The 56,056-nt window shown below is 64.1% G+C and carries 54 protein-coding genes and 1 riboswitch (1 of these 55 cut by a window edge); of the genes, 30 read left to right on the top strand and 24 right to left on the bottom strand.

Going from position 1 to position 56,056, the window contains the following annotated elements:
- On the top strand, positions 1-672 hold the 3' portion of the coding sequence (locus CT676_RS22965; RefSeq protein WP_071912420.1) for a cyclic nucleotide-binding domain-containing protein. It extends 135 nt beyond the left edge of the window; only the last 672 of its 807 coding nucleotides appear in the window; its start codon lies beyond the left edge, outside the window; it ends in the stop codon at positions 670-672.
- 13 nt (positions 673-685) lie between these two features.
- Here CT676_RS22965 and CT676_RS22960 read toward each other — a convergent pair whose 3' ends face one another.
- Positions 686-1,327, bottom strand: coding sequence for a glutathione S-transferase (locus CT676_RS22960; RefSeq protein ID WP_135215428.1), 642 nt, complete (start codon positions 1,325-1,327; stop codon positions 686-688).
- A gap of 149 nt (positions 1,328-1,476) precedes the next feature.
- Positions 1,477-2,028: a cytochrome b gene (locus tag CT676_RS22955; RefSeq protein WP_135215427.1), complete on the bottom strand. Its 552-nt coding sequence runs from the start codon at positions 2,026-2,028 to the stop codon at positions 1,477-1,479.
- Between the two features lie 170 nt (positions 2,029-2,198).
- Between CT676_RS22955 and murI the strand changes: the two genes are divergently transcribed.
- From murI to CT676_RS22915, 8 genes are all read left to right on the top strand, one after another.
- Positions 2,199-2,996 (top strand): glutamate racemase, encoded by a 798-nt coding sequence (murI, locus tag CT676_RS22950; RefSeq protein WP_135215426.1) that lies wholly within the window; start codon positions 2,199-2,201, stop codon positions 2,994-2,996.
- Between the two features lie 61 nt (positions 2,997-3,057).
- Positions 3,058-3,831: an aldolase/citrate lyase family protein gene (locus CT676_RS22945; RefSeq protein WP_135215425.1), complete on the top strand. Its 774-nt coding sequence runs from the start codon at positions 3,058-3,060 to the stop codon at positions 3,829-3,831.
- Between the two features lie 69 nt (positions 3,832-3,900).
- Positions 3,901-4,284, top strand: coding sequence for a cupin domain-containing protein (locus CT676_RS22940; RefSeq protein ID WP_085404308.1), 384 nt, complete (start codon positions 3,901-3,903; stop codon positions 4,282-4,284).
- A gap of 106 nt (positions 4,285-4,390) precedes the next feature.
- The gene (locus CT676_RS22935; protein ID WP_135215424.1) at positions 4,391-5,158 is read left to right on the top strand and encodes an acyltransferase; all 768 of its coding nucleotides are present in this window, start codon (positions 4,391-4,393) and stop codon (positions 5,156-5,158) included.
- Positions 5,159-5,357: 199 nt separating this feature from the next.
- Positions 5,358-5,975 (top strand): 30S ribosomal protein S4, encoded by a 618-nt coding sequence (gene rpsD / locus CT676_RS22930; RefSeq protein WP_071912408.1) that lies wholly within the window; start codon positions 5,358-5,360, stop codon positions 5,973-5,975.
- Positions 5,976-6,084: 109 nt separating this feature from the next.
- Complete coding sequence (locus tag CT676_RS22925) at positions 6,085-6,312, top strand: hypothetical protein (protein ID WP_135215423.1); 228 nt, start codon at positions 6,085-6,087, stop codon at positions 6,310-6,312.
- 85 nt (positions 6,313-6,397) lie between these two features.
- Positions 6,398-6,592 (top strand): type II toxin-antitoxin system RelE/ParE family toxin, encoded by a 195-nt coding sequence (locus tag CT676_RS22920; protein ID WP_244623240.1) that lies wholly within the window; start codon positions 6,398-6,400, stop codon positions 6,590-6,592.
- Between the two features lie 37 nt (positions 6,593-6,629).
- Complete coding sequence (locus tag CT676_RS22915) at positions 6,630-7,697, top strand: threonine aldolase family protein (RefSeq protein WP_028158436.1); 1,068 nt, start codon at positions 6,630-6,632, stop codon at positions 7,695-7,697.
- 138 nt (positions 7,698-7,835) lie between these two features.
- Here CT676_RS22915 and CT676_RS22910 read toward each other — a convergent pair whose 3' ends face one another.
- The 4 genes from CT676_RS22910 to grxD are packed head-to-tail and all read right to left on the bottom strand — an operon-like array spanning position 7,836 to position 11,314.
- Complete coding sequence (locus CT676_RS22910; protein ID WP_167768118.1) at positions 7,836-9,098, bottom strand: serine hydrolase domain-containing protein; 1,263 nt, start codon at positions 9,096-9,098, stop codon at positions 7,836-7,838.
- 1 nt (position 9,099) lies between these two features.
- Complete coding sequence (locus CT676_RS22905) at positions 9,100-10,386, bottom strand: serine hydrolase domain-containing protein (RefSeq protein ID WP_167768117.1); 1,287 nt, start codon at positions 10,384-10,386, stop codon at positions 9,100-9,102.
- A 46-nt stretch (positions 10,387-10,432) separates the two neighbouring features.
- The gene (locus CT676_RS22900; RefSeq protein WP_135215420.1) at positions 10,433-10,984 is read right to left on the bottom strand and encodes an O-acetyl-ADP-ribose deacetylase; all 552 of its coding nucleotides are present in this window, start codon (positions 10,982-10,984) and stop codon (positions 10,433-10,435) included.
- A gap of 3 nt (positions 10,985-10,987) precedes the next feature.
- Positions 10,988-11,314 (bottom strand): Grx4 family monothiol glutaredoxin, encoded by a 327-nt coding sequence (gene grxD / locus CT676_RS22895; protein WP_085404302.1) that lies wholly within the window; start codon positions 11,312-11,314, stop codon positions 10,988-10,990.
- 239 nt (positions 11,315-11,553) lie between these two features.
- On the opposite strand from grxD, the gene egtB reads away from it, so the two are divergent.
- Entirely contained in the window at positions 11,554-12,852 is a 1,299-nt protein-coding gene (gene egtB, locus CT676_RS22890; protein WP_167768116.1) for an ergothioneine biosynthesis protein EgtB, read from the top strand.
- Positions 12,853-12,902: 50 nt separating this feature from the next.
- A complete protein-coding gene (egtD, locus tag CT676_RS22885; RefSeq protein ID WP_167768115.1) occupies positions 12,903-13,874 on the top strand; it encodes an L-histidine N(alpha)-methyltransferase in 972 nt (323 codons plus the stop codon).
- Between the two features lie 247 nt (positions 13,875-14,121).
- Here the strand turns inward: egtD and CT676_RS22880 are convergent, their stop codons facing one another.
- Both CT676_RS22880 and CT676_RS22875 read right to left on the bottom strand, forming a co-directional pair.
- Positions 14,122-15,315, bottom strand: coding sequence for a low temperature requirement protein A (locus CT676_RS22880; RefSeq protein ID WP_135215417.1), 1,194 nt, complete (start codon positions 15,313-15,315; stop codon positions 14,122-14,124).
- A gap of 26 nt (positions 15,316-15,341) precedes the next feature.
- Complete coding sequence (locus CT676_RS22875) at positions 15,342-15,578, bottom strand: BolA family transcriptional regulator (protein ID WP_028147489.1); 237 nt, start codon at positions 15,576-15,578, stop codon at positions 15,342-15,344.
- Between the two features lie 179 nt (positions 15,579-15,757).
- On the opposite strand from CT676_RS22875, the gene CT676_RS22870 reads away from it, so the two are divergent.
- Positions 15,758-16,117: a DUF427 domain-containing protein gene (locus tag CT676_RS22870; RefSeq protein WP_135215416.1), complete on the top strand. Its 360-nt coding sequence runs from the start codon at positions 15,758-15,760 to the stop codon at positions 16,115-16,117.
- 58 nt (positions 16,118-16,175) lie between these two features.
- Positions 16,176-17,279, top strand: a complete 1,104-nt coding sequence (locus CT676_RS22865; RefSeq protein WP_135215415.1) for an alpha/beta hydrolase — start codon at positions 16,176-16,178, stop codon at positions 17,277-17,279.
- A 33-nt stretch (positions 17,280-17,312) separates the two neighbouring features.
- Here CT676_RS22865 and CT676_RS22860 read toward each other — a convergent pair whose 3' ends face one another.
- The gene (locus tag CT676_RS22860) at positions 17,313-17,486 is read right to left on the bottom strand and encodes a DUF1328 domain-containing protein (protein ID WP_135215414.1); all 174 of its coding nucleotides are present in this window, start codon (positions 17,484-17,486) and stop codon (positions 17,313-17,315) included.
- A 183-nt stretch (positions 17,487-17,669) separates the two neighbouring features.
- Between CT676_RS22860 and CT676_RS22855 the strand changes: the two genes are divergently transcribed.
- Complete coding sequence (locus tag CT676_RS22855; protein ID WP_135215413.1) at positions 17,670-18,857, top strand: acyltransferase; 1,188 nt, start codon at positions 17,670-17,672, stop codon at positions 18,855-18,857.
- A 121-nt stretch (positions 18,858-18,978) separates the two neighbouring features.
- Here the strand turns inward: CT676_RS22855 and purL are convergent, their stop codons facing one another.
- The gene (gene purL / locus CT676_RS22850) at positions 18,979-21,189 is read right to left on the bottom strand and encodes a phosphoribosylformylglycinamidine synthase subunit PurL (protein WP_135215412.1); all 2,211 of its coding nucleotides are present in this window, start codon (positions 21,187-21,189) and stop codon (positions 18,979-18,981) included.
- Positions 21,190-21,374: 185 nt separating this feature from the next.
- Between purL and CT676_RS22845 the strand changes: the two genes are divergently transcribed.
- On the top strand, positions 21,375-21,854 hold the full coding sequence (locus CT676_RS22845) for a PaaI family thioesterase (RefSeq protein ID WP_167768114.1): 480 nt from the start codon (positions 21,375-21,377) through the stop codon (positions 21,852-21,854).
- 75 nt (positions 21,855-21,929) lie between these two features.
- Complete coding sequence (locus CT676_RS22840; protein WP_135215411.1) at positions 21,930-22,895, top strand: DMT family transporter; 966 nt, start codon at positions 21,930-21,932, stop codon at positions 22,893-22,895.
- A 56-nt stretch (positions 22,896-22,951) separates the two neighbouring features.
- Here the strand turns inward: CT676_RS22840 and CT676_RS22835 are convergent, their stop codons facing one another.
- From CT676_RS22835 to purQ, 3 genes are all read right to left on the bottom strand, one after another.
- Positions 22,952-23,689 carry a tetratricopeptide repeat protein gene (locus CT676_RS22835; RefSeq protein WP_063982362.1) on the bottom strand — a complete coding sequence of 246 codons (738 nt, stop codon included), beginning with the start codon at positions 23,687-23,689 and terminating at the stop codon, positions 22,952-22,954.
- A 212-nt stretch (positions 23,690-23,901) separates the two neighbouring features.
- Complete coding sequence (locus tag CT676_RS22830) at positions 23,902-24,888, bottom strand: tripartite tricarboxylate transporter substrate binding protein BugD (protein WP_167768113.1); 987 nt, start codon at positions 24,886-24,888, stop codon at positions 23,902-23,904.
- The gene (gene purQ, locus CT676_RS22825; protein WP_135215410.1) at positions 24,885-25,586 is read right to left on the bottom strand and encodes a phosphoribosylformylglycinamidine synthase subunit PurQ; all 702 of its coding nucleotides are present in this window, start codon (positions 25,584-25,586) and stop codon (positions 24,885-24,887) included. The genes CT676_RS22830 and purQ overlap by 4 nt, the downstream gene beginning before the upstream one ends.
- A 167-nt stretch (positions 25,587-25,753) precedes the next feature.
- Here purQ and CT676_RS22820 point away from each other — a divergent pair, with 167 nt between their 5' ends.
- Positions 25,754-26,770 carry a magnesium and cobalt transport protein CorA gene (locus tag CT676_RS22820; protein ID WP_071912382.1) on the top strand — a complete coding sequence of 339 codons (1,017 nt, stop codon included), beginning with the start codon at positions 25,754-25,756 and terminating at the stop codon, positions 26,768-26,770.
- A gap of 13 nt (positions 26,771-26,783) precedes the next feature.
- Here the strand turns inward: CT676_RS22820 and purS are convergent, their stop codons facing one another.
- Positions 26,784-27,023 (bottom strand): phosphoribosylformylglycinamidine synthase subunit PurS, encoded by a 240-nt coding sequence (gene purS / locus CT676_RS22815; RefSeq protein WP_014494125.1) that lies wholly within the window; start codon positions 27,021-27,023, stop codon positions 26,784-26,786.
- Between the two features lie 12 nt (positions 27,024-27,035).
- The gene (gene purC, locus CT676_RS22810; RefSeq protein ID WP_172782948.1) at positions 27,036-27,803 is read right to left on the bottom strand and encodes a phosphoribosylaminoimidazolesuccinocarboxamide synthase; all 768 of its coding nucleotides are present in this window, start codon (positions 27,801-27,803) and stop codon (positions 27,036-27,038) included.
- 320 nt (positions 27,804-28,123) lie between these two features.
- Between purC and CT676_RS22805 the strand changes: the two genes are divergently transcribed.
- The gene (locus CT676_RS22805; RefSeq protein WP_014494124.1) at positions 28,124-28,447 is read left to right on the top strand and encodes a DUF1476 domain-containing protein; all 324 of its coding nucleotides are present in this window, start codon (positions 28,124-28,126) and stop codon (positions 28,445-28,447) included.
- A gap of 66 nt (positions 28,448-28,513) precedes the next feature.
- On the opposite strand, the gene cynS is transcribed toward CT676_RS22805, so the two are convergent.
- The gene (cynS, locus tag CT676_RS22800) at positions 28,514-29,002 is read right to left on the bottom strand and encodes a cyanase (protein WP_014494123.1); all 489 of its coding nucleotides are present in this window, start codon (positions 29,000-29,002) and stop codon (positions 28,514-28,516) included.
- A gap of 89 nt (positions 29,003-29,091) precedes the next feature.
- Entirely contained in the window at positions 29,092-30,660 is a 1,569-nt protein-coding gene (locus CT676_RS22795; RefSeq protein WP_135215409.1) for an alpha/beta fold hydrolase, read from the bottom strand.
- A gap of 148 nt (positions 30,661-30,808) precedes the next feature.
- Here CT676_RS22795 and mddA point away from each other — a divergent pair, with 148 nt between their 5' ends.
- From mddA to CT676_RS22775, 4 genes are all read left to right on the top strand, one after another.
- A complete protein-coding gene (mddA, locus tag CT676_RS22790; RefSeq protein WP_135215408.1) occupies positions 30,809-31,558 on the top strand; it encodes a methanethiol S-methyltransferase in 750 nt (249 codons plus the stop codon).
- Positions 31,555-32,532 (top strand): NADPH:quinone oxidoreductase family protein, encoded by a 978-nt coding sequence (locus CT676_RS22785; protein WP_135215407.1) that lies wholly within the window; start codon positions 31,555-31,557, stop codon positions 32,530-32,532. Before mddA ends, CT676_RS22785 begins: the two co-directional genes overlap by 4 nt.
- Positions 32,533-32,565: 33 nt before the next feature.
- Complete coding sequence (locus tag CT676_RS22780) at positions 32,566-33,321, top strand: hypothetical protein (RefSeq protein ID WP_135215406.1); 756 nt, start codon at positions 32,566-32,568, stop codon at positions 33,319-33,321.
- A 363-nt stretch (positions 33,322-33,684) separates the two neighbouring features.
- Positions 33,685-34,893: a GGDEF domain-containing protein gene (locus CT676_RS22775; RefSeq protein ID WP_135215405.1), complete on the top strand. Its 1,209-nt coding sequence runs from the start codon at positions 33,685-33,687 to the stop codon at positions 34,891-34,893.
- 142 nt (positions 34,894-35,035) lie between these two features.
- On the opposite strand, the gene CT676_RS22770 is transcribed toward CT676_RS22775, so the two are convergent.
- Positions 35,036-36,337 (bottom strand): tetratricopeptide repeat protein, encoded by a 1,302-nt coding sequence (locus CT676_RS22770; RefSeq protein WP_244623239.1) that lies wholly within the window; start codon positions 36,335-36,337, stop codon positions 35,036-35,038.
- A 149-nt stretch (positions 36,338-36,486) separates the two neighbouring features.
- Positions 36,487-37,686: a TrmJ/YjtD family RNA methyltransferase gene (locus tag CT676_RS22765; RefSeq protein WP_135215403.1), complete on the bottom strand. Its 1,200-nt coding sequence runs from the start codon at positions 37,684-37,686 to the stop codon at positions 36,487-36,489.
- 347 nt (positions 37,687-38,033) lie between these two features.
- Here CT676_RS22765 and CT676_RS22760 point away from each other — a divergent pair, with 347 nt between their 5' ends.
- Positions 38,034-39,245 (top strand): NADP-dependent isocitrate dehydrogenase, encoded by a 1,212-nt coding sequence (locus CT676_RS22760; protein ID WP_071912356.1) that lies wholly within the window; start codon positions 38,034-38,036, stop codon positions 39,243-39,245.
- Positions 39,246-39,343: 98 nt separating this feature from the next.
- The gene (locus tag CT676_RS22755; RefSeq protein WP_135215402.1) at positions 39,344-39,847 is read left to right on the top strand and encodes a DUF3455 domain-containing protein; all 504 of its coding nucleotides are present in this window, start codon (positions 39,344-39,346) and stop codon (positions 39,845-39,847) included.
- A 4-nt stretch (positions 39,848-39,851) separates the two neighbouring features.
- Here CT676_RS22755 and CT676_RS22750 read toward each other — a convergent pair whose 3' ends face one another.
- Together CT676_RS22750 and alaS are read right to left on the bottom strand one after the other, a co-directional pair.
- Positions 39,852-41,078 (bottom strand): cyclic nucleotide-gated ion channel, encoded by a 1,227-nt coding sequence (locus CT676_RS22750; protein WP_135215401.1) that lies wholly within the window; start codon positions 41,076-41,078, stop codon positions 39,852-39,854.
- Positions 41,079-41,084: 6 nt separating this feature from the next.
- Positions 41,085-43,763, bottom strand: coding sequence for an alanine--tRNA ligase (gene alaS, locus CT676_RS22745; protein ID WP_085404372.1), 2,679 nt, complete (start codon positions 43,761-43,763; stop codon positions 41,085-41,087).
- Positions 43,764-43,996: 233 nt separating this feature from the next.
- Positions 43,997-44,085: riboswitch (glycine riboswitch) on the top strand.
- Positions 44,086-44,247: 162 nt separating this feature from the next.
- Between alaS and gcvT the strand changes: the two genes are divergently transcribed.
- The 3 genes from gcvT to gcvP all read left to right on the top strand — a co-directional run bounded on the left by gcvT (position 44,248) and on the right by gcvP (position 48,823).
- Entirely contained in the window at positions 44,248-45,396 is a 1,149-nt protein-coding gene (gene gcvT / locus CT676_RS22740; protein WP_085404281.1) for a glycine cleavage system aminomethyltransferase GcvT, read from the top strand.
- A gap of 10 nt (positions 45,397-45,406) precedes the next feature.
- Positions 45,407-45,775 carry a glycine cleavage system protein GcvH gene (gcvH, locus tag CT676_RS22735; protein ID WP_085404280.1) on the top strand — a complete coding sequence of 123 codons (369 nt, stop codon included), beginning with the start codon at positions 45,407-45,409 and terminating at the stop codon, positions 45,773-45,775.
- Between the two features lie 180 nt (positions 45,776-45,955).
- On the top strand, positions 45,956-48,823 hold the full coding sequence (gene gcvP, locus CT676_RS22730; RefSeq protein WP_167768121.1) for an aminomethyl-transferring glycine dehydrogenase: 2,868 nt from the start codon (positions 45,956-45,958) through the stop codon (positions 48,821-48,823).
- 257 nt (positions 48,824-49,080) lie between these two features.
- Here gcvP and CT676_RS22725 read toward each other — a convergent pair whose 3' ends face one another.
- The 3 genes from CT676_RS22725 to CT676_RS44165 all read right to left on the bottom strand — a co-directional run bounded on the left by CT676_RS22725 (position 49,081) and on the right by CT676_RS44165 (position 51,944).
- Entirely contained in the window at positions 49,081-49,956 is an 876-nt protein-coding gene (locus CT676_RS22725; protein ID WP_244623238.1) for a hypothetical protein, read from the bottom strand.
- 94 nt (positions 49,957-50,050) lie between these two features.
- Complete coding sequence (gene recA, locus CT676_RS22720; RefSeq protein WP_085404279.1) at positions 50,051-51,139, bottom strand: recombinase RecA; 1,089 nt, start codon at positions 51,137-51,139, stop codon at positions 50,051-50,053.
- A gap of 631 nt (positions 51,140-51,770) precedes the next feature.
- Positions 51,771-51,944: a hypothetical protein gene (locus CT676_RS44165; protein WP_166091088.1), complete on the bottom strand. Its 174-nt coding sequence runs from the start codon at positions 51,942-51,944 to the stop codon at positions 51,771-51,773.
- A gap of 292 nt (positions 51,945-52,236) precedes the next feature.
- Between CT676_RS44165 and CT676_RS22715 the strand changes: the two genes are divergently transcribed.
- The 3 genes from CT676_RS22715 to CT676_RS45315 all read left to right on the top strand — a co-directional run bounded on the left by CT676_RS22715 (position 52,237) and on the right by CT676_RS45315 (position 55,041).
- Positions 52,237-52,434, top strand: coding sequence for a hypothetical protein (locus CT676_RS22715; RefSeq protein WP_063982347.1), 198 nt, complete (start codon positions 52,237-52,239; stop codon positions 52,432-52,434).
- Positions 52,435-54,046: 1,612 nt separating this feature from the next.
- On the top strand, positions 54,047-54,289 hold the full coding sequence (locus CT676_RS22705; RefSeq protein WP_085404277.1) for a hypothetical protein: 243 nt from the start codon (positions 54,047-54,049) through the stop codon (positions 54,287-54,289).
- Positions 54,290-54,834: 545 nt separating this feature from the next.
- A complete protein-coding gene (locus CT676_RS45315) occupies positions 54,835-55,041 on the top strand; it encodes a hypothetical protein (RefSeq protein ID WP_071912342.1) in 207 nt (68 codons plus the stop codon).
- Positions 55,042-56,056 lie beyond the last annotated feature (1,015 nt).

Genomic DNA, 56,056 nt, shown 5'->3' with positions numbered 1-56,056 from the left:
AACCGGTTGCTGGAGATCTTTGTCCAAAACATTACGCTGGCCAATCTGTTCGCCGCGGTCGGCGCCGGCTTCTTCGTCGCCACCCTCCTGATGCGGACGATGGTGCCGCTGCGCGTCGCCAACATGGTCGGCTGTGCGTTCTTCGCCGTTTTCGGCGCGCTCTCGGCCAACGTCTCGACCTTCCTCCTCTATCTGTTGCTGCTTCCGATCAACGCCCTGCGCCTGCGGCAGATGCTCAAGCTGGTCAAGAAGGCGCGCCATGCGGCCGAAGGCGACATGTCGATCGAGTGGCTCAAGCCGTTCATGACTGAGCGCAGATATCGCAGTGGCGATACGCTCTTCAAACTGGGCGATCCCGCCAAGGAGATGCTCCTCACGGTCACCGGCAAGTTCCTGGTCAAGGAGATCAATGTCGAGATCGGGCCCGGAGCCCTCATGGGAGAGCTCGGCTTCCTCACGCCGGACAACCGGCGCACCGGAACGATCGAATGCGTCGAGGACGGACAGGTGCTGACGATCACCTATGACCGCCTGCTCGAGATCTATTTTCAGGACCCGCAGTTCGGCTATTACTTCCTGGTGCTGACCAGCCAGCGCCTGCTGCAAAACATCGACCGCTTGCAGAAGCAGCTGGCGAGCGAGCGGTCAACGACCACGAACCGGATCGCGTGAACGGCGCCGCGGCTCAGCTCAGTAGCAGCGCCATTCCCGGATCGCCCTTCTCCATCGCGCGCCGGTAGGCCGGGCGGGCACCGACGCGGCCGAGATATTTGATCACATTCGGGCAGCGCGACAGGTCATAGGGCTGGAAGTAGCGCATCGTGGTGAGCGAGAAGCCCATCATGATGTCGGCGGTGGTGAAGGTGTCGCCCGCCAGATATTCGGCGTCGCGAGCACGTGCATCGACCAGGTCGAAGGCGCGGTCGGTACGCCCTCTGCTCGCGGCCAGCATCGGATTGTCCTCGGCGAGCTTGAGCCGGTTCAGGATCATCAGCCGGCCCATGCCGGCCTGCAGCGTGCCGTTGGCGAAGTGAAACCAGTACAGGAACTGCGCGAAATCAGGATGATCAGGGCGGAGCGCAAGGCGCCCATCGCCGTATTTGGCCATGATGTAATCCACGATGGCGCCGGACTCGGCGAGCACGAGGTCGCCGTCGGTGATCACGGGCGCACTCCCGATCGGATGCAGCGCCTTGTAGTCGGGCGGCGCCAGCATGGTGACGGAATCGCGCGCGTAGCGCTTCAGTTCGTAGGGAATTCCCAGTTCTTCGCAGAGCCAGACGATGCGCTCGGATTGCGACTTGCCGAGATGATGGACGGTGAGCATGGCGTCTCCTGCGACCGTGAGTTGGACCTGCCGTGACGCCACATCTTAACCCGTCGTTGCGAGCGCAGCGAAGCAATCCAGACTGCCTCCGCGGAAAGACTCTGGATTGCTTCGCTGCGCTCGCAATGACGACGTGGAGGGACCGTCCCCTACCCGGCCTCGTCCGCCACCATCCGCGCCACGACGCGGTCGCGGCGGATGAAGTGGTGCCAGAGCGCAGCGACCACGTGAATCGCGATCAGCGCCAGCAGCACATAGGCAAAGAGGATGTGGCGGTCCTCATAGGCGCCCGCCGCCGCACGGTCGGGAGAGGTGAATTGCGGCACGTGAAACAGGCCGAAGAAATCGGAATAATCCGGCATACGCGCGCCGGAATGCGCCCAGCCCAGCATCGCGACCAGGATGACCACGAGATAGAGCGCGCCGTGGCTGACATGGGCCGCGATCTTCTGCCAGCGCGAGGTTTCAGGCGGCATCACGGGCGTCGGGTTGACGGCGCGCCAGACCAGGCGCAGCACGGTCAGCAGCAGGATCACATAGCCGATATCGGCGTGGATCGAGCGGTAAAAGAAGCGGTCCGGACGCGCCGGGATGTGGTTCATCCACCAGCCGAAGCCGATCATGGCGAGGATGGCCAGCGCCAAAATCCAGTGCAGCCACCGGGAAACGCTGCCCCAGCCGTTACTGGTATTTCTGATCATGTCGGCTCTCCGGAGTTTTGCGGATATGTCCCCGTCCGCAGCGCAGCTGCTGATAGCGGGAACTTGCGGCAACCGTGAAATTGAATCGTTCCAAATTGGTCCCAAGCGGGCCCCGCCGCAAAACCGCCCCAAAAACCGAATGGTAACCATGGTGCCCTTAAGGTAGCGACGTGACCTATTCCCCGACGATCCTGGTGTTCGATTCTGGCCTTGGCGGACTCACGGTGCTCCGCGAGGTCGTGGCCGCGCGCCCGGACGCGCATTACGTCTATGTCGCCGACGATGCCTTCTTCCCCTATGGCCACCACAGCGAGGACGAGATCATCGCCCGCGTCGTGCCGCTGATGGGCGAACTGATTGGCACGCACGATCCTGACCTCATCGTCATCGCCTGCAACACGGCGTCCACCCTGGTCCTATCTCACTTGCGCGCCGCTTATTCCCTGCCCTTCGTCGGCACCGTGCCGGCGATCAAGCCCGCCTGCGCGCAGTCGAAGACCCGCCGCGTCTCGGTGCTCGGCACCAAGGGCACGGTGAAGCGCGAATACACCAAGGCGCTGATCCGCGATTTCGCGCTGGGTTGCGAGGTGACATTGGTCGGCTCGCCCGAACTCGCCTCGCTGGCGGAAGCCGCGCTCAGCGGCCATCCGATCAACGACGGCGACATCCTCGCCGAACTCGCCCCCTGCTTCGTCGGTGATCCCGCGGACGTGACATCGCGCACCGACACCGTGGTGCTCGCCTGCACGCATTACCCGCTGCTGCTCGACCGGATGAAGACGCTCGCGCCCTGGCCGGTCGAATGGATCGACCCCGCGCCCGCCATCGCCCGCCGCGTCTCCGACCTGCTCGGCACGCAAATCGGCGGCATCGCGCAGTCCCGCGCCGAGATGATCTTCACCTCGAACCGCGTGCATGGGCTTTCGGCCACGCTGACGCCGTTCTTCGGCGGACGCGCACTGGCCTGACCTTGCGCCTCGACGGCGCGCTGCTAGGTTTCGCCGTCGCCATCTTCGCAGGTTCATCCCCATGCCGGTCCCCGCAACGCCGCTCAATCGCCTTCGCCAATTGTGGAGCGAGGGGCGCCCCGCCTTCGGCGCGATCGCGACGATCCCGAGCGTGCAGACCGTACAGATCATGGCGCGCTCGCTCGACTGGATCATCGTCGACCTCGAGCATGGCCCGATTGGCTTGACCGAAGCGCATGCGATGATCGCCGCCACGACAGGCACGCCATGCACGCCCCTGGTGCGGATCGCGGCGAACGAGCCGTGGCTTGCGAAAGCGCCGATGGACATCGGCGCCTTCGGCATCAATTTCCCGATGATCACCAATCGCGCCGAAGCCGAGAAGGCGGTGCGCAGCGTGCGCTATCCGCCGCGCGGCGATCGTCTCTGGGGTCCGTTCCACGCGCCGTTCCGCTGGGGCCAGTCGATGCCGGACTACATGGCCAGCGCCGACGACGAGATGATCTGCATGATCACCATCGAGCATGTCGAGGCCGTCAATCGCATCGATGAGATCATGGCGACGCCGGGCATCGACGTCGCGGTGATCGGCCCCGGCGATCTCGCGACGTCCATCAACAAGCGCGGGCAGATGGACGATCCGGAATTGCTGGAGCTGGTTGCCCGCGCCGAGGCCAGCATCCTCAAAAGCGGCGTGCCGATCGGCGGCGTCGCCCGCACCGCAGACCAGGCCAACGCCCTGGTCGACCGCGGTTATCGCGCAATCGCGCTGGGTTTCGACTGGTCGCTGTTCCAGCGCGGCATCATGGCGGCGTTCGAGGGAATCAAGCGCTGAACGAGCCGATCGCGGCCTTGCCGGGAACTGCGACGCTGCTAGGGTCGGCGGTTCCAGGGAGGAAGAACCATGCTCAAAAAGACTTTGCTCGCTCTCGCCTTCACCAGCCTCGCCGTTGCGGCCTTCGCCCAGCAGACCGGCATCAAGCGGACCCCGCTGCAGAAGGTCGAATTTCCCGACGGCTACAACACCGTCACCGCCATCGCAGAGGTCCCGGCCGGCGGCGCGGCCGGACGCCATACCCATCCTGGGGTCGAAACCGGCTACGTGCTCGAAGGCGAGCTGAATCTCCTCATCGACGGCCAGCCGGAGAAAACCCTCAAAGCCGGGGATTCCTACCAGATCCCGGCAGGCGTCGTGCACGACGCCAAGGCTCATGGCGACAAGGCCATGAAAGTACTCGGGGTTTACATCGTCGACAAGACCAAGCCGCTGGCCTCGCCGGCGCCCTGATGCGGCGAACCGACCGGCGCCAGGCGGGTTGGTTCGTGCTAGAGCACGCGGCGAGCGGGCCACCCGCTCGCTGCACATATTTTAGTCCGCAGGAACCGAAAGACCCATGCGCGGGACGTCCAAGACCATTTCGCTGCCGCGCCGCCTGATTTGCGACCTCATGCGGGCGTCGATGGACGTGCCATTCGTCTCGCCCTCCCGCCCCCTCAATATCCGCCCCCTGCTGGAGGCGCGTGCCGGAGCGATGGCGCCCTCCGGCTGGGCCGCAATGTTCGTCAAGGCCTTTGCCCTGGTCGCCAGGGACGAGCCGGTCCTGCGCACCGTCTACGCCAAATGGCCTTGGCCGATGCTCTACGAGCTGCCCAATAGCGTGGCGTCGGTGGCGATCGCCCGGGTCCAAGACGGCGAGGAATGCGTGATGCCGCAGCGAATCGCGGCTCCCGAAGCCATGGCGCTGGCCGCGGTGGACGCCGAAATCCGGCGTGCCAAGACGGCCCCGGTCGACGATATCCCGATGTTCCGCAAGATCATGCGGGCCACCCGCCTGCCGCTGCCGCTGCGGCGGCTGTGCTGGGCGGTCGGGCTGAATTTCGGCCGACAGCGCGGCAATTGGTTCGGCAGTTTTGCCGTGAGCTCAGTGGCCGCCTATGGCGGTGGCGAGCTCCATCCCATCACGCCGGGCCCGTTCATCGTCAGCTATGGGGTGGTCCAGGGCGACCAGACCATCCATGTCGTGATCCGCTGGGACCACCGGGTCACGGACGCCGCCCCCATAGCCCGGGTCCTGACCCGGCTGGAACAGGTCCTGAACACTGAAATCGCTGCCGAATTGCGCGCGGCCGGCCCCAAGCCGATCCGGGCGGTCCGGACATGATTTCGGGGCTATTCGCATTGACAGAACGGCCCAAACTCACCTAAAAGCCGCCTGCTCGCGGGCCGATTTCGGCCCGCGAAGCGTTTCGCGACCCGTGGTCCTCTCCCTTAAGCTTTGGGGATCGGACCTGTCAGTGCCGGGCCCAGCCCGTCACACAGGAGGGCGCGTTTCCTCAAACCATGTACCTGAAGAGGACGCGATGACTAAGCGCAGTGAGGCGAAGTACAAACTCGATCGCCGTATGGGCCAGAACATCTGGGGCCGCCCGAAGAGCCCCGTCAATCGCCGCGAGTACGGCCCCGGCCAGCACGGCCAGCGCCGCAAGGGCAAGCTCTCCGACTTCGGCGTGCAGCTGCGCGCTAAGCAGAAGCTGAAGGGCTATTACGCCAACATTTCCGAGCGTCAGTTCCACGGCATCTATGTCGAGGCGAGCCGCCTCAAGGGTGACACCGGCGAGAACCTGATCGGTCTCCTGGAGCGTCGTCTCGACGCGGTCGTATACCGCGCCAAGTTCGTCTCCACGATCTTCGCCGCGCGCCAGTTCATCAACCACGGCCACGTCAAGGTGAACGGCCGCAAGGTCAACATCTCGAGCTACCAGCTCAAGATCGGCGACGTGATCGAGGTCAAGGAAGCCTCCAAGCAGCTCGCCCACGTGCTCGAAGCCAGCCAGCTCCCCGAGCGCGACACCCCCGACTATCTCGAAGTCGACCACGGCAAGATGACCGCCAAGTATGTGCGCATCCCCGGCCTCTCCGACGTGCCGTTCCCGGTGCAGATGGAGCCGCATCTGGTCGTCGAATTCTATTCGCGCTGATAGTTCGGCAGAACGACATTCAAAGGCCCCGGTTCACCGGGGCCTTTTTGTTTGAGCCGGCGATTCCCACAGGCCATCTGTGCTATGATTGCACATCGCGGAGTTGAGCATGACTCGTCTTCTGGAAGAGGCCTTCAGCAAAGTTTCCGGGCTGCCCGATTCAGAGCAGGACGAACTGGCGCGGACCCTGCTTGAGCTTGCCGGGGTCGATCAGCCACCAATCGAGCTGACGGCGGCGGAAGAGGCAGATCTCGCCGAGGCCGAAGCCGAAATCGCCCGCGGCGAGCTGGCCAGCGCCGACGAAGTCCGCGCGATGTGGGCTAAGCACGGGCTGTAAAGGTCCGCTATACGAAGCGGGCGCTCGCCCAAATCGACCAAATTCTGACCTACATCAGGCGCACTCGCCCCAAGGCGCGGGCCACGTGCGCGGCCGCATTGTCGCTCTCATAGCATTGCTAGAGACCTACCCCCACGCAGGGCGAACGACTACGCGTGCATACGTCCGTCGCTTGCCGGTCAACCCTTATCCCTATCTGATCGATTATCGTGTGACCGAGACAGAAATCGTTATTATGCGGTTTCGTCACGCCGCCCGGCGTCCACCCAGAGCTCGCTGACCGCGAGCGAGTGCCATTCCCCTCAGGGAGCAAGTTGATGCTCTATACCCCTCCCCCGATCGATCCCAAGGCGCCGCCGGTGCGCATCAATCTGCTCTCGGACACGCAGACCAAGCCGACGGCTGCGATGCGCGAGGCGATGGCGCGGGCGGAGGTCGGCGACGAGCAGGTCGGCGACGATCCGACCGTGAACGCACTGTGCGAGCGCGTCGCCGCGCTACTCGGCAAGGAAGCCGCGGTCTACATGCCCTCAGGCACGATGTGCAACGTCACCGCGACGCTGGTGCATTGCCGTCCCGGCGACGAGATCCTCGCCCACGAGAGCGCCCATATCATCGCCCGCGAAGGCGGCGCGCATGCCGCGATCGGCGGCTTCCAGGTCACCCAGCTCAAGGGACCCGACGGCCAGTTCACGCCGGAGACCTTTCGCAAGGCACTGCATCCGCGGACGCGCTACCAGCCGCCGCAGACCGTCGTCAGCGTCGAGCAGACCGCCAATATCGGCGGCGGCACGATCTGGAAGAAGGCAGCGCTCGACGAGATCGTCGCGATCGCCAAGCAGCACGGCCTCGTCACCCACATGGACGGTGCGCGCCTGCTCAACGCCACCGTCGCAAGCGGCATCTCCCCGCGCGACATGACGGCGGGGTGGGATTCGGCCTGGATCGATTTCTCCAAGGGCCTGGGCGCGCCGATCGGCGGCGTGCTCGCGGGCACCCGCGCCTTCATCGACGCAGTCTGGCAGTGGAAGCAGCGCCTCGGCGGTTCGATGCGGCAGGCCGGTGTCTGTGCCGCCGCCTGCATCTACGCGCTCGACCATCACGTCGATCGCCTTGCCGACGACCACGCCAATGCGCGCGCGCTCGCCCGCGGGCTATCGCAGATCGCGGGCGTCGAGGTGCAGGAGCCCGAGACCAATCTCGTGTTCTTCAAGCCCGACGGCGCCGGAATTGCCGGCGACAAGATGGTCGCCGCACTGCGCCAGCGCGGCGTGACGCTCGCGATGATGGACGGCCGTATCCGCGCCTGCACCCATCTCGACGTCAATGCGGCCCAGGTCGAGGAAACGATCGGATACGTGCGCGAGATCGTGCGCGGGGCGTAAGTCCGTAGCCCGGATGGAGCGCAGCGAAATCCGGGGTCTTCGCCTCGCGGAAAGATTTTCCCGGATTGCGCGGAGCCTGTCATCGGGCGGCGCTTCGCGCCGACCCGTTGGCTCCATCCGGGCTACGAAGGCGGCTAGCTACCGCCCCATCGCCTGATAGATCAGCGTCTTCAGCGCCAGCTGAATCCGGCCACGCTGCGACGGGGTCTGCACCATGAAGATCCCGAACAGATCGTCTTCGGGATCGATGAAGAAGAAGGTGCCGCCGACGCCGTCCCAGCGATATTCGCCAAGCGGCCACGATGTCCCTGATGGCACCGAGGTGCGCACCGCGAAACCGAGGCCGAAGCCGGAGCTTCCGCCCGGATAGTAATTCTGATCGCGCGCGATCTTCGTCGCGGGGCCGATATGATCCGACGCCATCAGCGCGATGGTCTCGGGCTTGAGATAGCGCCGACCTTCATAGCTGCCGCCGTTGAGCAGCATCTGCGAGAAGCGCGCGTAGTCACCGACCGTACCGACAAGGCCGCCGCCGCCCGACTCCCACCTCAGCGGTTTCCGGGGATCGCGGACCTGCGTCATCGGACTGATCGCGCGATCCTGCGGCATCGGCTCGGCGATGCGCGGCCACTTGGCAGGATCGGCGACATAGTATGCGGTGTCCGTCATTCCGAGCGGATCGAGCAGCCGCTCCTTCTCGAACGCGAACAGCGATTTCCCCGATATGACCTCGACGATGCGGCCGAGCACGTCCGTGGAGTGGCCATAGTCCCAGTTCGTGCCGGGCTGTTCGGCGAGCGGAAGCGTGGTGATCTTCGCGACGAGTTCGGCGTTGGTCAAAGCCTTGTTGTCGAAGAGACCGGCGTCGGCATAGAGCTTGTTCACCAAGCCCCCGCCATAATAGCCGTAGGGCAGCCCGGCAGTGTGGCGCATCAAATCCTTGATCGTCACGGGGCGACTGAGCGGCTCCAGCGCCAGCGCAGCCTTGCCGTCCTCGGCCTTCGTCTCGACACCGACCTTCATCGCGCCAAAGGCCGGAATGTACTTTGCGACGGGATCATCGAGCGAGAGCTTGCCCTGCTCGACCAGCATCATCGCCATGACTGTCGTGACCGGCTTCGACATCGAATAGAGCCGGAAGATCGTGTCCGCGCTCATCGAGATCTCGGTCGCGACATCGCGGACGCCGAAATTCTCGTAATAGACCGGCTTGCCGTGCTGCTGGAGCAGCAGGATCGCGCCCGGAAAGGTGCCGGCTGCGACCTCGCTCCTGATGTAGTCGGAAACCTTTGCCAGACCTTCTGGCGAGAAACTGTGGGCGCGCCCCTCGGAGCCCGCCTGCGCACCACCTGCACCGAACAAAAGAACGAGCGCCGCGATCAGCGCGCGGCGCCCGAACATGTCACTTCTCCATTGCTTCATAAACCAACTGCTTCAATGTCCGCTGCACGCGCTGGCGCTCGGTCGGGGTCTGCTCCAGCAGCACGAAGAACATGTCCTGCTTGGGGTCGATGACGAAATAGCAACCGGAGGCGCCGTCCCACTTCAATTCCCCGAGATCGCCGGGCGGCGGCGGCTTGGCGTTGCCGGGATCGGTGCGGACCGCAAGGCCGAGGCCGAAGCCGAACCCGTCGCCGGGGAAATAGAAATAGTCGCGACTGACCCCCGAGGTCGGGCCGACCTGGTCGGTCACCATCAGCTTGAACGTCTCGGGCTTGAGGATGGTCTTGCCGTCGAGGCTGCCGCCATTGAGCAGCATCTGCGCAAAGCGCTCATAGTCCGCCATGGTCGTAACCATGCCGCCGCTGGCGAATTGAATCTTTTTGACAACCGTCGGATCATTGATCCGGCCGACACGAAAATCGGCGTCATTCGGCACCGGCTGCGCCAGAAGCTTCTGCTTCTCGGGCGCGGTGACGAAGAAGCCGGTGTCGACCATGCCGAGCGGATCGAGCAGCTTCTCCCGCTCGATCTCGAGCAGCGGCTTGCCGGTTGCGACCTCCATGACTCGCGCCAGAATGTCGGTGGAATGGCCGTATTGCCACAGCGCGCCCGGCTGGTTGTGCAACGGCAGTTTTGCGATGCGCTCGGCGAACTCGGCGAGATCGAAATCGCCGTCATAGATCTTGGCGTCGCGATAGGCCTTGCGGACCAGGCTGTCGCCGTAGAAGCCATAGGTGACGCCAGACGTGTGCGTCATCAGATCCTTCACCGTCATCGGCCGGCTCAGCGGCGCGAGTTCGAGCGACTTGGTGCCGTCGTCGGCCTTCTTCTCGACGCCGACCTTCACATTGGCGAAGGACGGAATGTATTTCGAGACGGGATCGTCGAGCTTGATCTTGCCGTCCTCGATCAACTGCACCGCAACGACGGAGGTGATCGCCTTGCTCATCGAGAACAGGCGGAAGATGGTCTGGTCCGTGATCGGCGCCTTGCTCACCACGTCCTGCACGCCGAAGGCTTCGCGGAAGACCGGCTTGCCGTGCTGCTTGATCAGCACTGTCGCGCCGGCGATCTTGCCGGTCGCGACCTCGTTGTTGAAGAACTCGCTGACCTTGGCGAGCTTGTCCTGATTGAAATGCGCGCCGGCCGGAATCTCGTAGGTGCCTTCGGCGCGCGCGAGCGACATCGCACCCAGCGACACCAGTGCGCCGCAAATCAACGCACGCAGTCCGAAATGTGAATTCATATCCCCTCCCCGGAAGGTGGCCGAGCGGAGTGTACTGACCACGTCATCAGGCACAAGGGCTGCTGTACCGCGCCAGAACGTCCGTGTGGAGCGCGGCGCTTGTCTCCGAGAAACAACAGAATATGACGTGGGTGACCAGCGGCGTAGCCGGCAGGGCTTCAATGGTCGTGTGGACCGCAATCTTCGCGGCCTGGTCGGCCGGAAAGCGATATACCCCGGTCGAGATCGCGGAGAAGGCTAGAGAGTTCAGTCTATTGGCCTGGGAGAGCTCAAGCGCACGGCGATAACAGGAACGCAGCGAATCCGCCTCGCCGCGGCTGCCGCCCTGCCAGACGGGGCCGACTGCGTGGATCACATGTCCCGCGGGCAGACGGTAGCCCTTCGTGATCTTGGCATCGCCGGTCGGACATCCCCCGAGCGTCCGGCACTCGGCCAGAAGCTCGGGACCGGCAGCGTCGTGGATTGCGCCATCAACGCCGCCTCCGCCAAGGAGAGACGAACTTGCGGCGTTGACGATGGCGTCAACGCCGAGTGTCGTGATGTCAGCGACGATAACCTCAAGCTCGGCGCCGCCGATGCGGCGCGTCAGCTGGGTCACGTGTCAGGCCGCGACGGCGACGCCCTTCTCGGAGAGCAGCTGCTGCAGTTCGCCGGCCTGGAACATCTCGCGGACGATGTCGCATCCGCCGACGAACTCGCCCTTCACATAGAGCTGCGGAATGGTCGGCCAGTTCGAGTAGTCCTTGATGCCGTTGCGCAGTTCGGCGGATTCGAGGACGTTGAGGCCCTTATAGCCAACGCCGATATGGTCGAGGATCTGGACGACCTGGCCGGAGAAACCGCACTGCGGAAACTGCGGCGTTCCCTTCATGAACAGAACCACGTCGTTCGACTTGACTTCGTTGGCGATGAATTCCGCGATGCTCATATCCGTGTCCTTCTGGGGCGGAGCCCTCAACAATCACTCCGGGCCGGCTCAGCCGATTTAACCCGATACCTGCCTATATATGTAGCCCAAACCGTTGTGCATCCAAAGTAAAATGGCGGCGAACAGCCCCTTGGGGCCGGTCCAGGCCACGCCGGCCCCATTACATGATGCCACGAATATCATCGCCGGGGAGGACTTTCATACCGTAACGGAGCCCCTATCTAGGACGAACCCAGGTTTTGGAACCGGGCAACGCCAACAACGTTCTCTTGTCCTGTCTGGAGAAAAACGTGACGAAATCAGCCTCCGCTACGGCCACCCCGCCGCTTTCGTCACCGTCGGCCGACCCGCGCGGCCTCGCCCAGGGGCTGGAAGAGGCATTTCTCGCCGTCCGCAACGAGACCGAGCGCCGGGCCGAGCCGCTGTCGCCCGAAGACCAGCAGATTCAATCCATGCCGGATGCGAGCCCCACGAAATGGCATCGGGCCCATACCACCTGGTTCTGGGAGCAATTCCTGCTCGGCGAGCACGCCCCTAGCTACCGGCCCTTCCACCCTGATTTCGCTTTCCTGTTCAATTCCTATTACGTCAGCGCCGGCCCGCGTCATTCCCGCAATCACCGCGGCGACATCACCCGCCCCAGCGCCGATCAGGTCGGCGCTTATCGAACATATGTCGATGCGGCTGTCGTCAAATTCTTCCGCGAGGTCGGCCCGGACAAGCTTCGCGAGATCGCGCCGCTCGTCGAGGTCGGGCTCAATCACGAGCAGCAGCATCAGGAATTGATGTTCACCGACATCCTGCATGCCTTCGCGCAGAACCCGATCCCGCCGGCCTATGATCCGGACTGGCGCTTCCCGGCTTCGACACGCGCGGGGGAGGATTGGCTGACGCTGAACGAAGGTATCCACACCGTCGGTCATGTCGACGACAGTTTTCATTTCGACAATGAGAAGCCGGCGCATCGCGCCCTCGTCGGTCCAGTCAGGGTCGCACGCAACCTCGTCACCAACGCCGAGTGGCTCGCCTTCATGCGCGACGGCGGCTACCGGACCGCAACGCTGTGGCTGATGGACGGCTTTGCCACCGTCAACAACGAAGGCTGGGACGCCCCCGGCCATTGGCGCGAGATCGACGGCCAGTGGCACATGATGACGCTCGCCGGCCTCAAGCCGGTCGATCCGGACGCGCCGGTCTGCCACGTCAGCTATTACGAGGCCGATGCGTTTGCGCGCTGGGCCGGAAAGCATCTGCCGACCGAGATGGAATGGGAGGTTGCTGCGCGTGCCGGCCAGCTCAACGACGCCTTCGGCATTGTCTGGCAGTGGACGCGGTCTTCATATTCGCCCTACCCCGGCTACCGCGCCATCGAAGGCGCGCTCGGGGAGTACAACGGCAAGTTCATGATCAACCAACTGGTGCTGCGCGGCTCCTCGCTTGCAACTCCCGAGGGCCACAGCCGTATTACCTATCGCAATTTCTTCTATCCGCACCATCGCTGGCAGTTCACCGGACTGCGGCTCGCCGATTACGTCTAGTTTTCATCCGACGATAAATGCGCGCCGGACAGCGCGTTCAGGAGAGTATCATGAATGTGCACGCCAGCGCTTTGGCCGAAGCCCATCTCCCCGACGAGCAGACCACCGCCTTCGCCCGCGAGGCCATCGAGGACCTCTCGCAGCAGCCGAAAAAGCTGTCGCCGAAATATTTCTACGACGCGACCGGCTCGGAGCTGTTCGAGGCAATCACGCGCCTGCCGGAATATTACCCGACGCGCACCGAGCTTGCGATCCTGAAGGAGCGCGGCAGCGAGATCGCGAAGATCATTCCGCAGCATGCGGCGCTGGTCGAGTTCGGCGCCGGAGCAACCACAAAAGTCCGCCTGCTGCTCGATCACTGCAAGTTCGCGGCCTATGTACCCGTCGACATCTCCGGCGACTTCCTGAAGGCGCAGGCCAACGGCCTGAAGCGAGACTTCCCGACGCTCGGCATCTATCCGGTGGCGGCCGACTTCACCACGCCGTTCGAGTTGCCCAAGGCCGTCGCATCGATGCCCAAGGTCGGCTTCTTCCCCGGCTCGACCATCGGAAATTTCGAGCCGCATGAGGCGCAGGCCTTCCTGAAGAGCGCCCGCAAGATCCTGGGCAAGGGCGCGCAGATGATCATCGGCGCCGACCTCGAGAAGGAAGAGCGCGTCCTCCACGACGCCTACAACGATGCCGCCGGCGTCACCGCCCGCTTCAACCTCAATGTGCTCGTGCGCATCAACCGCGAGCTCGGCGGCAATTTCGACCTGTCCGCCTTCACCCATCGCGCGATCTACAACCGCGAGCGGCACCGGATCGAGATGCATCTGATCAGCAAGAAGAGCCAGACCGTGCGCCTGCTCGGCACCAGCTTCTCGTTCCGCCCCGGCGAGAGCATCCACACCGAGAACAGCTACAAATACAGCCTCGAGCGTTTTGCTGCGCTGGCGCTGGGCGCGGGCTGGCAGGTGCGCGAAAGCTGGACGGACGCGGCGAAGATGTTTTCCGTGCACGCGCTGGAGGCGGCGGAGTAAACGCGCTCCGGCGCTTCCCGCTCGACTGGCCGTCCGGAGAGCTATGTATTTCAGAGCGTTTTCCCGCGGCACATCCTTCGAGACGCCCGCCTTCGGCGGGCTCCTCAGGATGAGGACGGAGCACGCGGCAGCAGTTTCAGCGGGCGCCTATGCCGATTAGCCTCATCCTGAGGAGACCGCGCAGCGGTCGTCTCGAAGGACGAGGCGTACGCTCAAACAACTCTACGAGGACATGTGCGGCCGGAGCTCAATGCGCCTCTGCCTCCTCCGGCTTCGACCCCAGCGACACCGACTCCCATACCGCGACCACGATCATGATCACGGTCGACGCGACCGACAGCCAGAGCGGCGAGAGATCGGCGGCGAACCACCACAGCACCAGTAGCAGGATGATGCCGATGCCGTGGGAGAGCTGGAGGAAGCCGCGGATCGCGTGCTTGAACAGGATGGTGCCGACCAGGAACACCAGGGGACCACCGACCGTGCTCACGATGGTCCTGATATCGGAATGGCCGGTCGGATGCTTCAACACCAGTTCGTCCGACACCGCGGTCAGGATGATGCCGGCGATGATCGGCATGTGCAGATAGGTATAGGCCATCCGTGCCAGCCGGCCGGATTCGGTGGATTTCGAGAGCCGCTCGGAGCCGGCCTCCGCGCCCTTGTGGAAATAGACCCACCACATCGCGATGGCCCCGGCCAGGGCCGAGACGAAGGCCAAAATATTATCCGCGGTCCAGTCCAGTTCGGCAAAGGCGGCGCCGTTGACGACGACGGCTTCTCCGAGTGCGATGATGATGAAGCCGGCGCAGCGCTCGGCCATGTGCCCGCCTTCGACGGCCCAGGCTTCGACCGACGAGAAGCCGAGCTTCGGGACCCAGAAGCGCACCGCCGGCGAGACGTATTCGATCGCGAGCGCCGCGATCCAGAACCACAGCCGCGCCTCGTCATGGGCGAGACCGCCGAGGATCCAGAAGATCGCGGAGCCAGAGAGCCAGACCAGAATGCGGATCGCGTTGTGCCGGACGGCCGTTCGATGGCGCGGGGTCGCGAACAGCCAGAAGGCGGTGCGTCCGACCTGCATGGTCGCGTAGGCGATCGCGAACCACAGGCCCCGCCCCTCGAAGGCGGTCGGGATCGTCGTCGACAGCACGAGGCCGCCCAGCATCATCAGGAAGATCAGGATGCGGACCGGGGTCAGCTCGGGATTGAGCCAGTTGGTGACCCAGGCGGTGTAGACCCACACCCACCACACCGCGAGGAACAGCACCGTGACGTGGACCGCGCCGAGCGGGGTGAAATGGTGCAGCAGCGTGTGCGAGACCTGCGTGACGGCGAAGACGAAGACGAGGTCAAAGAACAGCTCGGCATTGGTGACGCGGCTGTGCTGGTTCGGAGCGATGACGCGAAACATCGCGCCGCGAGGATTGTCCGCAGCCATCGTCATCCCCCCGTCACGCGATCAGATCAGGCCCCGGGTACCCCGGTTTGCAGCGCCAGAGCGTGCAGCACGCCGCCCATCTGGCCTTGCAGGGACTGATAGACGATCTGGTGCTGCTGGACGCGGGACTTGCCGCGGAAGGATTCCGAGATCACGGTCGCGGCATAGTGGTCGCCATCGCCGGCGAGGTCACGGATCGTCACCTCGGCATCGGGGATCGCTGCCTTGATCATCGCCTCGATATCGTGGGCGTCCATGGGCATTCGGGTCTTGCTCCTGTCTCGGCTTCGAATCGCTTGCCGGGGTCCCCGGACCGGCAGGGCCAAACTTAGCGTGAACGGCCTTCTACGTCACGCATTCCGGCACTATATCCCTGATCCCATCCGGATAAAGGCACGACAAAGTGCCGCGCGCGCAAGATTGATCGAAAAGGCGTGAAATCATGAAGCTTCCAGGGCCCGACCACCCCATCACCATTACCCAGAATCCCCGACGCGTCCGCGTCACGGCCGGCGACATCGTGATCGCCGAGACCAGCAAGGCGCTGATGTTGAAAGAGGCGAAATATCCGGCGGTGCAATATGTGCCGCGGGAGGACGCCAACATGGCGGTGCTGGAGCGCACCGACCGCGTCACCCATTGCCCCTACAAAGGGGACGCGAGCTATTACAGCGTCAAGGCCGACGGCAAGACGCTCGACAACGCGATCTGGACCTACGAGACGCCCTTCCCCGCGATGACGGAGATTTCCGGCCATCTCGCCTTCTATCCGGACAAGGTGAAGATCGAGGAAGTGGGGTAGGCTCATCGCGCCGGAGGCGATCGCAGGTCGCTTCCTCTCAGTCGACACAAGGCTCAGGATGCCGCGCAAAGCCGCAAGACTGATTGGGCTCTCGTTGCTGGGCGTGGCCGGTATCCTCATCGTGGTGGCCGCCGCCGGACTGGGTTTTCGCGCCTATCGCCAGCATCTTGCTGCCGAAACCCTCGCGATCCGCTCACCAAAGGGCGTGCAGGAGGGAGGGTACGTCGACATCGGCGGAATCAAGCAATGGATTCAAATCCGCGGCGAGGATCGGGATAACCCGGTCCTCCTGTTCGTCCACGGCGGGCCCGGAGGCTCCAGCTGGCCAATGTCGTCGGGTTGGCGCCCCTGGGAAAAGCACTTCACCATCGTGCAATGGGACCAGCGCGGCACCGGCCGCACGTATGGCGCCGCCGGAGACACGCTGGCGCCAACCATGACACTGGAGCGCATGACGCAGGATGGCGTCGAGCTGGCCGAGCATCTGCGCACGCATCTGCACAAGGACAGGATCGTCCTGGTCGGGCATTCGTGGGGCTCGTTCCTGGGAATTCACATGGTGAAGCAACGCCCGGATCTGTTCTCGGCCTATGTCGGCACGGGCCAGGTGGTTGGCAGGACGACCTTCGAGAAGGCATTCGAGCTCACGATCGCGCGCCTGCAACGGCTTGCGGCATCCGCCAACAATCCCGAAGCCCTGGCGGAATTGGCGCCGATCGCTTCACAGCCGGCCCTCACCCCGGAAAATCGCCTGATTGCGGACAAATGGAGCAACGCGCTGGGTCTGCCGCCCGCCGGTGGCTTCCAGTTCGCCGGCCCCATCCCGCCGCTCTTCATGCCGGATGTCTCGCTGCTCGACTTGTACAACTGGCGCAAGGGCGTCGCCTTCTCGGCCAAATATCTGACCGGACGGAACGGGCCGATGTTTCAGAGCGACATGGCCTCGATGGGATTCAGATCTTCGATCCCCATGTTCTTCATCGAGGGCGACGCGGACGGCGTGACGCCGGGCGGACCGGCCGAGCAATATTTCAAGGAGATCACGGCCCCGCATAAGGAATTTGTGTGGGTTCGCGGCGGCGATCATTTCATTCCGTTCGATCGTCCTGATGAGTTCCTGGCCGAGCTGATGGCCCGCGTCATGCCATTCGCAGGCAATTGAGGGCCGGCCCCCGCGATTCGACCGTCAGCCCGGCTATGCCCTGAAGATCGTGAGCCCCAGTACCAGCAGCACCAGGAAGATCACGACGAATATATAGAACAGGAAGCGGGCGACATCGGCCGAGGCGGCCGAGAGGCCGGTGAAGCCGAGCACGCCGGCCACGATCGAGATCAAGAGAAAGATCAGCGCCCATTTCAGGATCGTCATAACCAACTCCGACTAAAATGCCGCATGTTTTGCGGCCCTCAACCTATTCGCGAACGCTAACTTCGCTGCGCGGAACTGGTTCCTGAGGGCACTCCGCGGGCAAGGCGCGGCACAAACTGCGCTTGCTGAATCCGGTTCCCGGCGGCACAGTCCGGCCAGGGCTGGAGCGCAATCGGGGCGACCATGATGACGATGTCACATTCCGCGACGATCGGCGCGGAGGCGCACGCCGCGCCGAAAGCCAAGACGCGCAATCTGTCGCTCGATCGGACCCGCACCTTTCTCACGCTGGTGGTGCTGCTGCACCACGCGGTCATTCCCTACACCTATTTCGGTCACACCGACCCGGCGTCCTGGATCGGCTTCGACGTCGTCGTGCTCTGCACCGACAGCTTCTTCATGGCGATGTTCTTCTTCCTGTCGGGACTGTTCACGTGGTCCGGCATCGCGCGCAAGGCACCACAGGTTTTCCTGCGCGACCGCCTGTTGCGGCTCGGGCTGCCGTTCGTGATCGCGGCCTTCACGGTCATCCCGCTCGCCTATTACGCGATCGCGCTGCGGCACGATCCCGAGCTGACCTTCGCTTCGTTCTGGTGGAAGACGATCACCGTCGGGCCGTGGCCGAGCGGGCCGATCTGGTTCGTGTGGGTGCTGCTGGCGTTCGACCTGACTGCGAGCCTGCTCTACCGGGTCTCAACCCACCTGGTCGATCCGGTCAACCGCGTTTCGGTGCGCGGATTTGAGCAGCCGGCCGTGTTCTGGCTGCTGCTCGCCGTCGTCACTGCCGTCGTCTACGTGCCCGCGCTGGTCCATTTCGGGGCCAACAAATGGTTCGAGTTCGGACCGTTTTCGGTGCAGGCGAGCCGCGTCCTGCTCTACTTCGCCTATTTCTTCATTGGCGTCAGCGTCGGTGCCGCCAACTTCGATCGCGGTATCCTCAGCGCCGAGGGCCAGTTGCCGAAGAACCGATGGATGTGGGTGATCGCCACGCTGGTCCCCTACTGCCTGATGTGGTGCATGATCTACATCAAGCGCGCAATCCTCGGGAATCCCAACGTGCTGCCGGACTGGTATCAGGCGATCTACGGGACGTTCGTCGTGCTGTTCTCGGCCGCGATCCTGCTCGCGATCCTCGCCTTCTTCCTGCACCAGAAGTCGCCGGGGCCGAACCTGCTCGACCGCATGCAGGCGGACGCCTACGGCATGTTCCTGGTGCACTACCCGATCGCGCTGTGGATCCAGTATGTGCTGTTCGACTATTCGTGGCCTGCGATCTTCAAGGCCGCGATCGGCTTCGTGCTCACGGTGTTGCTGAGCTGGGGACTGACGGCAATGTTGCGGAAGATTCCGGGCGCGTCGCACGTTTTGTGAGGCCGAGGTCTCTCCATCCGCCATTGCGAGCGTAGCGAAGCAATCCAGAGTCTCTCCGCGGAGACGATCTGGATTGCTTCGTCGCTTTGCTCCTCGCAATGACGGAGTGTGTGGCGGCGCCTTACGCCGCCTTCCCGCTCATATATTCCGGCAGCCAGCGCTCGAACGATTTCCGCAGGCTATCGATCGTGACCGGCGCCTCGCCCGCGATCGCGATTGCATCGCCGCCGGTGGTGCCGATGCGCACGCAGGGCACCTCGCAGCCGCGCATCTTGGCCAGCACGCGGCCGGCTTCCGCTTCCGGCACGGTGACGAGATAGCGCGCCTGGTCCTCGCCGAACCAATAGGCCTGCGAGACGAGCGACGTCGGCGCCGCCAGCAATTTTGCGCCGATGCCGCTGGCCATTGCCATCTCGGCGAGCGCGATCAGCAGGCCACCGTCGGAGAGATCGTGCACCGCGGTCGCAGTGCCCGCATGGATCATGCCGCGCACGCAGTCGCCGTTGCGCTTCTCGGCCGCGAGGTCGACCGGCGGCGGCGCGCCCTCCTCGCGACCGCAGATGTCGCGCAGGTAGACCGACTGGCCGAGCCAGCCGTGGGTCTCGCCGACCAGGAGGATCGCCTCGCCCTCGGCCTTGAAGGCCAGCGAAGCGGACTTGGTGAAATCGTCGAGCAGACCGACACCGCCGATCGAGGGTGTCGGCAGGATCGCGCGGCCGTTGGTCTCGTTGTAGAGCGAGACGTTGCCGGACACGACCGGGAAGTCGAGCGTGCGGCAGGCCTCCGAGATGCCCTTCAGGCAGCCGACAAACTGGCCCATGATCTCGGGCCGTTCAGGATTGCCGAAATTGAGATTGTCGGTGATCGCGAGCGGCTTGCCGCCGACCGCGGTGATGTTGCGCCAGGCTTCCGCCACCGCCTGCTTGCCGCCCTCGAACGGGTCAGCTTCGCAATAGCGCGGCGTGACGTCGACGGTCAGCGCCAGACCCTTCGGCCCGTCCTGCACGCGCACCACGGCGGCATCGCCGCCGGGACGCTGCAAGGTGTTGCCGAGGATGACGTGGTCGTATTGCTCCCAGACCCAGCGCTTGCTGCACATGTCGGGCGTGCCGATCAGCTTCTCCAGCGCGGCACCGACGCCCATCGGCGCCGGCACCTCGCGCGCGTGCACCACAGGCAGCGCGGCGGAGGGAACGTGCGGACGGTCGTAGAGCGGCGCCTCGTCACCGAGCTCCTTGATCGGCAGGTCGGCCATGACGTCGCCGCCATGCTTGACGACGAAACGCTTGCTCGGGGTGGTGTAGCCGACGACGGCGAAGTCGAGACCCCACTTCTTGAAGATGGCCTCGGCTTCCTTCTCCTTCTCGGGCTTGAGCACCATGAGCATGCGCTCCTGGCTCTCCGAGAGCATCATCTCGTAGGCGCTCATGCCGGTCTCGCGGGTCGGCACCGCGTCGAGATCGAGGTCGACGCCGAGGTCGCCCTTGGCGCCCATCTCGACCGCCGAGCAGGTCAGGCCGGCCGCGCCCATGTCCTGGATCGCGATGACGCAGCCCTTCTCCATGATCTCGAGGCAGGCCTCGAGCAGCAGTTTTTCGGCGAAGGGATCGCCGACCTGCACGGTGGGGCGCTTCTCCTCGGACTTGTCGTCGAACTCGGCCGAGGCCATCGAGGCGCCGTGGATGCCATCGCGCCCCGTCTTGGAGCCCAGATAGACGATCGGCATGTTCACGCCGGAAGCGGCCGCATAGAAAATCTTGTCGGCGTCGGCGAGGCCCACGGCCATCGCGTTGACGAGGATGTTGCCGTCATAGCGGGTGTGGAAGCGCACCTGGCCGCCCACCGTCGGCACGCCGAAGGAATTGCCATAGCCGCCGACGCCGGCGACGACGCCGGAGACGAGATGCCGTGTCCTGGCATGCTCGGGCGCGCCGAAGCTCAGCGCATTGAGGCAGGCGATAGGACGCGCGCCCATGGTGAAGACGTCGCGCAGAATGCCGCCGACGCCGGTGGTCGCGCCCTGATAGGGCTCGATGTAGCTCGGGTGGTTGTGGCTCTCCATCTTGAAGACCACGGCCTGGCCGTCGCCGATGTCGATCACGCCGGCATTCTCGCCGGGGCCCTGGATCACCCAGGGCGCCTTGGTCGGCAGGCCGCGCAGATGGATGCGCGAGGATTTGTACGAGCAGTGCTCGTTCCACATCGCCGAGAAGATGCCGAGCTCGGTGAAGGTCGGCTCCCGCCCGATCAGCTTCAGGATGCGCTCGTACTCGTCGGGCTTGAGCCCGTGGGCGGCAACCAGTTCGGGGGTGATCTTGGGTTCGTTCTTCATGGATTCGGGGCTTTCGGCGGCGTTTTGCCGTTCTTAGGAAGATCGGGGGCCTACGAAAAGCCCTTTATGGCCCATTTTCCCGCTGTCCCACGTTTTGCGGGCAGGCGGTCGGCGGGAACGGGAATTGCAAGGCGCTGACGGATCGGATTTAAGGACTAAAGACCCGTAATTGAAGGCCCATTTCCTTGCACGAATTGACCAAAGTCCCCTCCACCCGCCGCCCGGACCTGCACGTCGCCACCGATGGCGAGTTCACGGGCTGGCGGACCTGGATTCGCGACAGTTTTGAGAGCCATATCGGCCCGTTCTGGCACAAGATCGAGGACGACGGCAGCGTCCGCTCGGCCTTCCGGGTCGAGAAAAAGCACCTCAACGGCTCCGGAAACGTCCATGGCGGCTGCTTCATGGCCTTCGCCGACTATTGCCTGTTCGCGATCGCCACCCACGAGCTGGATGGCCCGGCCGTGACGACGAATTTCGCCTGTGATTTCCTCGACGCGGCCCGCGAGGGCGAGCTGGTCGAATGCGTCGGCGAAGTGTCCCGCGCCGGCGGCTCGCTGATCTTCCTGCGGGGCAAGCTGACCTCGGCCGGGCGGCCGCTGTTTACCTTCTCCGGCACGATCAAGCGGGTGAAGCGGAAGCCTGCACTCCAGGCAAACGCATAGCTCGACGCCTTCCCTTTTCGCGCCCCCTCGCCCAGACTTGCGACAAGCGCGTTGGCGCGGGGGAGCAGGAACAAGGTGCCGAAGAGCACATCGTCGGGCCGCACGGCGGCCGCCGCATCATCGTCGCCATCCATCATCGCCGTCGGCGCCCGTAACTGGCGCGACTATGCGCTGCTGTTCGCGCTCGCCTGCTGCTGGAGCTCGACCTATCCGCTGGCGAAGCTCGCGCTTCCCACGATCCCGCCCATCACCTTCATCTCGGCGCGCTCGTTGATCGCGTTCGCCTTCCTGTTCGCGATCCTGTGGATGCGCGGCGTCAAGCTGCCGACCGACGTGAAGGCCTGGAAGCTGTTTGCGACACAGCAACTGATCAACTCGACCTTTCCGTTCCTGATCATCACCTGGTCGCAGCAATATGTCCCGGCGTCGAACACGGTGGTGCTGGCCTCGACGACGCCGATCTTCGCCTTCCTGATCACGTCGCCGATCACGCGGCACGAGCCGGCCACGCTGCTGAAGCTCGCGGGCGCAATTCTCGGCCTCGCCGGCACGATCGCCATCGTCGGGCTGGACGCGCTACGCGGCTTCGGCAGCGAGATCGTGGCGGAGATCGCGATCCTGCTCGCCACCATCTCCTTTGCCTGCGCGACGATCTTTGGCCTGCGGCTCTCCGAATACGACCCGATGGTGGTGGCGACTGGCTCGCTGCTGTTCGGCGGCCTCGTGCTGCTGCCGCCCGCGCTGATCATCGACCAGCCCTGGACGCTGCATCCGACGCCGACGGCGATCGTGGCCACCATCGTCATGGGCATCGTCTCCAGCGCGCTGGGATTGATGCTGTTCTACGTCTGCCTCGGCCGGCTCGGCACGCTGACCACGAACGCGCAAGGCTATCTGCGCATTCCGATCGGCGTCGGATTGTCCGTGCTGCTGCTCGGCGAGAGCGTGCCGTCGAACCTCGCGCTGGGACTGCTGCTGGTCATGGCCGGCGTCGCCGCGATGACGGTGCCGGCGGAACGGCTGAAGCTGCGCAAGGCATGATCCGGAAAAGTGCGCAGCAGTTTTCCGATAAGATCATGCTCAAACAATAAGACCGCTTAGGTCGAAATCTGCTTCTCGGCGATCGAGAGCCAATCGGCCTGGGCGTCGCGCAGATATTTGGGCGCGCGCCGCATCTGGATCAGGAGCTCGTTGAAGACCACGCGCGCCTCGGCGCTGCGGCCGACCATCTGGAGCAGCATGCCGTAGCGCACTCGTGCCTCGGCGCCGGGGAAATACCCGGCGACGGCGTGATATTCCTCCAGCGCCTCGTCGAGCCGCCCCACCTCGGCGAGCGCGCGGGCGTAGAGCAGATGCGCATCGGCGGAATCGAAGTCCGGCCATTGCTTCTGAAGATCGTCCAGCGTCGCCAGCGCATCGGCCGGACGCTTGGCGGAAAACTCGGCCTGCGCCTTGCCGAAGGCATAAGCGGGGTCGTGGCCCATCGGCAGGCTCAGGATGTGACCGTAATGCTGCTCGGCCTCGCTGAAGCGGCCGACCTTCGCGCATTCCTCGGCCAGCGCCGCACGGTTGGCGATGGTGTCGGTGGCCGCCAGCCGGTCGCACAGCTCGCGATAACGCTTCTCCGGATCGAGCCGATTGGCAACGCGCTGACGCGCCTGTCGCGCACCGGGGCTGGAAAACCATTCAGGGACGAGTTCGACCGCGATGTAGGCGAGCGCGCCGATCAGCGGCACCATCAGGATGATGAAGGCCCAGGGCTGCAACCGCCCGGTTCGCGACGCGTGATAAATCAGTGTGATATCGAGCAGCAGAACGACCAAAGCGACGGGCATGTGACATCCGGGAGCACAACGACAGCGCACGCTTCCTGATATCGCAACTCGCGCGGCGAAACAACTTTGAGTTGCTTTCACCCGCGCGGAAATCAGCGACCCCGGACACGCGCGCCTTGATGGCGACGAGGAGTCAGTCGTCTCAAACGCGATTGAGGTTCATGAGACAGCAAGCCCAAAACCGCTATGACTTGCTATGATTTGGGCGGCTGCTACTTGGCGTCGTCCGCCAGCATCTTCCGGTACTTCTCGACGTCGCGCGTCACGAGCTTCTGGAGCACCTCGGGCGTATGCTCGTCGGGATCGGGCGCAACGGTCGACAAATCCGCAAAACGCTTCTTCACCGCGTCGGTTTCCACCGCGGTGCGCGCGGCTGCATTCAGCTTGGCGATGACGGCCTGCGGCGTGCCCTTGGGTGCGAACAGGCCATTCCAGCCCTGCGCCTCGAAGTCCGGCAGGCCTGCCTCGGCAGACGTCGGCAGATCGGGCAGCGTGGCCAGCCGCACGGTCGAGCCGACCACGAGCCCCCGCACCAGCTTCTCGTTGATCGACTGCGAGACGGAGGCTGCGGCGTCGCAGACGCCGTCGATCTGGCTGCCGACCGCGTCGGTGAGCGCAGGCGCCGCGCCGCGATAGCCGACCAGCGTCGCATCAATGCCGGCGGCCGTCACGAAGCTCTTGCAAATGAGGTAATTCGACGAGCCGACACCGGCGTGGCCGAGATTGATCTTGCCGGGGTTCGCCTTGGCGTAGGCGACGAACTCTTTCAGGTCCTTCGCCGGGAAATCCTTGCGCAGCGCGATGATGCCGAACGTCTTCGCGACCATGGCGATCGGCACGAAGGATTCAGGTGTGAACGGCAGTTTTGGATAGATCGTGTAGGTTGCGGCGTTGGTGCCGGCATTGCCGATCGCGATGGTGTAGCCGTCAGGCTCGGCGCGGGAGGCGCGCGCCAGCGCGGTCGAGCCGCCGGCGCCGGCGACGTTCTCGATCACGATGGTCTGGCCGAGCGCGATGCCCATCTGCTCGGCGACCGTGCGCGCGATCACGTCCGACGTGCCGCCGGCCGCGAACGGCACGATCATCGTGAGCGGGCGCTTGGGGAAATCCTGCGCGAAGGCTGCGGTCGCGAGCGAAAATGTCGCGAGCGACAGCGCCGCGATCGCGGCGAGAGCCCGCTTCCCCACGAACGAGATCACGCGGCCTTTTCCAGATGGGCAGTGAGGCCGGCGAACAGGCCGCGGCCATCGGTGCAGCCCATGATGTCTTCGACGTGGTTCTCCGGGTGCGGCATCATGCCGAGCACGTTGCCCCTGTCGTTGACGATTCCGGCGATGGATTGCGCCGCGCCGTTAATGTTATGGGCCTCGTCAACCACGCCGTCGGCCGAGCAGTAGCGATAGAGCACCCGCCCCTCGCCTTCGAGCCGCTTGATGGTCTCTTCATCCGCCTCGTAATTGCCCTCGCCATGGGCGACCGGCACGCGGATCACCTGGCCCGCATTATAGCCGCGGGTGAACGGCGTGTCGGAGCGCTCGACGCGCAGATGCACGTCGTGACAGATGAATTTCAGCCGTGCGTTGCGCATCAGGACGCCGGGCAGCAGGCCGGACTCGCAGAGGATCTGAAAACCATTGCAGACGCCGAGCACGAGACCGCCCTTGGCCGCATAGTCGCGCACCGCGTCCATCACCGGCGACCGCGCCGCGATCGCGCCGCAGCGCAGATAGTCGCCGTAGGAGAAGCCGCCGGGCACCACGACGAGGTCGGTGCCCGCGGGCAGCGACGTCTCGGCGTGCCAGACCATCGCGGGCTCGCTGCCGGAGATCAGCCTCAAGGCGCGCGCCATGTCGCGCTCGCGGTTGATTCCGGGAAAGACGAGGATGGCGGCTTTCATGGTTCGGGTTCCGACGGTGATGGGAATCGGGCTGGCCAAAGGGCCAATTCGTCAGGAGACATAGCCATTTGACGGGGATTTTACCAGTGCTAGCCTTGCCGGGCGGCCTTGTACACAGGCCATAGCCACGGCAATTTTGCCTGACGATTTTGCCCGGGATTGAAGCCATGAACGTCCCGTCGCTGCCCGCCTCCCTCTCCGAACCGGTGTCCACTCAGGGCGTCATCGCTGCCGGCGCCTATGTCGACGGCCGGCGTGTCGCCAATATCGCCATCAGCGAGGCTTCGAGCTGGCGGGCCAAGCCCGGCCACGTGGTGTGGATCGGGCTGCACGAGCCTGACATGGCGCTGCTCGGCGCCGTGCAGAAGCAGTTCGACCTGCACGACCTTGCCATCGAGGACGCCAACAACGCCCATCAACGGCCGAAGATCGAGCAATATGGCGAGGCCCTGTTCATCGTGGCGCGGACGGCGCAATTGTTCGAGGGCCGGATCGCCTTCGGCGAGACGCACATATTCGTCGGCGAAGGCTATCTGGTCTCGGTGCGCCACGGCGCCTCGACATCCTACACGCCGGTGCGCGAACGCTGCGAAAGCTGCCCACGGGCGCTGGCGCGCGGCGAGGACTACATCCTCTACGCCATCCTCGATTTCATCGTCGACAACTACTCGCCCGTGCTGGAGAGCATCCACGAGGAGGTCGAGGGCATCGAGGACGACGTGCTCTCCAAGCCGATCAGCAAGGCACAGATCGAGCGGCTCTACATGCTGCGCCGCGACCTGTTGCGGCTCAGGACCGCGATCGGCCCGCTGGTGGAAGTCTGCCGTCGCCTCGAGCATGACGAGCTTGCGATGGTGCGTGCGACGATGCAGCCGCTGTTCCGCGACGTCACCGACCACGTCAGGAACATCCAGGAGCGCATCGATTCCATGCGCGAGGTGCTGGCCTTCGCCTTCGAGGCGAGCCTGCTGGTCGGACAGGCGCAGGAGACCGCGGTCTCCAAGAAGCTCGCCTCGTGGCTGGCGATCCTCGCCGTGCCCACCGCAGTCGCAGGCATCTACGGGATGAACTTCAAGTACATCCCCGAGCTGCAATGGGAGTACAGCTATTTCGTCGTCATGGGGATGATGGCGCTCGCCTGCCTCGCATTGTATTGGCGCTTCCACCGCGTCGGATGGCTGTGAAGCGCCGCGCGGGTTAGACGATCTCGACGCGATAGTTCTCGATCACGGTGTTCGCCAAGAGCTTGTCGGCGGCCTCCTTCAGCGCCGCTTCGGCCTTGGCCTTGTCGGCGCCGGCAAGCTCGATGTCGAACACCTTGCCCTGGCGGACGCTGGCGACGCCGTCGACGCCGAGCGACTTCAGCGCGCCTTCGATGGCCTTGCCCTGCGGATCGAGGATGCCCGTCTTCAGGGTAACGGTAACACGTGCCTTCACGTCAAATCCCTCTTAGCTCTTCACCAGCACCGGGCCAGTGCCCTGCGGACGCTCATTCTCCATGAGGATGCCGAGGCGTTTTGCGACTTCGGTGTAGGCCTCGAGCAGGCCGCCGAGGTCCCTGCGGAAACGGTCCTTGTCGAGCTTCTCGTTCGACTTGATGTCCCACAGACGGCAGCTATCCGGCGAGATCTCGTCGGCGACGATGATCCGCATCATCTCGTTCTCGAACAGCCGGCCGCACTCCATCTTGAAGTCGACGAGGCGGATGCCGATGCCGAGGAAGAGGCCGGTGAGGAAGTCGTTGACACGGATGGCGAGCGCCATGATGTCGTCGATCTCCTGCGGGGTGGCCCAGCCGAACGCGGTGATGTGCTCTTCCGACACCATGGGGTCGTTGAGCTGGTCGTTCTTGTAGTAGAATTCGATGATCGACCGGGGCAGCTGCGTGCCCTCCTCGATGCCGAGGCGCTGCGACAGCGAGCCGGCGGCAACGTTCCGCACCACCACTTCCAGCGGCACGATCTCGACCTCGCGAATCAACTGCTCGCGCATGTTGAGGCGGCGGATGAAATGGGTCGGCACCCCGATGTCGTTGAGGTGCTGAAACAGGTACTCCGAGATCCGGTTGTTGAGGACACCCTTGCCCTCGATCACCTGATGCTTTTTCGCATTGAACGCGGTGGCGTCATCCTTGAAGTGCTGGATCAGGGTACCGGGCTCCGGGCCTTCGTAAAGAACCTTTGCCTTGCCTTCATAAATACGACGCCGACGGCTCATGGGGATGTACCGTGTTTTGTTGAAATCCATGTATTTGGTGTGCTCCGGTTACCAGGTTACGACCCACAGCGGAGCTGCCGTGAACGGCTGGGAACCCGTCTATAACCCCTTGGAAACAGAACGGGAACCAAGCCTTCAGGCAACCTATCCGATTGGCTGTCCCAGCACAATCGATCCGGCCGCCCGGCATCAACTTATACCGTCTTGCCTGCGGCTTAACGGCTCGTTGTTTTGCCGATTCGTGCCCCCTATCTAGGCATGCGCCGGGGCCGTCGCAACGACGGCCGCCGGATCCAGTCAGCAGGGAATTGGAAAAAGGCATGAGCAGTTTGGACAAGCGCGAGGAAGGCTTCGAGAAGAAGTTCGCCCTCGACGAGGAGCAGAAATTCAAGGCGGAAGCCCGCCGCAACCGGCTGCTCGGCCTTTGGGCCGCCGAGAAGCTCGGCATCACCGGCGAGGCCGCCACCGCCTACGCAAAGGAAGTGGTCGCGGCCGATTTCGAGGAGGCCGGCGATGCCGACGTCCTGCGCAAGGTCATGGCCGATTTCGCCGCCAAGAACGTCGCCATCACCGAACAGGCGATTCGCGCCAAGATGAGCGAATTGATCGCCGTGGCCGCGGCCGAGGTGAAGGCGGGCAAATAGGCGAATAGGGAGCGGCGAGTAGCGAATGAACCCCATTCGCTACTCGCGATTCGCCATTCGCGTGCCTCACCCCTCCTTGAAGCCGTATTCCGGCACATTGCCGCTGGCGCCGTAGTATTTGTACGGCAGAAACTTGCCGCTCATGGTGATCTTGACGCGGTCGCCCTTCGGGTTGGCAACGCGCTCCATTGCCATGTCGAAGTCGATCGCCGACATGATGCCGTCGCCGAACTCCTCCTCGATCAGCGCCTTCCACGCCGGACCGTTGACCATCACCATCTCGTAGAAGCGATAGATCAGCGGATCGGTCGGCGGCATCGGCGTGCCAGTGCCGCGCATCGGCACCTCGTTGAGCATCGCGGTCTCGGCCTTCGACAGGCCGAACAGCTCGCCGGCATTGGCGGCCTGCGGTTTCGTCAGCTTCATCTGGCCGAGAATCGCACCGACGATCAGCACCTCGGAATAGCCGCCGACCTTGTCGCAGATGTGTTTCCAGCTCCAGCCGTTCTCGCGCTTGATGTCGAGCAGCTTTTCGGTGAGGTCTTCGCGTTTCATGTCGGGGTCTCCCTTCGCCAGGCATCGTGTCACGTCGTTTGTGCCGCTTTGGGAGGCACGAAACGTGCCAATAAATGAGGCTTGAGGCGTCACCGCCTCGGCCTCCCCTCACGCGGTAAAGCCTCCGTGAACCGCTTGATCGCCTCGAGCACCGGCTGCTGATCGCCGGCAAAGAACCAATGATCATTGCCGTCGAGCTCGACGAATTCTGCACCGGTGATCCGGCTCGCGATGTCGCGCCCGGCCGCGATCCGCACGGCCTTGTCGTCCCGACGATGCAGCACCAGCGTCGGCACCGCAATCCGCGCCAGAAGGTGTCGCACATCGGCGTCGCGAAAGGCCTCGAGCACGGCAGAGATTCCGCCGGGACTGGACGCCGCGCGCAACAGCCCCGCCCACCAGGCGCGCGCCTGCGGATCATTGGCCAGGCTCGGCGCGAAGGCTTCGATCCCGACCGGGCCGCCCCATTGCGCAATCAGGTGCTTGCTCCAGGCATCATACTGGCTGGCGCGCAGCGCGTGCGGATAGTCCTCCGACCAGCAGCCCTTGGCCAGCGCGCCGAACAGAATGAGCCCGGCCACACGGCGGGATTCCTCGACCGCAAATTTGATGCAGGCCGGCCCGCATTCGGATGCGCCAAACAGCACGACGCGGCGCGAGTCCGCCGCCCGCAGCACCGTGCCGATATCTTCCGCGGTGACGTCGATGCCGGGGGCCGATCCCACCCGGTCGGACAGCCCGATGCCGCGGCGATCGAAAACGATCAGCCGCCCAAACCTCATCAGTGATGCCAGAAACGTCCGGCTCGCGGGATGCTCCCAGGCGCGCTCCACATGCGACACGAAGCCGGGCATGACCAGGATATCGAGCGGACCGCTTCCGTAGGTCTGATAGGCCAGATGCACGCCGGCGCCCTTCACATAGCGTGTCGCTGGAAGAGCATCGCGCAGCGGCGCGGCCGCGCGGCTCATGAGCGCTTCAGTCTCGGCTTCCGGCGCGACGCCAAGCTCGTCGCGCAGCCGCTGCGCCAGTGCAGCGTGACGCCGTTCCGCCGCGCTTCGGTCTCCCGCGAGCAGCAGGCTGCGGATCAGATGCCGGCCATACACCTCGCTGAGCGGATCGAGCTCGACCAGACGGCCCGCATGCACTGTCGCGGCGAGATGATCGCCCGCGGCATTCCTGTCCTGCACCAGACGCTCGAGCGCCTGCACGAGCCGCCCACGCAGCGCCTCGCGGCGAAAGAACGCCCAATCGTCGAACTCAGGACAGTCGTCCGGAGAAAAGCCCGCCAGGAAGTCGCCGCGATAAATCCGGCAGGCCTTTTCAAAGTCGCCGCGATCGCAGGCGCGCTCGAACTGATGCGAGTCGATCTTCAGCTCGACCTCCGGAGACCAACGCAAGCTGGTGCGGTCGGTCTCGAAAACCGCCTGGCCGAGCGTGAGCTCGACGCGGTGAAGCAGACGCCGCAATCGCGCGAGGCCGGTCTCGCGGGAAGTCTCCGGCCATAGCAGCGTGGCAATGACGTCGCGCGCGACGGGGCCTTTGGCTTCCGCGAGATAGACCAGCAGCGCAAGCCCCTTGCGCAAGGCCAGCTTGATCGGGCGGCCGTCGGCATAGACCTCGGGGAACCCGAACGTGACAAGCGAAAAGGCCGTCATGGAGATCCTCCCTCCCCGGCCGGCGCCCCCGGGGGACGCGCAGGGGACGGTCCAGCGATAGCAGTCAGGCCAGATCGAGCCCGCTCGCCAGCGAGCGGTTCAGGCTCCTGAATGCGGCACCGCTGTATCAGGCACAATAGGAAAAACCATGTTCGCGCGCCTCGCAATCCTGCTCTACGCCATCGTGAGCTACGCCGTCTTCACGGCTTCATTCCTCTACGCGCTCGGTTTCGTCGGCAATTATGTCGTGCCCAAGTCAATCGACACGTCGATCGACGTCGGCGCGCCTGCGAATTTGGGTGAGGCCATCGTCGTCAATCTGCTGCTGATGAGCCTGTTTGCCATCCAGCACAGCGTCATGGCACGCCCGGCCTTCAAACGCTGGTCGGCCAAATTTCTTCCAGTGGCCTGCCAGCGCAGCACCTATGTGCTGCTCTCCAGCCTGATCCTCCTGCTGCTGTTCTGGCAGTGGCGTCCGATCCCGGCGCCGATCTGGCAGGCCAGCGGCATTACGGCGTGGCTCCTGACCGGCGTACATTGGCTCGGCTGGCTGATCGCGTTCGCCTCGACCTACATGATCGATCATTTCGATCTGTTCGGCCTGCGCCAGGCTCTCGTCGCGTTGCGCGGAGCCGAGATATCAGGTCAATCCTTCCGGACGCCGCTGCTCTACAAGATCGTGCGGCACCCGCTCATGCTGGGCTTTCTGCTCGCGTTCTGGGCGACGCCCGAGATGACCGCCGGCCATCTGCTGTTCGCGATCGCGAACACGGCCTACATCCTGGTCGCCCTGCAGTTCGAGGAGCGGGACCTGATCGCCGAGTTCGGCGCGACCTATCAGGACTATCGCCGGCGCGTTCCGATGCTGTTGCCGCGCATTTTCGGAGCGCCCCGATGAAAGCGATTCTGTGCAATTCGTTCACGGGCCCTGCGGATCTGCGCCTCGGTGAGATCGATGCGCCGCGGCCTGCCGGCGACGAGATCCTCATCGACGTCCATGCGGCGTCCGTGAGCTTCATGGACCAGTTGCTGGTCTCGGGCCTCTACCAGATGCGGCCGGCGACACCCTTCGTGCCCGGCACTGAAGCGTCCGGCGTCGTCGTCGCGGTCGGCGACAAGGTCACGACATTCGCCCCCGGCGATCGTGTGGCGTGCAGTGCCTGGACCGGCGGCTACGCCGAACGGATGATTGCGAAGGAATCGAAGAGCGTGCGGCTGCCGGATGGCGTCGCGTTCGAAGCCGGGGCGACGGTGCTGCACAATTACGGCACGGCCTATTATGCGCTGGTCGAGCGGGCACGGGCGCAACGCGGGGAAACGCTGTTCGTCACCGGCGCAGCCGGCGGGGTTGGCCTTGCCGCCGTCGACCTCGGGCGTCATCTCGGCCTGCGCGTCATCGCCGGTGTCGGCTCCGACGACAAGGCCGACCTGGTGCGCGGTTACGGCGCCAGCGAGGTCATCAACTATCGCAGCGAGGACCTGCGCAGCCGGATCAAGTCGATCACATCGGGAGACGGCATCGATATCGGCTTCGACAATGTCGGCGGCGCGATTTTCGAGCAGATGGCCCGATCGATGAAGTGGGGCGGACGGCTGATGCCGATCGGCTTCACCAGCGGCGAGATTCCACAGATCCCGATGAACCTGCCTCTCCTGAAAAACTACGCCATCATCGGCGTCTTCCTCGGCGCCTGGGCGGAGAAATTCTCCGCGGAGGCCGCGCGCATGAATGACACGCTGATGCAATTGCTGGCCGACGGAAAGATCCGCCCGCACATCGACCGCGTCCTCCCTTTGGAGGAGGCCGGCGACGCCATGCGCGCCGTCGCCAATCGCACGGTTCAGGGACGAATTGTCCTCAAGATCAGGTAGACTGCGCCCGACGAGGAAGAGAGGACAGAACCGATGACCGAGATCATCATCGACAAGCGCTTTTGCGGTCCTCCGAACTCCGGGAACGGCGGCTATGTCTGCGGCCGGCTGGCCCGCCACATTCCCGGCGGCGCCGAGGTGACGCTGCGCGCCCCGCCTCCCCTGGACAAGCCGCTCGATGCCGTCGCTACGGACGACAGCACATGGGAGCTTCGCGATGGCGCCACGGTCGTCGCGACCGGGCGCGCGGCCAGCGTCGAGCTTGCGCGCGTGGAGACAGCCAGTTTTGAGGAAGCCTGCGCCGCAGAATTGCTGACGCCTGTGAAACCGCACGAGCATCCGCTGCCGACATGCTTCGTCTGCGGACCTGCACGGGCGAAAGGGGATGGTCTGCGCATTTTTGCCGGGCCGCTCGGGCGTCATTCGCGAAACGCCGTCCTCGCAGCGAGCTGGACACCGGATCCGAATTTGGTCGCCGAGGATGGCTTGGTCGCCCCCGAATTTCTCTGGTCAGCGCTCGATTGCCCCACCGGCTATGCCTGCAACTACAATCAGGAGACCGATGGCTTCGACCAGGCCCCGCTCCTGCTGGGACGAATGTCGGCCCGGATCGAATCTCGCCCGCGTCCCGGCGAACGCTGCATCATCACCGCCTGGCCCACCGGCCGCGACGGCCGCAAGCGCATCGCCGAGGCTGCCGCGCACGATGAAGCCGGGAGGTTGCTGGCGGTGGCAAGGGCGACGTGGATTGCGGTCGACCGCAACGTGCAGCTCGGGCGTACTTCGTAGGGTGGATTAGCGGAGCACCACTTTGATGTCCGTACAAACTCGATCTCGTAGGGTGGGCAAAGGCGCGCAGCGCCGTGCCCACCACTTCTGTCTCAGCTCCGTTGAGCGACATGGTGGGCATGCTTCCGCCTGCGCTCTTCGAGCTACGGCGGATAAGTCGCTTTGCCCTACCTACCTCTAATCACGCAACACATCCGTCGCCGCACCTTCGGCCTGCACCAATCCGCATTCTCCTGCACGCCCGCGGCCGCGCTTGCGACGGTTTACCTTGCGTCAAGCACGCCCGGCAATCGATGGCTGTCTTAAAAGGCTTGTTAGGAGCGGTCATCGTTGTTGGCGCCCGGAATACGGGGACGCTCTGCAATGCAACCGGACGAGGGACTCTACAGTGCGCCACGCTGGCGCCTGACACGCTGGCTCGCCGAGCCGGGGCTAGGTGTTCCCGACGACATCCGCGCCGCGCTCATTGTCCAGCTCTATGGATCGCTGCCGGTTTTTGCTGCCGGCGCCGTCAACACCATTGCCGTCGCCGCCGTGATCGCTGGCCGCAAGCAGACTGCACCATTCATTGTCTGGCTGGTCATGGAGATCGCGATCTGCCTGGCCCGCCTCGCCGTGCTCGTCAGCGCGCATCGCAGGGCGCGTGCCCACCGCCCGACGCCAACCGACCTTCATCTCCTGCTCGCGGTCGCCTGGAGCGCCAGCGTTGGATTTGGCGTCGTTGCCAGCCTGGCCAGCGGGGACTGGGTCGTCGCCATGCTGGCCTCGCTCTCGGCGGCGGCGATGGTTGGCGGCATCTGCTTCCGCAATTTCGGCGCGCCGCGGCTGGCCGGGACCATGATCCTGCTGAGCCTCGGTCCCATCATCCCCGGCGCTGCGTTCGCCGGCGAGCCGCTGCTCTACATCGTCTACCTCCAGGTGCCGATGTATCTGGCCGCGATGACGGCCGCCGCCTTCCGCCTCAATCGGATGCTGATCACCACCATGCGCGCCGAGCGCGAGAACAGCCATCGCGCCCATCACGACGCGCTCACGGGACTGCTCAATCGCGCGGGCTTCGTCGAGGCGCTCAGCGCCAGACTTGGCGCCCACGCCGAACGACGGTTCGCTGTGATGTTCTTCGATCTCGACGACTTCAAACCGGTCAACGACACGTTCGGACATGCGGCGGGCGACGAGGTGCTGAAAGCGGTGGCCGGGCGCGTGCGCCGGGCGCTGCCGGACGGCGCGGTGGTCGCCCGGATGGGCGGCGACGAGTTCGTCGTGCTCGTCGACGGCGTCACGGCCGAAATGGCCCAGGAGGCGGGATACCGCCTCATCAGCGAGGTTGCCGTCTCCTATGAGCTCGGCGGCGAGGTGCGCGCCGGTGTCGGCGCCAGCGTCGGCATTGCGATGTCACCTGATCATGGCGCCGAGGTCGAGGAATTGCTCGCGGTCGCCGACGCCGCGCTCTACGAGGCGAAGTCAGGCGGCAAATCGCGTTGCTGCCTTGCCTCGGTCGAGACCAACCTCGCCGCGTTACGTCGGCTGCAGCAGAGCGGCGCGAAGGGCCCTGTCGCAAGCGCCGCCTGAGGTGGAGTTCGTAGGGTGGGCAAAGGCGCGAAGCGACGTGCCCGCCATTGTCACCTCAGTTGATCGGTCGAAGCATGGTGGGCACGCTTCGCTTTGCCCACCTACGAAGCTGATTAAACTAGACTGTTCGGTCGGTACGTCGTCAGGGGTTCACCCCCAGCGCCTTGAGCTCGGCGCCGGCCGCCTGGAATTCCACGAAGGTCGGCGGGCAATCGGCGAGCGCGAGACCAAAGAGTCGCCGCGCCTCCTCTTTCACACCGCGCTGCAAAGTGAGTTCGGCAGTGTAAAAGTTCGCCTCGCAGATTTGCCCCTTCTTCTTGACCAGATCGGGATCGTCGGCCGCGCGCAGCAGTTCGTCAGCCGTCATCGTTTCCAACAACAACCGGATCACCGGAGCAGGCCATTTGGTCATGTCCAGCTTGGCGGTCGCCTCCGACAGCGTACTCGGCACATTGCCGCGCCGACCCGCGATCTCGCGCCAGATCGTGGCATAGGGCTCCCTGGGATCAAGCTCCCTTGACCGATCGAGGTAGGTGATAGCCTCCCCAGGCGAGCCGGCCTGCAAGTGTGCCATGGCACATGAACGATAGGGGCTCGCCGCCTTCGGGGCACGCTCGATCGCGAGATCGCATGCCGTAACGGCGCGCTGCGGATCCCCCATCGCCGGATAAGTGAAGCTGCGGCACAGATACGAGTTGGGGTCCTTGGGCCCGAAGGCCACCGCGCGGTCGCAATCATCCATTGCGCGCGCAAGATCTTGCTTGGCCCGATACGCGCCTGCACGATAGACGTACGCAGGCGGATACCCTGGATCGAGCGCGAGCGCCCCCTCATAATCCGAGATTGCGCCGTCGATATTGCCTTTTTTGCCCTTGGCAACGCCGCGCGCCAGATAAGCCGCCATGTGCAATGGATTGAACTGAGCGGACGGGCCGGGAGCCGTTGGAGCCAGATCGCCACCATAAGAGTAAGCTCCGCTGGCAGCCACAGACTGATCAAGCTTCAATTCAATCGCTCTCGTATAGTCGGCAATAGCGAGGTCGAGATCTCCCTTCTTCGAGTGGGACACCGCGCGACTGCAGTAAGCGCGCTGATCTTTGGGGTTCAACCCGATGACCTCGCCGTAGTCGGCAATCGCGCGGTCGAACTCTTCCAATTGATAGTGTGAGTATGCGCGATTGTAGTAGGCGTGCATATTCCGGGGATAGAGCCTGATCAGTTCGCTGTAGTCGGCAACCGCGAGCTCGAATGCGCCCTTCTTATTATAGGCTCCGGCACGACTGAGCCGGGCCCTGATGGTGCCCTGCTGACCGAATTTCCCAGCTTCCAGCACAGACGTGCAGGCAGCGATCCGCTCGTCGACCGGGATTTCCGTGATCGCATTGCATTTCCAGTCCGAGGCGGGATCTGCAATCGCGGGAGAGACAAACAGAAGAGCGGCCAAACAAATCGCCGCGCAAACAATTGCGCGGCTTGTCATTCCAATCATGGGGCCCCCGGTTGAATCTGCGGGGAATGTCATAGCAACCGATCTCGCTGCTGCACAGCCCTCGGTTGCGGCGTTCGCAAACTGCGGCTCGGGCTGGCCCGAAGCTATGTGGATTGCGACATCATCGCCTGCAGCCGTGCCGCCTCCGCTTCCAGATCGCGCTCCACATCCGCGGCCCGCATCTCGATCACCCGATAATCCCGCGCTTCCAGCCACGCTTTCCGCGCGGTGCGGTCGGCGACGATGGTCTCGCTCTCGTGCGGATTGACCAGTTCGATCGCGATCCGGTGCGAGAACGAGACGAAATCCGGGATGTGGCGGCCGACCGGGGTCTGGCGCTTGAACCCTCCTGCGAAGCGGCGGTCGCGGGTCAGGGCCTGCCAGAGCAGGCGCTCGGCATCGGTCGGGTTGCGGCGGAGCAGGCGGGCGAGGCCGCGCACGGTCGATCCGCTGTCGGGTACGCCGCCGCCCTGGCCGTGCTCGGCCAGCAACGCGCGCAGGCGCGTGGCCTGCTCGCCGTCGAGCACGCCGCCCTTGGCCGGGCCCTTGCGTCCTTCCGCGATCGCCATCACCACACCATGCAGGGTGTGCATGTCCTGCTTGGTCGGCTCCATCCGGCTGAAGATGTTGCGCAGGTTGACCAGCATGGTGTCGCGCTTCTCGGCCGGGCGGAGGAATTCGACCCGGTCGAGCTCGCGGATGAGGTTGTCGAAGAAGGCCTGCATCTGGTGCTGCGAGGCGCGCTCGGAGCGCTCCGGCATGCTGTGCGGCAGCTCGCCTGATGTTGCCCGCTTGAACCATTCATAGCCGACCAGCAGCACGGCCTGCGCGAGGTTGAGCGAGGCAAAGCCCGGATTGACCGGGAAGGTGATGATGCGGTTGGAGAGCCCGACCTCCTCGTTGGTCAGCCCCCAGCGCTCGCGGCCGAACAGGATGCCCGCCTTGCCCCCGGTCGCGACGTGACCCGAGATCTCGGCCGCGGCTGCCTCGGGCCCCACCACCGGCTTGGCCTGGTCATGGGGACGCGCCGTGGTGGCGAACAGCAGGTCGAGATCGGCGACCGCCTCGCCGACCGTGTCGAACAATTCGACCTTTTCCAGAATATAGTCGGCGCCGGCCGCGGCGCGCTGGGCGGCGATGTTGGGCCAGCCGTCGCGGGGATTGACGATGCGCAATCGGCTGAGCGCAAAATTGCCCATGGCGCGCGCGGCCATGCCGATGTTTTCGCCAAGCTGCGGCTCGACCAGGATCACGATGGGACCGTCGAGGGAAAGGCCCGCCTTGCTCTTGTCAGTCCCCGACATCTCGCTTCGCTTTCACACTGGTTCTCAAGGCCTTGGCAAGGCGCTCTTCAGGAATTGATTCAAAGCCGGTCTGCCCGATCCGTTGGGGCCGGCTGCCCGTTCGCCTGTCGTTTGCCTGTCCTGACAAAATTCTCAAGGGAAATAACGGGTTGGATTCGACTTTTGAATCTCTTCTGAAGCCTGAGGCCCGCCCCCGCGGCAGGGCCCGCCCCGCCCCCCATCTGGGCAAGCTGGATGAGCTAAAAGTGCATAATCCCTTGGCTTTCGCCCGCTGCAGTCCGGTGCTAAGAGGCGGCGGATATTCCCGTGGCGCGCCAAAGCGCCGTTCCCAAGAGGCTTCCCCGATCATGGCAAAAATCAAGGTGTCCAACCCCGTCGTCGAACTCGATGGCGACGAGATGACCCGGATCATCTGGCAGTACATCAAGGACAAGCTGATCAACCCGTACCTTGATGTCGAGCTGCTGTATTTCGACCTGGGCATGGAGTACCGCGACGAGACCAACGATCAGGTCACCATCGACGCCGCCGAAGCCATCAAGAAGGTCGGCGTCGGCGTCAAGTGCGCCACCATCACCCCGGACGAGGCCCGGGTGAAGGAGTTCAACCTCAAGCAGATGTGGAAGTCGCCGAACGGCACCATCCGCAACATCCTCGGCGGCGTGATCTTCCGCGAGCCGATCATCTGCAAGAACGTGCCGCGCCTGGTTCCCGGCTGGACCAAGCCGATTATCATCGGCCGCCACGCCTATGGCGACCAGTACCGCGCCACCGACATCAAGTTCCCCGGCAAGGGCACGCTGACGATGAAGTTCGTCGGCGAGGACGGCACCGTCATCGAGAAGGAAGTGTTCAAGACCCCGGGGTCCGGCGTCGCGATGCAGATGTACAATCTCGACGACTCCATCATCGACTTCGCACGCGCCTCGCTGAACTACGGCCTGCTGCGCAACTACCCGGTCTACCTCTCGACCAAGAACACCATCCTCAAGGTCTATGACGGCCGCTTCAAGGATATCTTCCAGGACATCTACGACCGCGAGTTCAAGAAGGAATTCGAGGCCAAGGGCCTGACCTACGAGCACCGCCTGATCGACGACATGGTGGCGTCGGCGCTGAAATGGTCCGGCGGCTATGTCTGGGCCTGTAAGAACTACGACGGCGACGTGCAGTCCGACACGGTCGCGCAGGGCTACGGCTCGCTCGGCCTGATGACCTCGGTGCTGCTCACCCCTGACGGCAAGACCGTGGAAGCCGAAGCGGCCCACGGCACGGTGACCCGCCACTACCGCGAGCACCAGAAGGGCAAGGAGACCTCGACCAACTCGATCGCGTCGATCTTCGCCTGGACCCGCGGCCTGTCGCATCGCGCCAAGCTCGACAACAATGCCGAGCTCGCCAAGTTCGCGAGCACCCTGGAGAAGGTCTGCGTCGACACCGTCGAGGAAGGCTACATGACCAAGGACCTCGCGCTCCTGGTCGGTGCCGACCAGCGCTGGCTCTCGACCACCGGCTTCCTGGACAAGGTCGCGGAGAACCTCACGAAAGCGTTGGCGTAAGCCCGCGCATTATTTTCGTCTGATCGGGGTTAGACATCATTAAGGGCCGCGCCTGGGCGCGGCCCTTTCATTTTAACACCGTTGCGCGGAGGCCACCCATGTCCATCGTCAAGTTCGCCGTCCCCTGCCTGCTGCTCGCGGCCGTGGCCGGGCCCGCCGCAGCCGCGGAGCCGCTCCCCGACGCCATCGCCGCCCCCGGCGAGACCGTCGTGCTCGGCGTCCATGCCGAAGGCGCGCAGGTCTATGACTGCAAGGCAGCCGCCGACGGCAAGCTTGCCTGGGCCTTCCGCGAGCCGGTGGCGACGCTGCTCGCCGAGGGCAAGACCGTCGGCCGCCACTATGCCGGCCCGAACTGGGAACTCGCCGACGGCAGCGCCGTGGCCGGCAAGGCCATCGGCAACGCGCCGGGCGCAACCGCCGCCGATATCCCCTGGCTCAAGCTGGAGGTCGCCTCCCGCCGCGGCAGCGGCATCCTGACGCCAGTCACCACGGTCCAGCGCATCAACACCCACGGCGGCAAGCTCGAGGGTTCTTGCGACAAGGCCGGCGAGTTCAAAAGCGCACCCTACTCGGCCGACTACATTTTCCTGAAGAAGGGCTGACCGCTCAGCGGTCGGTGTCGTCGCGCTCCGCCTGCGCCAATTCTGCCGCCGCAAGATCGCCGGTCTCCTCGAGCCGTGCCTTCGCGGTCTGGTGGACGTGGGCGGCGAGCGTCGGCATGCGCTCGATCAGCGCGTGAAAATCCTGGGCGTCGAGCACGAGCAGCCGCGTCTTGCGTGTCGCGGTCACCGTGCCGCTGCGTTTGGTCTTGTGCAGCAGCGCGATCTCGCCGAAGAACGTGCCGTCGGCGAGCCGCACCTGCTGGCTCGGCAGCGTGATCTCGACCTCGCCGGCAGTGATGAAATACATCGACGAGGCGGTATCGCCACGGCGCACCAATATTTCGCCCTGCTCGATGGTGCGGGCCCGGAGCAACCGCATGATGTCGGCGATCTCCGCGGCCGAAAGATGCGAGAACAGCGGCACCCGCGCCAGCATGCCCCAGGTCACCACGAAATCGCGCCGCCTTACCTCCTCGGCGAAGGCGGTTGAGATGATCGCGACCGGCAGCGCGATCATGGCAAAGCCTGAGATGATCGCGAACACCGAGATGAATTTGCCGAGCGGCGTCACCGGCACGACGTCGCCATAGCCGACGGTGCCGAGCGTCACGATTGCCCACCACATCGCGTCCGGAATGGTGCCGAGCTTGCTGGGCTGCACATCACGCTCGATGGCGTAGAGCAGCGAGGCGAAGGTCAGTACCACGCCGATCAGGATGACGATGCAGCCGATCAGCGCACGCCGCTCGGCATGGATGGCCGCGAGCAGCGAGCGCATCGCCGGCGAATAACGGATCAGCTTGAAGAACGGCAGCACGCCGAGCCCAGCCAGCGTCGCGTGCCGGCCGGTGGCCAGCACGATCGCGGCCGGCAGGAACGCCATGAGGTCGATGATACCGAGCGCGGAGAAGGCATAAGAGAGCCGGTCGGACAGCGCGGAGCCGTTGCGCTGGGTGTGCCCCGCCACGGTCCACAGCCGCGCCAGATATTCGAGCGCGAACACGATGACGGCGAGGACGGCGACCGCGCTGAACAGCGTGTCGAACCGCGCGTCGAGCTCCGGCACCGAGGCGAGGATCATCGCGACCACGTCGAGCACGATGACGCTGATGATCACCTGGATGAAGCGCGACCCGATCGAGTAGGCGAGCGGATCGTGCTCCAGCAATTCGTACAGGCGATCCCTTAGGTTGGGATCGGCCGAGCCACGTCCTCGCGGAACGAGGCGCATGGCCGTTTACGCGCCTGCCATCGCTTTTTCGATCGCCGCGAGCGCCTCGGGCGCCTTGGCGCCATCGGGACCGCCAGCCTGCGCCATGTCGGGCCGGCCGCCGCCGCCCTTGCCGCCGAGCGCCTCGGAGGCGACGCGCACCAGGTTCACGGCATTGAAGCGCGCGGTGAGATCGGCGGTGACGCCGACCACGATCCCGGCCTTGCCGTCCTCGGTGACGCCGACGATGGCGACCACGCCGGAGCCGATCTGCTTCTTGCCGTCGTCCGCAAGGCTCTTGAGATCCTTCATCTCGATGCCCTCGACCGCGCGCGCCATCAGCTTGACGTCGCCGACCTCGCGCACGCCTGCGGCTGCGCCGTTCCCGACGGATGTACCGCCGCCCATCGCGAGCTTCTTGCGGGCGTCGGAGAGCTCGCGCTCGAGCTTCTTGCGCTCCTCCATCAGGGCTGTGATGCGCGCCGGGACGTCGTCGATCGAGGTGCGCAGCTCGTTGGCCGCGGTCTTCGCCAGCGCCATGGTCTCGTTGGCGTGCCTGCGCGCGTAGTTGCCGGTCAGCGCCTCGATGCGGCGCACGCCGGAGGCGACCGCGCTCTCGCCGGTCAGCGTGATCAGGCCGATGTCGCCGGTGCGCTTCACATGGGTGCCGCCGCAGAGCTCGACGGACCAGCCGAGCGCGTTGGTGCCGCGCTCCCGCGCGGTCCGGCCCATCGAGACGACGCGGACCTCGTCGCCATACTTTTCGCCGAACAGCGCGCGCGCGCCGGCCTCGCGCGCTTCATCGACTCCCATCACGCGTGTCGTGACTTCGTCGTTCTCCAGCACCACGTCGTTGGCGATGTCCTCGACGCGGGCAAGCTCTTCCGCCGTGATCGGCTTCGGATGCACGAAGTCGAAACGCAAACGATCCGGCGCGACCATCGAGCCGCGCTGGGCGATGTGGTCGCCGAGCACCTGGCGCAGCGCCTCGTGGATGAGATGCGTTGCCGAATGGTGCGCGCGGATCGAGGAACGCCTGCCGTGATCGACCTCGAGCTGCAGCGCGGTGCCGAGCTTCAGCTCGCCGCTCTCCACGGTGCCGACGTGAACGAAGAGATCGCCGAGCTTCTTCTGCGTGTCGGTGACGCGGAACTTGATGCCGCCCTCGCCGCTGAGCACGCCGGTGTCGCCGACCTGACCGCCTGATTCCGCGTAGAACGGCGTCTGGTTGAGCACGATCGCGCCGGTCTCGCCGGCCTTGAGGCTCGCGGTTTCCTGGCCGTCCTTCACCAGCGCGGAGACCACGCCTTCGGCACTCTCGGTCTCATAGCCGAGGAATTCGGTGGCCCCGAGCTTCTCGCGCAGCGGGAACCAGATCGCTTCGGAAGCCGCCTCGCCCGAACCCTTCCAGGACTCGCGCGCCTTGGCCTTCTGGCGCTCCATCGCGTCGGTGAAGGAGGCCTGGTCGACGCCGATGCCGCGCGATTTCAGTGCGTCCTGGGTCAGGTCGAGCGGGAAACCGTAGGTGTCGTACAGCGTGAAGGCGACGTCGCCGTCAAACATGTCGCCCTTCTTCAGGGACGCGCTCTTCTCGTCGAGGATGGCAAGGCCGCGCACCAGCGTCTTGCGGAAGCGGGTCTCTTCCAGCCGCAGCGTTTCCTCGATCAGATTCTCCGCGCGCATCAGGTCGGGATAGGCCTGGCCCATCTCGCGGACCAGCGCCCAGACCAGGCGATGCATCAGCGGCTCTTTGGCACCCAGCAGCTGCGCATGGCGCATCGCGCGGCGCATGATCCGGCGCAGCACATAGCCGCGGCCCTCGTTGGAGGGCAGCACGCCATCCGCGACCAGGAAGGCCGAGGAACGCAAATGGTCGGCAATGACGCGGAACGAGGCCACGGTCTGCTCATTCGGCCCGGCGCCGAGCGCCGACGACGTCGCATCGATCAGATGGCGGAACAGATCGGTCTCGAACACGCTGTCGACGCCCTGCATGATGCTGGCCATGCGCTCCAGCCCCATGCCGGTGTCGATCGAGGGACGCGGCAGATCCACGCGCTCCTCCTTCGTCACCTGCTCGTATTGCATGAACACGAGATTCCAGAATTCGAGGAAGCGATCGCCATCCTCTTCCGGCGAGCCCGGAGGTCCGCCCCAGATGTGGTCGCCGCGGTCGATGAAGATCTCCGAGCACGGGCCGCACGGCCCGGTGTCGCCCATCGCCCAGAAATTGTCCGAGGTCGGGATGCGGATGATGCGGTCGTCGGAGAAGCCCGCGATCTTCTTCCACAGCCCGGCCGCCTCGTCGTCGGTGTGGTAGACGGTGACGAGCAGCTTGTCCTTCTTGAGCCCGAACTCCCGCGTGATCAGGGTCCAGGCCAGCTCGATCGCGCGCTCCTTGAAATAGTCGCCGAACGAGAAATTGCCGAGCATCTCGAAGAAGGTGAGATGGCGCGCGGTGTAGCCGACATTGTCGAGGTCGTTGTGCTTGCCGCCGGCGCGCACGCATTTCTGCGACGTGGTGGCGCGCTGATAGGGCCGCTTCTCGACGCCGGTGAAGACGTTCTTGAACTGCACCATGCCGGCATTGGTGAACATCAGCGTGGGATCGTTGCGCGGCACCAATGGCGAGGACGACACGATCTCGTGGCCGTTCTCGGCAAAGAAGTTCAGAAAGGTCGACCTGATCTCGTTGACGCCGCTCATGTTCATCCAATCGGGTGTGCTTGGACCCGCGATACGCCATCCAAACCGGGCATTTGGGCTGATATCTGCGGGTCAAAGCGCTTTTAGACAAGGCCAGCTGCGCTGTCCAGAAACTGTGCAAGGAGATCAGTGAGTTGCCGCAGGCGCGCAATCCCGTTTGCAATCCCGTTGAAAGCCGCCAGGTGCGCGTTGACAGGCTTGGCCGGCCTGTGGTCTGTACCCATCTGTATCGTACGGCCACGTCGGGAGAGACCGGCTTTGGTGCCGGCGCCGAAGGAGCAACCGCCCCGGAAACTCTCAGGCAAAAGGACCGCGTGGCTTTGACGACATCTGGAAAGAGGCGCCGACGGGCAAATACCTTTTCATAAGGGTTGGCCCGGACTGCGTCCGCCGACGGGATAATACTCTCAGGCACAGCGACAGATGGGGCTTCGACTGGTGTCCATCGGGGAATCGTCCCCGGGGAACCGCCGAGGGCCCCGTAATGCTTGCGCGCCACGACCAAGATTCCCTCAAACGTACGCCCCTTCACGGGCTTCATGTCTCCCTCGGCGGCAAGATGGTGCCGTTCGCGGGCTATGACATGCCCGTTCAGTACCCCGCGGGCGTCCTGAAAGAGCACCTCCATACCCGTTCCTCCGCCGGCCTGTTCGACGTCTCCCATATGGGCCAGCTCGCGCTCCGGCCGAAGTCGGGCAAGGTCGAGGACGCCGCCCGCGCGCTGGAACGGCTGGTGCCGCAGGATATCGTGGCGATCGCCCCGGGACGGCAGCGCTATGCCCAGTTCACCAATCCGGACGGCGGCATTCTCGACGATCTGATGGTCGCCAATTTCGGCGATCACCTGTTCCTGGTCGTCAACGCCGCCTGCAAGGAAGCGGACGAGGCGCATCTGCGCGCGCATCTCTCGGACGACTGCATCATCGATTCGCTTCAAGACCGCGCCCTGATCGCGCTGCAGGGCCCGAAGGCGGAAGCGGTGCTGGCGAAATTGTGTGCAGAGGCGCCCGCCATGAAGTTCATGGATGCCGGCCCGCACAAGGTCGCCGGCCTCGACTGCTTCGTCTCGCGCTCCGGCTACACCGGCGAGGACGGGTTCGAGATTTCGGTCCCCGCGGCCGATGCCGAGCGCCTCGCCAAAACGCTGCTGGACAATCCCGATGTGATGCCGATCGGCTTAGGGGCCCGCGACAGCCTGCGGCTGGAAGCCGGGCTCTGCCTCTACGGCCACGACATCGACACCGCCACCACGCCGGTCGAGGCCGCGCTGGAATGGTCGGTGCAGAAGAGTCGCCGCAGCGGCGGCGCGCGCACCGGCGGCTTTCCCGGCACTGATGCGATCCTCGCTCATTTCGATAACGGCGCAAGCCGCCGCCGCGTCGGCCTGCGTACGGAAGGCCGCGCGCCGGTGCGCGAGGGCGCGCTGCTGTTTGCGGATGACGCCGGCGGCGAGCCGATCGGAAAGGTCACCTCGGGCGGCTTCGGCCCGAGCCTGAATGCGCCGGTCGCGATGGGCTACGTGCCCACGGCATCGAGCGCGCTCGATACAAAACTGTTCGCCGAGGTGCGCGGCCAGCGGCTGCCGCTCACGGTCGCCGCCATGCCTTTCGTGAAAAACACCTACAAACGCTGAGGACAAGACAATGACCACGACGCTGTACACCTCCGACCACGAATGGCTGGCCATCGACGGCGACGTCGCCACCGTCGGCATCACCGACTACGCGCAGTCCCAGCTCGGCGACGTCGTGTTCGTCGAGCTGCCCAAAGCCGGCCGTGCGCTGAAGAAGGCCGAAGCCGCCGCCGTCGTGGAGTCGGTGAAGGCCGCCTCCGACGTCTACGCGCCTGTTACGGGCGAAGTGCTCGAGACCAACGACGCGCTCGCCGCCGAGCCGGCGCTGGTGAACTCGGACGCGCAAGGCAAGGCGTGGTTCTTCAAGATCAGAATTGCCGACAAGAGCGAGCTCGGCGGCCTCATGGATGAGGCCGCCTACAAGGCACATACGGCGTGAGATGAAGCGAACTCTGACCTCATATTCGGTGTCATCACCCGCCTTGTGCGCACTGCGCACTGGGGCGGGTGATCCAGTACGCCGCGGCTTCTCGGCTCAAGCCGTGACGCCTGCGTTTACTGGATGCCCCGCCTTCGCGGGGCATGACGGCGACAGCGAAATCTAAAGCGAGGACCCATGATGACCGCGCACCGCAAATCCAATGGCGACACCGCCGCCACCTTCGTTCGCCGCCACATCGGCCCGTCGGCGCGCGACGTCACCGCAATGCTGGAGGCCGTCGGCGCCAAGAGCGTGGACGCCCTGATGGCGGAGACGCTGCCGGCCTCGATCCGGCAGACCGCCCCGCTCGACCTCGGCAAGCCCTTGAGCGAGACCGAGGCGATCGCGCACATGGCCGAGCTCGCGCGAGAGAACCAGGTCTTCACCTCGCTGATCGGCCAGGGCTATTCCGGCACGGTTTTGCCCGCGGTGATCCAGCGCAACATTTTGGAGAACCCGGCCTGGTACACGGCCTACACGCCCTACCAGCCCGAGATCAGCCAGGGCCGGCTGGAGGCGCTGCTCAACTTCCAGACCATGATCTGCGACCTCACCGGGCTCGACGTCGCCAACGCCTCGCTGCTCGACGAGGCGACCGCCGCGGCCGAAGCCATGGCGCTCGCCGAGCGCCACTCGCGGGTCGAAGCAAAAGCCTTCTTCGTCGACAAGGACGTGCATCCGCAGACGCTGGCGGTGATGCGCACCCGCGCCGAGCCGCTGGGCTGGACCCTGATCGTCGGTGATCCCCTCGCCGATCTCGACAAGGCCGACGTGGTCGGCGCGCTGCTGCAATATCCGGGCTCCTCGGGCGCCGTGCGCGACCTCAGGCCCGCGATCGCGACGTTGAAGGCCAAGGGCGCGCTCGCGATCGTTGCCGCCGATCTCTTGGCACTGACGCTGCTCGCCTCGCCCGGCGAGTTGGGCGCCGACATCGCGATCGGCTCGGCGCAGCGCTTCGGTGTGCCGATGGGTTATGGCGGGCCGCACGCGGCCTATATGGCGGTGCGCGATGCACTGAAGCGCTCGCTGCCCGGCCGCATCGTCGGCCTCTCCGTGGACTCGCGCGGGATGCCGGCCTATCGCCTCGCGCTGCAGACCCGCGAGCAGCACATCCGCCGCGAGAAGGCGACCTCCAACATCTGCACCGCGCAGGTGCTGCTCGCCGTGATCGCCTCGATGTACGCGGTCTATCACGGCCCCGAGGGTCTCTCGCAGATCGCGCGCAACGTGCATCGCCGCGCCGCCGTGCTCGCAGCGGGCTTGCGCAAGCTCGGCTTTGCGCCGCAGTCGGATAGCTTCTTCGACACGCTCAGCGTGGACGCCGGTGCCAAGCGCGCCGAGATCGTCGCGCGCGCGGCTGCCGAGAAGATCAACCTGAGCGTCGGTGAGACGGCGTTGCGCATCGCGCTCGACGAGACCACAACGCCGGCAACCGTCGAAGCGGTCTGGCGCGCATTCGGCGGCACGCTCACCTATGCCGAGATCGACGCCACCACGCGCGAGGCGCTGCCGGAGTCGCTCAAGCGCACCACCGCCTTCCTCACCCATCCCGTGTTCCACGCGCATCGCTCGGAAACCGAGATGCTGCGCTACATGCGCAAGCTCAGCGATCGCGACCTCGCGCTCGACCGCGCCATGATCCCGCTCGGCTCCTGCACGATGAAGCTGAACGCGACGACCGAGATGATGCCGCTGACCTGGCCGGAGTTCGGGTCCCTGCATCCGTTCGCGCCGCGCGAGCAGGCCAAGGGCTATCACGCGCTGTTCGCGCGGCTGGAAAAATGGCTGTGCGATATCACCGGCTATGACGCGATCTCGCTGCAGCCGAATTCCGGCGCACAGGGCGAATATGCCGGGCTGCTCGCGATCCGCGGCTATCATGCCGCGCGCGGCGAGACGCACCGAAAAATCTGCCTGATCCCCTCCTCCGCCCACGGCACCAACCCGGCCTCGGCCGCGATGGTCGGCATGGACGTGGTGGTGGTCGCTTGCGAGAAGAACGGCGACGTCGACGTCAATGATCTCCGCGCCAAGGCCGAAAAGCACTCGAAAGATCTCGCCGCGGTGATGATCACCTATCCCTCGACGCATGGCGTGTTCGAGGAGCACATCCGCGAGATCTGCGACATCGTCCACGACCATGGCGGCCAGGTGTATCTGGACGGCGCCAACCTCAACGCGCAGGTCGGCCTGTCCCGGCCCGGCGATTACGGCGCCGACGTCAGCCATCTCAACCTGCACAAGACCTTCTGCATCCCGCATGGCGGCGGCGGCCCCGGCATGGGCCCGATCGGCGTGAAGGCGCATCTCGCGCCGTTCCTGCCCGGTCATCCGGCGACGCAAGCCGAAGCACCGGTCGGCCCGGTCTCGGCCGCGCCGTTCGGCTCGGCGTCGATCCTCACCATCTCCTACATCTACATTCTGATGATGGGCGGCGACGGCTTGAAGCGCGCCACCGAGATCGCGATCCTCAACGCCAACTACATTGCCGCGCGCCTCGATGCGCACTTCCCGGTGCTCTACAAGAACGCGAAGGGCCGCGTCGCACATGAGTGCATCGTCGATCCCCGTCCGCTGAAGACGACGAGCGGCGTCACCGTCGACGACATCGCAAAACGCCTGATCGACTACGGCTTCCATGCCCCGACCATGAGTTTTCCGGTGCCGGGCACGCTGATGATCGAGCCGACCGAGTCGGAATCCAAGGCTGAGCTGGATCGCTTCTGCGACGCCATGATCGCGATCCGGAAAGAAATCGCCGAGGTCGAGGCCGGCCGCTTCAAGATCGAGGCCTCGCCTTTGCGTCACGCCCCGCACACCGTGCACGACATCGCGGACGACGATTGGAATCGCGCCTACACCCGCGCCGAAGGCTGCTTCCCCGACGGCGTCTCGCGCACCGACAAATACTGGTGCCCGGTCGGCCGCGTCGACAACGTCTACGGCGACCGCAACCTGGTGTGCTCGTGCCCGCCGGTCAGCGACTACGCGGAAGCGGCGGAGTAAGGGATCGTAGCTTCGTAGGGTGGGCAAAGCGACTTGTCCGCCGTAGCTCGAAGAGCGAAGGCGGAAGCGTGCCCACCACCTTTGTGCGCGTTGGAATAGGGTGGGCACGGCGCTTGCTCGCCTTTGCCCACCCTACGGCCCCGAACGCATATCTAGGGTGCAACGAGCGAATGGTTCTGTCGGTTCCACCGCCAAAGCCGTTCGTTGGTCAGAAGCGTACCACCCCACCAGCGCCGAATCGGGTTTTGACGGCGAAATCAGACCGCTTCCCCAAATTCGGTGAGCGATAGCCGGCTTCGGCGAAAGGCGGCGTTGCGGCCTCGCGCATCGTGCGGGGCCAGCGTCGCGAGTTTCGGATCGAGACCCGTGATCACCGGCATTGGGCCGGACCCAAGCCCTTCGAGCAGCGGGCCCAATTCCCATTGATCGAACACGCGCGTTTGCAGCGGACCGTCTGGTTGAAACAGCTCCTTGGTACGGTTGTGCCCCCGCGCAATCAGGTCGAGAAGCCGCGCTTCCGTCGTACCTAGTCCGGTGATTGGTGATGGCAGTTCTGCCAGCAATTGTTCCATCGCAGGCTTCAGGAAGGGCAGCCTGGGGAAATCCCTGCCGAGCAATCCGAAACAGAGCTCCGGCGTTGGCGCCCGGTAGGCTTCCCAGGCCATGTTGGCGATCTCGAAGTCGCAGTCCGCGACCTCCAATTCCCGCACCATACGATCGCGAAGCTCTGTGCCGTCCGCTCCGCGCAGATCGAAATTGACACGTCGCAATCTCAGACGATCGGTGATCGATGGATGGGACCGCAAATAATCGAGGATCCAGATCAGTTGCAACTGACTATTGGGCTCAGGGTCGAACCACAGCTCGATGAGATCGACGCCATAGGTCTCGCAAAACCAAATCAGGCCTGTCTCTTTGTGCGCGAGACCGGTCTGAGGCAACCGGCCAACAAGATCGGACCAACGCACCTCCGGATCGCCTCTGACATAGCCTCCCGTCAGGTATTGCTCGAGGTGATGCGAGGTAGGCAGTGGCCCCGAAACGAAGCGAAAGATGAACGGCACGACCATGTCGGCGCGATCCGCATGGGCAAGACCGACGCCGGACGAACTGGTCAGGATCACGCGTTTCATCGCGAACGCCCCACAAAACGAAACGGGCACTGACGACGTCGGCAACTCAACGTCCTCAGCGCCCGCTCCTCGCGAAAGTTCTTCGCGTTAGGCCTTACTCGTCCGCCGGCTCCTCGCCGTCGGCGTCACGCTCCGGTGCACCGGCGAGAATCTGCTCGGCGATCAGGCCGGAGTTCTGGCGGATCGAGGTCTCGATCTTGGCGGTGATGTCGGGGTTGGCTTTCAAAAACGCTTTCGAGTTCTCGCGGCCCTGGCCGAGGCGCTGGCTGTCATAGGAGAACCAGGCGCCGGACTTTTCGACGATGCCGGCCTTGACGCCGAGATCGAGGATCTCGCCCATCTTGGAGACGCCCTCGCCGTACATGATGTCGAATTCGACCTGCTTGAAGGGCGGCGCCAGCTTGTTCTTCACCACCTTGACGCGCGTCGTGTTGCCAACCACTTCGTCCCGCTCCTTGATCGCGCCGATGCGGCGGATGTCGAGACGGACGGAGGCATAGAATTTCAGCGCGTTGCCGCCGGTCGTGGTTTCCGGCGAGCCGTACATCACACCGATCTTCATGCGGATCTGGTTGATGAAGATCACCATGGTGTTGGATTTGTTGATGGAGGCCGTCAGCTTGCGCAGCGCCTGGCTCATCAGACGGGCCTGGAGACCCGGCAGCGCGTCGCCCATCTCGCCCTCGAGCTCGGCCTTCGGCACCAGAGCCGCGACCGAATCGACCACCAGCACGTCTACCGCACCCGAGCGCACCAGCGTGTCGCAGATTTCCAGCGCCTGCTCGCCCGTGTCCGGCTGCGAAATCAGGAGCTCGTCGATGTTGACGCCCAGCTTGCGCGCATAGACCGGGTCGAGCGCGTGCTCGGCGTCGATGAAGGCGCAGATTCCGCCCTTCTTCTGCGCTTCCGCCACCGTGTGCAGCGCCAGCGTGGTCTTGCCCGAGGATTCCGGCCCGTAGATTTCCACGACGCGCCCCTTCGGCAGACCACCGATCCCGAGCGCAATGTCGAGCCCGAGGGAACCCGAGGACACCGCCTCGACATCCATCGACCGGTCGTTCTTGCCGAGCTTCATCACCGAGCCCTTGCCGAACTGGCGCTCGATCTGGGAGAGCGCGGCGGCCAGAGCTTTACTCTTGTCCATGGAAGATCCTTCGACGATACGCAGGGCAGTGTTGGACATTGGGTCGTGCTCCTTATGGCGAGGATTCGCTAGAGGGACAAACGATTGGCGGGGCGGGCCGGCGATAAAAGTAATGTACCCTATTTGTTCCAAGTTCGCAATATGTTCTTTCGCGGATTTTGGTACTGGCCTGTTTCCGGCGACATTGGCCTGGTTTGAAATGACACGTGGCCTGTTTTGTTCTGGGCCAACCATAAGGTGTATTCACGGGCGGAACACGCCGTCATATATTACCGAAATTTCCCGGTTCTGGCACAATCTGCATAGACGCTCGTTCCGATTGAGCGCAGGGTTCCCTCTCAATCGGGGGGTGACACCATGACCGAGCGACTTATTCAGACAGGTATTGTCACCGTAGGCACCGTGAACGCTGGCCTAATCGTCTGGCTGATCCTGATGATTTGAGGCCGCCTCAGTTGGCGGCCTCTTTTCCATCCAGCTTCTCATCGATGTAGGCCCGCGCTCCCTTTGAGGCCGCTCTAGTGGGAGCCATTCCTGCGAAGCGATCTCCTTGCCCGATCCTGGGATAAACAATCCATTCCCATTTTTCTTCGGTGAGTGGCCGGCCATAAAGCCGCCGTCCGGTGCGGTCCTATAGTGGCCCTACTTCGCATCTGCGAGTGGCCGGCATCTAACCGGCGGGTTTTTCTTTGTCCTCGTGCGGCTGCTCGCCACGGTTTTCGGCAGTCTGCTCCGGATCCCCGGGCTTCTTCCCGGCCATGTTCCCAGGATTGAAATGGTACTTGCCGTCCGGATTCTCGCCGGGCTGCTTCTCATTTGGATTTTTATTGTTGTCGTCGGCCATAAGGCTGTTCCTTTAGAGGGAGGAACAACATGCAACAGGGCGGGCAATCCCTTAGTTCCTACCAGTGGCCTACTTTGCAATCCCGAGTGGCCTATTTCGGCAGTACCCGGATGCTGGCCTGGTTTCCGAGCGCGGTGGCCTAGTTTGATTTTCGCGGTGGCCCGATTTGGATTTGAAGAACGGACCGCAAACGAATGTGTTCCGCTAAGCGAACATGAGGTGTAGAGTTCCGTAGAACTTCTGTGCCCCTTGAAAGTTTTAAGCAGAGCGAACTTTGTGACAGGAGGAAGTCATGAAGCGCTTCCGATTCAAACCGGATAGAGTGCTTGGAGAGCGGCTCATCAAGGAAGCCAGACTAGCGCGAGAAAAGGCAGAACAATTGCAGGCGGCCCCAGAGCAAGAGGCTCTTTTGAAGAAGGCCCACGAATCCGATGTCGCCGCCCGCATTGAGGAATGGTTGAAATCATCCGGCTTGCAGCCGCCGAAGTAAGCCCGTCGCGTTGACTCCGCTGGTTCTCGAAACAGCGGGCCAGCGGGCCATGCAAGATCATCTGGTTCAACTTGAGATGACGCCGCTAAGCGCGAACTATTCGACCGCCTCGCAAGTCATCTCACAGTCCTGGCCGACCAAGTTGAAATGGCGATGCTCGAACGGAAGACCGGTTAAGGCCGCCTCAGTTGGCGGCTTCTTTGCCAGCTTCCCGGCGAAGCTTTCGCAAAAGGATTTCGATGTAGCCTTCCAAGTCAGCCACGCTGTCAGCCGACAATCCCTCCGGGAAAAACGCGCAAGCTCGCCATTCATAGAACCACGGAAAAGAAGTGCCCTAATCCGCCTCTGCGCGTGTGAAACGATCTCGTCTCCTGCCCGTATCTATTGGCCTGGGGGATTTCAATGCCCAGTTCGACGCAGCGCCGCCACGCATCCATTTGAGCTTGGTCGCGTTGTGCCGTTGAACCTTCTCGTCATCCATTCGGACTGATCAATATCCGGGATTTTGCTAATCCCTCTCGGGGCTGGAACGCCGCCGCCTGCGCTTCATTTCAAGCGGGCGGCGTTTTCATTTCATTTGTGGCCTGATCTCCACTGAGCGGCGCCGACAGTTTCACACGACTGTCATGGCACGTTCCTAGCATTGTCATGCGACGGGGGTCCGGCGCGCGGCTCTCCGTCCAACCTCGGCCTAGACCACCAGATGGGCGGAGAGCTCGCCGACCTCCTGAACCATGGCGGCACGCCCGGGTTGGTTCGGCATGTATCGCATCCGGTATTTTTGCACCTTCCTCGCCGTGACCGGAATCGGCTTCGTATTTCCGGTCACGCAAACCCGCTTTGTAGGCGGATGAAGCAAGGCCGCCTCAGTAGGCGGCCTGACGGGAACGACTCTCGAACCAAGGGATTGAGATTCCGGTCTGTGGCGCGACACTCTCGCGCCATCCACCCGGAACGGTCCATCGTACAATGCGCGCGTTGGCGATGGGCCGGGTCTCGTGAGGCCGCCTCGGTTGGCGGCCTCTTTCGTTTCGTGAAGTCTTCCTTCCGCCAAGGAAGCCCCTCCGTACCGACTGGTTGATCCCGATAGATCATCTTGAAGATGCTGGCCGCCGGATCCATGCCGCGCCCGTTCTTTCTGCTTTGGCGACACGCCCAGCTCAATAACATGGCGCTTAGTTGCGGCGGAGCGTGCTGTCCGCATTTGAGCCGTTGTGTCCCAAGTTGAATTCGTCAGTGTCCTAATTCGTAAAAGTTCCGAATGGCGGGACAAATTGAGGACTCGCTAATCCCCTGATCCGAGCGCACACTTTCACCATCACCGCCCGGATCGTGGCTACCATCGGTGACGAGAACGCTCCATCACAGCGCTCCCGCCCCCTCGAACAGGGAGCAGCGCCTTGCAAAGACGGCAACGCATCAGACAATCCGTATCTCTTCAGGACAGGCTGCGGGTCTTCGCTGACGATATCCGCACCCGGGCGGCAGAGCTTTCGCCAGGCGTTCTGAAGGATGATATGCTGAGGAAAGCCCGTCAGGCTGACACTGCATGTCACCTCGAAGAGTGGGTCAATTCCTCGGGTTTGCAGGCACCGAAGTAAGCTGAGCATCAATGGCTCAGTATTTTTTCGACCTCAGGTCGGATGGCATCTTCTCGCAGGACAAAGATGGCGTCGAACTGCTGGACGCCGAGGCGGCACACGATATGGCGCTCGGCGCACTTGTCGATGCCGCCCGCGATGCGGTCATGGAAGGTTCGACGGGCCAGCATTTCGCGGTGGAAGTTCGTAACAGAACTGGCCGTGTTCTCGAAGTCACGGCCATTTTCAATTCCAGGATTTTCAGCAAGCAATGATAACGCCGCCTCAGTGGCGGCCTCTTTCACTTGAAGACGTCGTCTTCGCAATCAGCCGAAAGCTCGCGTCAAAGGCCGGTAATCTGGCTAGACAGGCGAATAGTCCTTCGGCAATCCCGTAACAAGTACTGCCCCCACGACGTTCTTTCTTCGAGACAATACTGATTCTCAGAAGTTCGCGGTAGGTGGTGGCCCGATCCCCGCTGCGGCGTCCCGCAACGTGACATAAAACCTTGGCACAGGTTGTGCACACTCATCATCACCGGGGTTTTGCATCCACCTCTCCGGGGCTGGAAAGCCGCCGCCCGCGCGACATTTAAGCGGGCGGCGTTTTTATTGATGTCGCAATCTGACAGCCCCGCTGTCCTAATTAGGACAGCACCCGGATTTGGTGCTGGCTTGTTTCCGAGCGCGGTGGCCTGGTTTGAAATTCACCGTGGCTTGATTTGAAAGGTTCACTTTGGAACTGAAGGTGGCCCGTCTGCATATTAAGTTCGCTGGAACTCAAACCCTGCGGTTAGGACCCGTAAAGACGAGGTTGTGTCATGAAGCAGCGCCGTCGTTTCACGCAGACCGTGTCACTGGAAGAACGACTTGCCGGAGAAGCGAAACGCCTCCGCGAACAAGCTAAAGCCCTCCCTCACGGTCCTCAACGAGAGGACCTCCTCCGCAAAGCCAGACAGGCTGAGACCGGCTCGCACATGAGCGAGTGGCTGAGATCGCCGGGGCTTCAACCGCCCAAGCCAGCCTAGAAGCAGACGCGCCTGAGGTATCGCGTTGCCGGCACAGATCCGGTTTCTGTCCCGGCGTGGTCATTCGCGTTGGCGGCATCAACGCTTGAGGATGAAGGTTTTCCCAATTCCTGCGGCTGGCCCGATGAACCTTGGCACGGGACGTGCAGACAAAACGATATCGGGATTTTACAATTTCCCTCCCGGGGCTGGAAAGCCGCCGTCCGCGCTTCATTTAAGCGGACGGCGTTCTTGCTTCTGAAGCCCAACAAGCAGCCTGTCCTGACTTGATGTTCCGAGTGTCCCAATTGGGACAGCACCCGGGTTTGGGCGTGGTCTGTTTCCGACCTCACTGTCCGATTTTGAAACGAGCCTTTGAAACGAGCCGTGGCCGGATTTGAAGTCGTTCAATTGTCGCGAGGTGAGACAGCACGTCGCGGCAGGACGCAGTCACCCTCCACCTGTCACCGAGCGGCCCTTGGCAATCTACCGGTGATTGAAAACGCCATCACGCTCGCGCCTCGCTTCCCTCTCGGAAAGAAGCAACTCGGCAGAGCTTCGCGAAATCCTCCAAGAGCTCCGCAAGAAACTGAACCAACGCCGGTTCGATTGGCCGCCCCCGTCTTGATCCGTCACCGCGTTGGCGCGGCTGCTGCGGCGACAGAAAGCGAGGGGAAGCAGAACACTCTTTCACCAAGGCGGACAAGCGGCCGCTTCGAAACGTCGCGGCCTGCGGGAACAAAGTTCATGCGAATGGACGATGACCGCATCGAGATCGTCTCCCTAGCATTCACGCGCCTCGTTCGCTCGGTTCGATTCAAGATGCTCTGCGAACAGGCTCAAACCGAAGAAGGGTCTGCCACTTCCAGCCACGACCGCTTCGATCAACGAGGTACGATGAATGGATCAATTGTACGCCGAGCGGTTCGATAGCTCCTGACCTTGCCCCCAAGTTTTATCCAGTCCTGAGTTCGCCCCGGCTGTTGGATTTGCCCGGTTGGACGGTGGCAGCGGCGGGAGCCGGCGCGGAGCCCTC

It is taken from the genome of Bradyrhizobium sp. MOS001, assembly GCF_004634465.1.
Taxonomy (GTDB): domain Bacteria; phylum Pseudomonadota; class Alphaproteobacteria; order Rhizobiales; family Xanthobacteraceae; genus Bradyrhizobium; species Bradyrhizobium barranii.
This window is presented reverse-complemented; position numbering and strand designations above follow the sequence as displayed.

What these genes read in the sequence shown, in the direction of transcription:
- CT676_RS45315 (WP_071912342.1), top strand. Translation starts at nt 54,835, where the DNA reads ATGAAGCAGCGCCGTCGTTTCACGCAGACCGTGTCACTGGAAGAACGA.
- gcvP (WP_167768121.1), top strand. Translation starts at nt 45,956, where the DNA reads ATGACCGCGCACCGCAAATCCAATGGCGACACCGCCGCCACCTTCGTT.
- CT676_RS22925 (WP_135215423.1), top strand. Translation starts at nt 6,085, where the DNA reads ATGACTCGTCTTCTGGAAGAGGCCTTCAGCAAAGTTTCCGGGCTGCCC.
- CT676_RS22855 (WP_135215413.1), top strand. Translation starts at nt 17,670, where the DNA reads ATGATGACGATGTCACATTCCGCGACGATCGGCGCGGAGGCGCACGCC.
- CT676_RS22755 (WP_135215402.1), top strand. Translation starts at nt 39,344, where the DNA reads ATGTCCATCGTCAAGTTCGCCGTCCCCTGCCTGCTGCTCGCGGCCGTG.
- CT676_RS22905 (WP_167768117.1), bottom strand. Translation starts at nt 10,386, where the DNA reads ATGAATTCACATTTCGGACTGCGTGCGTTGATTTGCGGCGCACTGGTG.
- CT676_RS22860 (WP_135215414.1), bottom strand. Translation starts at nt 17,486, where the DNA reads ATGACGATCCTGAAATGGGCGCTGATCTTTCTCTTGATCTCGATCGTG.
- CT676_RS22820 (WP_071912382.1), top strand. Translation starts at nt 25,754, where the DNA reads ATGAACGTCCCGTCGCTGCCCGCCTCCCTCTCCGAACCGGTGTCCACT.
- CT676_RS22785 (WP_135215407.1), top strand. Translation starts at nt 31,555, where the DNA reads ATGAAAGCGATTCTGTGCAATTCGTTCACGGGCCCTGCGGATCTGCGC.
- cynS (WP_014494123.1), bottom strand. Translation starts at nt 29,002, where the DNA reads ATGAAACGCGAAGACCTCACCGAAAAGCTGCTCGACATCAAGCGCGAG.
- mddA (WP_135215408.1), top strand. Translation starts at nt 30,809, where the DNA reads ATGTTCGCGCGCCTCGCAATCCTGCTCTACGCCATCGTGAGCTACGCC.
- recA (WP_085404279.1), bottom strand. Translation starts at nt 51,139, where the DNA reads ATGTCCAACACTGCCCTGCGTATCGTCGAAGGATCTTCCATGGACAAG.
- egtD (WP_167768115.1), top strand. Translation starts at nt 12,903, where the DNA reads ATGAATGTGCACGCCAGCGCTTTGGCCGAAGCCCATCTCCCCGACGAG.
- CT676_RS22870 (WP_135215416.1), top strand. Translation starts at nt 15,758, where the DNA reads ATGAAGCTTCCAGGGCCCGACCACCCCATCACCATTACCCAGAATCCC.
- purQ (WP_135215410.1), bottom strand. Translation starts at nt 25,586, where the DNA reads ATGAAAGCCGCCATCCTCGTCTTTCCCGGAATCAACCGCGAGCGCGAC.
- CT676_RS22875 (WP_028147489.1), bottom strand. Translation starts at nt 15,578, where the DNA reads ATGCCCATGGACGCCCACGATATCGAGGCGATGATCAAGGCAGCGATC.
- purC (WP_172782948.1), bottom strand. Translation starts at nt 27,803, where the DNA reads ATGAGCCGTCGGCGTCGTATTTATGAAGGCAAGGCAAAGGTTCTTTAC.
- CT676_RS22780 (WP_135215406.1), top strand. Translation starts at nt 32,566, where the DNA reads ATGACCGAGATCATCATCGACAAGCGCTTTTGCGGTCCTCCGAACTCC.
- rpsD (WP_071912408.1), top strand. Translation starts at nt 5,358, where the DNA reads ATGACTAAGCGCAGTGAGGCGAAGTACAAACTCGATCGCCGTATGGGC.
- CT676_RS22955 (WP_135215427.1), bottom strand. Translation starts at nt 2,028, where the DNA reads ATGATCAGAAATACCAGTAACGGCTGGGGCAGCGTTTCCCGGTGGCTG.
- CT676_RS22715 (WP_063982347.1), top strand. Translation starts at nt 52,237, where the DNA reads ATGAAGCGCTTCCGATTCAAACCGGATAGAGTGCTTGGAGAGCGGCTC.
- CT676_RS22725 (WP_244623238.1), bottom strand. Translation starts at nt 49,956, where the DNA reads ATGAAACGCGTGATCCTGACCAGTTCGTCCGGCGTCGGTCTTGCCCAT.
- CT676_RS22705 (WP_085404277.1), top strand. Translation starts at nt 54,047, where the DNA reads ATGGCTCAGTATTTTTTCGACCTCAGGTCGGATGGCATCTTCTCGCAG.
- CT676_RS22865 (WP_135215415.1), top strand. Translation starts at nt 16,176, where the DNA reads ATGCCGCGCAAAGCCGCAAGACTGATTGGGCTCTCGTTGCTGGGCGTG.
- CT676_RS22795 (WP_135215409.1), bottom strand. Translation starts at nt 30,660, where the DNA reads ATGACGGCCTTTTCGCTTGTCACGTTCGGGTTCCCCGAGGTCTATGCC.
- CT676_RS22960 (WP_135215428.1), bottom strand. Translation starts at nt 1,327, where the DNA reads ATGCTCACCGTCCATCATCTCGGCAAGTCGCAATCCGAGCGCATCGTC.
- gcvH (WP_085404280.1), top strand. Translation starts at nt 45,407, where the DNA reads ATGACCACGACGCTGTACACCTCCGACCACGAATGGCTGGCCATCGAC.
- CT676_RS22765 (WP_135215403.1), bottom strand. Translation starts at nt 37,686, where the DNA reads ATGTCGGGGACTGACAAGAGCAAGGCGGGCCTTTCCCTCGACGGTCCC.
- gcvT (WP_085404281.1), top strand. Translation starts at nt 44,248, where the DNA reads ATGCTTGCGCGCCACGACCAAGATTCCCTCAAACGTACGCCCCTTCAC.
- CT676_RS22835 (WP_063982362.1), bottom strand. Translation starts at nt 23,689, where the DNA reads ATGCCCGTCGCTTTGGTCGTTCTGCTGCTCGATATCACACTGATTTAT.
- CT676_RS22760 (WP_071912356.1), top strand. Translation starts at nt 38,034, where the DNA reads ATGGCAAAAATCAAGGTGTCCAACCCCGTCGTCGAACTCGATGGCGAC.
- CT676_RS44165 (WP_166091088.1), bottom strand. Translation starts at nt 51,944, where the DNA reads ATGGCCGACGACAACAATAAAAATCCAAATGAGAAGCAGCCCGGCGAG.
- CT676_RS22915 (WP_028158436.1), top strand. Translation starts at nt 6,630, where the DNA reads ATGCTCTATACCCCTCCCCCGATCGATCCCAAGGCGCCGCCGGTGCGC.
- alaS (WP_085404372.1), bottom strand. Translation starts at nt 43,763, where the DNA reads ATGAGCGGCGTCAACGAGATCAGGTCGACCTTTCTGAACTTCTTTGCC.
- CT676_RS22945 (WP_135215425.1), top strand. Translation starts at nt 3,058, where the DNA reads ATGCCGGTCCCCGCAACGCCGCTCAATCGCCTTCGCCAATTGTGGAGC.
- grxD (WP_085404302.1), bottom strand. Translation starts at nt 11,314, where the DNA reads ATGAGCATCGCGGAATTCATCGCCAACGAAGTCAAGTCGAACGACGTG.
- CT676_RS22935 (WP_135215424.1), top strand. Translation starts at nt 4,391, where the DNA reads ATGCGCGGGACGTCCAAGACCATTTCGCTGCCGCGCCGCCTGATTTGC.
- CT676_RS22910 (WP_167768118.1), bottom strand. Translation starts at nt 9,098, where the DNA reads ATGTTCGGGCGCCGCGCGCTGATCGCGGCGCTCGTTCTTTTGTTCGGT.
- CT676_RS22750 (WP_135215401.1), bottom strand. Translation starts at nt 41,078, where the DNA reads ATGCGCCTCGTTCCGCGAGGACGTGGCTCGGCCGATCCCAACCTAAGG.
- CT676_RS22775 (WP_135215405.1), top strand. Translation starts at nt 33,685, where the DNA reads ATGCAACCGGACGAGGGACTCTACAGTGCGCCACGCTGGCGCCTGACA.
- CT676_RS22940 (WP_085404308.1), top strand. Translation starts at nt 3,901, where the DNA reads ATGCTCAAAAAGACTTTGCTCGCTCTCGCCTTCACCAGCCTCGCCGTT.
- purL (WP_135215412.1), bottom strand. Translation starts at nt 21,189, where the DNA reads ATGAAGAACGAACCCAAGATCACCCCCGAACTGGTTGCCGCCCACGGG.
- CT676_RS22880 (WP_135215417.1), bottom strand. Translation starts at nt 15,315, where the DNA reads ATGGCTGCGGACAATCCTCGCGGCGCGATGTTTCGCGTCATCGCTCCG.
- CT676_RS22805 (WP_014494124.1), top strand. Translation starts at nt 28,124, where the DNA reads ATGAGCAGTTTGGACAAGCGCGAGGAAGGCTTCGAGAAGAAGTTCGCC.